This is a genomic window from Streptomyces sp. KLMMK (genome assembly GCF_036961605.1).
GTDB classification, from domain to species: domain Bacteria; phylum Actinomycetota; class Actinomycetes; order Streptomycetales; family Streptomycetaceae; genus Streptomyces; species Streptomyces telluris.
On record NZ_JBAMDC010000014.1, the window covers coordinates 1 to 54361 of the forward strand.

The following is a 54361-nucleotide window of genomic DNA, read 5'->3' on the forward strand; positions in this document are numbered from 1 at the left end:
CCCCCGCCCGGCCCCCAGCGCCCGGTGCCGGAGCAGGCACCCACCGGGCTGCAGCGGCCACAACAGCCGCTGCTGCGGGAAGCGTCCAGCCCGGCGCCGCCCGCCGCGCAGCCGCTGCTGCAGGAAGTCCCCCGCCCCGCACCGCCGCAACAGCCCCGGCCGGAGCCGGTGACGGCGCCGGAAGCACCGCGCCCGGCACCGGAGCAGCCGCAGCCGCCGCTACGGGAAGCCTCCGGCCCGGCGGAGCCGGCTCCTGCCGCGTCGCACCAGCCGCGGCCGGCCCGGCCGGTGCCGGAGCCCGGGACTGTGGGTGGGCCGCAGGCGCAAGTGCCGTTGCTGCAGGAGGTGCGGCCCCCCGGGCCGGAGCCGGTGCGGTCGGCGGCGGAGGCCGGGTACGCGACCGGGCCGCGGATGCAGGCGCCGTTGCTGCAAGAAGTGCCCCGCTCGGCGGCGCCGCAGATGCCGCTGCTGCAGGACGCACCCCGCCCGGCGGAACAGCCGGGCCCCGCCGGGTCGCACGAGCAGCCGCAGCCGCTGCTGCAGGAAGTACGGCCCGCCGGGCCGCAGCCGGTCCGGTCGGTGCCGGAGGCCGGGTTCGCGAGTGGGCCGCAGGCTCAAGTGCCGTTGCTGCACGAAGTGCCCCGCCCGGCGGGACAGGCGGCCTCCGTCGTGCCGCCCGGGCCGCAGGGGTTGCTGCAGGAAGTACGGCCTGCCGGGCCGGAGCCGGTCCGGTCGGTGCCGGAGCCCGGGGCCGTGGGTGGGCCGCAGGCTCAAGTGCCGTTGCTGCACGAGGTGCCCCGCCCGGCGCAGCAGCCGGGCTCCGCCGCGTCGCACCAGCAGCCGCTGCTGCAGGAGGTGCGGCCCCCCGGGCCGGAGCCGGTGCGGTCGGTGGCGGAGGCCGGGTACGCGACCGGGCCGCGGATGCAGGCGCCGTTGCTGCACCAAGCCCCGCCCCCCGAGGCGCAGGCGGACGAGCCCGCCCCCGCAGCGCGGCCGCAGGAGTCGTTGCTGCATCAGGTGCCTTGCCCGCCGCAGGCGTCCCCGCCCCTGATGGAGCGGCCCCACGAAGGGCCCCCCTCCTGCCCGCCGCAGGCGTCCCCGCAGGCGTCCCCGCCGGCGGATCGAGGCGAGTCGCCCGCGTCCGTATGGACCGCCGTGCCTCCCACCGGGCTTCCGGGGGCCGGGATGCCGGGTGCCTGGTCCGTCGTGGCTTCCGGGGGTGCGCCGTCCAGGCCCGTGCCCTTGCAGCAGGCGCCGCTGGGACGGGAGCCCCGGCCCTGAGCGGCCGCCGAAGCGGCGGCCGACTCGCGGTCCGGCCGGGTGGCCCGGGCGATCAAGGTCCCGTTAGAATCCGGGCGGGGGTTGCGCAGCTGTGCCGGACGGTGACGGTCACCGTCGTGAGCCGGACGGCCGTGCGCGGAGGGCGTGTCGGCGTCCGCCGACACCGCGCGCCACTGCCGTGGCAGCCCCCTACGCGCAAAGCACGCATCCCCATCCGACGGAGTGACTTTCCCCATGCCCGACGCCCGAACCGACACGACCGAGGCGCGCCCCCTTGAGGCGTCCCAGGCCGCAGCCGCCGGCTCCGGCAGGCACCGTGGTCCGGCTTCCCCCGACGACAACAGCTCCCCTGCCCACGGCAAGCACCGCCGTACGCCGGAAGGCCACTGACCGGCGTCGCCGACGTTTCCGGTCAGCCCTCGGGCGCCGGGTGGTCCCGCTCAGCGGAGACTCCCGGCGCCCGAGGCGTTTTCCCGGCTGCTCCCTGCTGTTCCCGGCCGTTCTCAACCGGGCCCGAGCTGCCACACCTCCGGCGCGGCGAACGTCTCCCCGGGCGGGCGCCCGGCGAAGTGCGGGGTGAGCAGCCCGTCCAGCTCCTCGGCCGTGAAGAAGCCTCCGGCCGTGCCGAACTGCGCCGCGACCTTCGGCCGTTCCATGACGGCGACCATGCCGCCGTGCACGAGGAGGACCTGCCCGGTCACTCCGGCCGCGGCGGGCGCGGCGAGGTAGCCGACGAGGGGCGCGACGTGCTCGGGGGCCAGCGGGTCGGGCCCGCCGTCCGCGGGGGTGCCGACCCCGGCGAAGATCTGCTCGGTCATCCGGGTGCGGGCCCGCGGGCAGATGGCGTTCACCGTGACCCCGTACTTGCGCAGGGCCTCCGCCGTGGACGTGGTGAGGCCGACGACGCCGCCCTTGGCCGCCGCGTAGTTGGGCTGGCCGGGTGAGCCGATGAGGAACGCCTCGGAGGAGGTGTTGACGACCCGTCCGTACACCGGCCGCCCGGAGGCCTTCGCCCGTTCCCGCCAGTGCGCGGCGGCGAAGCGCACGGTGTTGAAGTGGCCCTTGAGGTGGACGCGGACGACCGCGTCCCACTCGTCCTCGGCCATGGAGAAGACCATCCGGTCGCGCAGGATGCCCGCGTTGTTGACGAGGACGTCGAGCGAGCCGCCGCCGGTCTCGACGGCGAGCCGGACGAGGTCGCGGGCCGTCCCGAAGTCGGCCACGTCGCCGACGTGGGCGGTGGCGCGGCCGCCGGCGGCCCGGATCTCGGCGGCGACGGCTTCGGCGGGCGCGGCCGACGCCTCGCCGGATCCGTCCGCGCCGGGCTGCCCGTAGTCGTTGACGACGACGTGCGCGCCGAGCCGGGCGAGTTCGAGGGCTTCCGCCCGGCCGAGGCCGCGCCCCGCGCCGGTGACGATCGCGGTCCTGCCGTGCAGGGACACCATGCCGGTCACCCCCTCAGATCTCGATGCACGTGCGCAGCGCCTCGCCCGTCCGCATCTGTTCCAGGGCGTCGTTGACGCCGGACAGCGGGACCCGGTGGGTGATCAGGCCGGCGAGGTCGATGCGGCCGGCCCGCCACAGGGCTATGGCGCGTTCGTAGGAGCGCAGGACGTCCCCGCCGCCGTACAGGGACGGCAGGATCTTCTTCTCGTCGAAGAACAGCTCGAACATGTTGATCTGGAAGAGGTCGTCCACGGCCCCGGCCCCGACGATGCAGAGCGTGCCGCCGCGCCGCGTCGTCTCGTAGGCGGCCCGGGCGGTGGCGGAGGTGCCGACGACCTCGAAGGCGTAGTCGAAGCCCTCGCCGCCGGTGACGCGCGCCCGGGCGTCGGCGAGCCCGTCGGGTGCCACGGCCTCGGTCGCGCCGAAGCGCAGCGCGGCCTCGCGCCGGGAGGCGACCGGGTCGACGGCGACGATCTGTGCCGCGCCCGCGGCCCGCGCGCCCTGGATCGCGCAGATCCCGACGCCGCCGCAGCCGATGACGGCGACCGAGGAACCGGCGGTGACGTCGGCGGTGTTGAGGGCGGCGCCGAGGCCGGTGGTGACGCCGCAGCCGATGAGGGCGGCGATGTCGTAGGGCAGGTCGTCGGGGATGGGCACGGCGCAGCCGGCGCCGACGACGGCCTCCTCGGCGAAGGTGCCGGTGCCGGCGAAGCCGAAGAGGTCGGAGCCGGCCAGGCGGAAGTTGGGGGTGCCGGCCTCCATGAGGCTCGCCAGGCACAGCTGGCTCTGCCCGCGCTTGCAGGCGGGACAGCCGCCGCAGGGCGGCAGCCAGCAGACCAGGACGCGGTCGCCGGGCCGCAGTCCGGTCACGCCCTCGCCGACCTCGACGACTTCGCCCGCGCCCTCGTGCCCGGGGACGAAGGGCACGAGCTGGGGCAGCACCCCGCTCATCGCGGACAGGTCGGAGTGGCACAGCCCGGTGGCCCGCATGCGCAGCCGGACCTTGCCGGGGCCGAAGCCCACCGCTTCGACGTCGTCGCGGACTTCGAGCCGGGGCCGTCCGGTCTCGTGCTGTACGGCTGCGCGCATGACGGACTCCTCTGACGTGGGAACGACGTAGGAAGGGGCCACTGCGGGTGACGTGGAACGAGGTCTGCTTGGGTGGGTGCGTCCGGGTGCCTGCGGGTGCCTGCGGGTGCCTGCGGGTGCGTCCGGGCGCTCACCCGTGCGTGACGACGGTGTCCGCGAGGACGGGTGCGTCGTCGCGCTCCACGGCGCTGACGGCGATCTGCATCCGGCCGGGCGCCGGGGTCTCCCGCCACATCCGCACGCGCAGCGTCTCGCCGGGGTAGACGACACCGGCGAAGCGGGTGCGGTAGGCGCGGACACGGGTGACGTCCCCGGCGAGGGCGGTGTCGACGACGGCCTTGAGGGTGATGCCGTACGAGCACAGGCCGTGCAGGATCGGCCGGTCGTAGCCCGCGAGCTCGGCGAACCCGGGGTCGGCGTGCAGGGGGTTCCAGTCGCCGGAGAGGCGGTAGAGGAGGGCCTGGTCCTCGCGGACGGGCCGCTCCACGGTGGCGTCGGGGGCGCGGACGGGCGCCTCCAGGCGGGTGGAGGCGCCGCGTTCGCCGCCGAAGCCGCCCTCGCCCTTGACGAAGATCTCGCTCTCGCCCGTCCACAGCGGCCCGTCGGCGTCCGCGGCCTCCGAGCGCAGCACGATGACGGCGGCCTTGCCCTTGTCGTGGACGGCGGCGACGCGGGAGGTGAGGGTGGCGGCGCCGCGCACCGGGAGCGGGCGGTGCACGTCGAGGGACTGGCCGCCGTGCAGCACCGCGGCGAGGTCGATGTCGATGCCGGGGGCGGAGAGGCCGCCGGCCTGCGCGGCGCCGCCGCCGGCGACGGTGGCGAAGCTCGGGAGGACGTGGAGCCGGCTCTCCAGGGTGTACCGGAGCTCGTCCGGGTCCGTGGCGGGGGTGCCCGCGCCGATGCCGAGGTGGTAGAGCAGGACGTCCTTGTGATCCCAGGTCAGGGAGGTGCTGCGCGGGGCGGCGGCGACGGCCCTGCGTACGTCGATGGGCATCGGGAACCTTCCTAGAACGCGTTCTAGCCGATCCGATGGAACCCCCTGTATAGCCGGGTCCGGGACAAATGTCACGGGTGGCCGCCCACACTTGCATCTGCCCAGCTCAGCGGCCGGTTCCTTAGGGTCGGGGCCATGACCGACAGCACGGCCGGGACCGAACGGCACAAACCACCGGGGAAATTCGCCTTCCTTCCCTGGCTCTTCATGCTCACCGGGGACGTCCAGGACCTGTTCCGGGGCGAGGTGCCGCTGCCCTGGCTCGGCGGGCTGGGCGTGCTGGTCTTCGCCGCGCTGTACGCCGTCACGGTCTTCACCGGCCTCGACGCGCGGTACAGGACGACCCGCGTCCCGCGCCTCTCTCTCGCCGGACTGGCCGTCGCCACGTACGCGCTGACCATCGGGTACGGCGGCGACTGGCTGCTGTGCTTCCCGGTGCTGTCGCTGGCCTCCGGCATCGTGCTGCGGCGCGGGCTGACCGAGAGCGGGCGCCGCCTGGGCGTCATCGTCCTCGCCCTGGCCGGCTCCGCCGGCGTGATCGCGAGCATGCGCGGCGGCCCGTCGGAGTCGCTGACCGTCGCCTACGGGACCCTGCTCTCCGGCTTCGTCACCGCCGCGATCCTCAGTCTCTTCGAGACGGTGGCCCAACTGCGCGCCACCCGCGAGGAACTGGCCCGCAGCGCCGTCGAGCGGGAACGGCTGCGGTTCTCGCGCGACCTGCACGACCTCCTCGGGCACACCATGTCCGTCATCGTCGTCAAGGCCGAGGCCGTGCGCCGGCTCGCCCCGCGCGACCTGGACGCCGCCGTCGGGCAGGCGGCCGACATAGAGGCGGTGGGCCGGCAGGCCCTCACCGAGATCCGCGAGGCCGTCACCGGCTACCGCCAGGGCAGCCTCACCACCGAACTCGACCGCGCCCGCTCCCTCCTGGAGGCCTCCGGCATCACCGCCGACCTGCGCCAGTCCGGCCCCCCGCTGCCGCCGCAGACCGCGGCCCTGCTGGGCTGGGTCGTCCGCGAGGGCGTCACCAACGTCGTCCGGCACAGCGGCGCGGGCCGCTGCACGGTCGAAGTGCGCGGCGAGACCGACCAGGTACGCCTGGAGATCACCGACAACGGGGGCGGCGTAGGCTCGGGACAGGGCGCGCCGGGGACGGGCCTGAAGGGCCTGACGGAGCGCATGGCCGCCGCGGGCGGGCACCTGACCGCCGGCCCGGACGGGCGCAAGGGCTTCCGGCTCGTGGCCGAACTGCCCGTGGACCCGGAGTCCGAGGAGGACCACCGCTCATGATCAAGCTGCTCCTCGCGGAGGACCAGGGAATGATGCGGGGCGCGCTCGCGCTGCTGCTCGGGCTGGAGGAGGATATGGAGATCGTCGCCCAGGTCGGCGACGGCGACGAGATCGTCCCCAAGGCCCTGGAGACCAAGCCCGACGTCGCGCTCCTCGACATCGAACTGCCCGGCCGCAGCGGCCTGGACGCCGCAGCCGACCTGCGCGCCCGCATGCCCGGCTGCCAGGTGCTGATCCTCACCACCTTCGGCCGGCCCGGCTACCTGCGCCGCGCGATGGAGGCCGGAGCGTCCGGCTTCCTCGTCAAGGACGGTCCGGTGGAGGACCTGGCCGCGGCGATCCGCCGCGTCCTGGCCGGAGAGCGCGTCATCGACCCGGCCCTGGCCGCCGCCGCCCTCGGCGCCGGCCCCAACCCCCTGACCCAGCGCGAGCGCGACGTCCTCGCGGCCGCGGTCGACGGGGCGACGGTGGCGGACATCGCGGCCAAGGTGCACCTGTCCCCGGCGACGGTCCGCAACTACCTCTCCGCAGCCATCGGCAAGACCCGGACCCGCAACCGCATGGAGGCCGTCCGCGCGGCCCGGCAGAACGGGTGGCTGTGACCGGCTGAGCACGAAAGCCCCCGCGGCGCCGCGCAACGGCGGGCCGCGGGGGCTCGTACAGGACAGGCGGCGGACGAGTCGGCCTGTACGCCGGGTTCTGTCACCTGAGGGGCGCCCACCTGCGGGGATAGCCAGTAGAGAGCATCTGACCTGCGGAAACGTCGTTTCCTGGCGTTTCACAGGTAGTGGTCCTTTGCGGGCCCGCACTCCCCATCCGCTCCCCAGTTCTCCCCAGATTCTCCCCGGGGAGAACGTGCCTCGGCCCCCGCTCGCATGCCGCGAGCGGGGGCCGACGCGTATGCCGTCACGCCTGGGCGGACAAGCGAAAGCCCCGCCCGGCACGACGGCCGGACGGGGCGGTTTCCGACCTTGGTCAGGTGAGTGTGGGCCGGTAGGGCTCGGGCATGGGTGCGACCTTCGGTGCGCAGTCGGGGCAGGCGACGCGACCGTAGCCGGGGCCGCTGGCGCTCGGCACGTAGCCGACGGTCACCGGGGCCGTCGTTTCTCTGCCGCAGTTGCAGCAGTGGGCGGGGCGGTCCGGCGGCACCTCGGGGAACAGTTCCGCGTACGTGACGGCGCTCATGCAGTCACCGCCGCGGGGTACGCCGGGGCTCCGGGGTACGTGTACTCGTACTCGTAGCCCATAGCAGCGGCCACGAGGGCTACGCACCGTTGACGCTGCCGCTCGCGCTTCTCCAGTTCCTCCTGCCAGCACTGCATGTAGAGCGGGACGAGCGGGCGGGTACCGGGCGGGATGGGCATGGTCCTGGCGAGGACGTGGACCGGGATGGGGGTCCGGGGAGCGCAGATGACAGGGCGGCTCGGCGGGAGGGGCGGGGCGCTCTTCGCGGGGGCAGGGCAGCGGGTGGTCCTGGTGGCGATGCGGCCGGCGGCCCGGTGCTTCCCGGCGGTGGGCAGCAGGAAGCGAAGCACCCATCGGAGGGCGCGGGCGATAGGATCGCGCATTGAGTTGGTCAGCTCCTACATAGCTGGTCGGCTAAGCCCCGTCGGACCGGTCGCAACGGTCCTTCGGGGCGCTTTTCGTTTTCAGGGGGACGCTATTCCTACTTGTCTAACCTGTCCACCGTTACGTACTGTCTACTTGTCTAAGTGTTCGATCAATGGCCGGTTTGTCTACGCTCTGCCTATGCCTGAGCGTCCAAGTGATCCCCACAGCCCGCGCGCCCCTTACATGCGGGTGCTCGATGCGCTCGCCGCAGAGATCGAAGCGGGTAAGTACGCGCCGGGCGCGAAGCTCCCGTCCGAACCTGAACTGGTCGAACGCTTCGGGGTGGCGCGGATGACTGCCCGCCGTGCGCTGCGTGAGCTTCGGGAACGCGGGCTGGTCGAGACCGAGTGGGGGAAGGGCACGTTCGTTAAGCGCGCCAGCGACGGCGAGGCGTGATCCGTCAGCCGACGGCCGGCACGCCAAAGACCTCGTCCGCGCACCTTGCCGGGGCGCGGACGGTATCAGCGGAGATGTAACGGGCGCGGCCTAGCGACCGGGACCGCTGGTGTCAGGGGCGGCCGGTGGACGTGCTGGCCGCATCGCCGCTGAACAGGGTGCCCAGGTTGGGCAGGCGTTCGGCGCGGCGTGCCATGAGGTAGACACGATTGCGGGTGCGCTGCACCTCATGCAGCAGGGCGAACCCTTGGGTCTCGTAGTAGCGGACTAGTCCCGGGAACATGCAGCCGCGCCGGACCCACTCCTTACCCTCGCGGGCGGCGTGGTCCACTGCCCAGAGGGCGATCAGGGTTCCGGGCTTCTGATCACGGTAGGCCGGATCGGTCACCGTGGTGAAGAGGTAGTGGGCGGGCTCGGCGAGTTCTTCTGGTGTCCATCCCCAGGGCGGAGTCTGCTCCTGCACGGTGGTGCAGCCGACGATCCGCGAGGCGTCCTCTTCCAGCACCCACATGCCACCGTGGGAGTTCTCGGCCTGGGCGGCCAGGTTGTCGGCGCTCTCGCGCCAGGACGGCATGCCGCGGCCTTCCAGCCACGTGGAGCGGGACCGGATCATGGCCGCGACTCCGGGAATGTCTGCGGCCGTGGCCGGGCGCATGGCGAACATCTGTGACCTCCGCATCTTCGAGGGGCTGTGGCAGCCTCCCACGGTCAGGGGTTGCGTGTGGGGGTTCCGGTCCGGGAGGGCAGCGGAACCCCCGTGGGGATTACAGGTAGGCGCGGGTGGCGAGGTGGAGGTCGATGACCTGAAGGAGTTGCGCGTCACCGTCCTCGCGGTACGTCCCTTCACTGAGTCGGCGCACGGCCTTGCGGAGGCCGTCGGGCTTGACGAGGCCGTGGTCGAAGAGCGGTGATCCTTCGTGCAGCATGCGGGCGAAGAGGGGGCGGCCGTGTGTCGTCAGGGCGTGCTGGACGACTTCGGCGAAGGACTCGCGCTCTGCGGGATGGGTGACGTCTTCGCTGAGCCCCAGTGCGGCGAGTCGGCGCCGTTGGAGCTGTTTGAGTTCGCGCCAGTCCATCGGTAGCCATTCGCCGAGTTGGACCATGTCGGGGTCGGCGAACGGGTGGACGGGCCAGATTCCTTCGCGCAGGAGAACCGGGGCGGTGGTCTCCAGAGAGAGCAGGCTCATGGAGTTGACGACGGCCGGCGGGGCGATGCCGTCGTCCGAGAACTCCAGGGCCGCCGCCGCGCGCTCGCCGATCCACGGGAGAAGGTGGACGTCCTTCAGGTCGCCCATGGCCTTGTGGGGGTACTCCTCCTGCGACAGGGCCACCATTTCGTCCCCGCAGAGTCCGGTGACCACGGTGTGAGCGCCGGCCGCGGCGATGGCCTTTGTCATGCGGGTGAACGGGTGGTGAAGCGGCTCCTCGTAGGGGCTGATGAGGGCACCGCGAACCCGATCACAGTCGGGGTGGAGGGGGGTGTCCCTCATGGCGTCGATCAGGTCGTCCCGGGCGGCGAACGGAACGGCGGCGCGCATCTCCTTGCGTCGGCGGATCTGCTGTGCGCGACCGGGGCCGCCGATCAGGAGTGCTGACGTGTTGAGTTGGCCGGGGAAGCGTTCGGCGGCGCGGGTCGCCAGGGTGCCGGAGTCGAATCCCCCCGTGAGGTGGAAAACGGTCTTGGCGGGGTCCAGTGGGCGCAGGTCCATGGCGTCGTCCATGGTCGCGACGAAGGTGGCCAGGACGTCGGCGTCCGGGGCGAGTTCACGGGGGCCGCTGTGCAGGGCGGGCGCGGGGTAGCGCAGGACGAGGTGGCCGCCGTAGTGGGCGGTGGCCCGTTCGGTGAGCCGGTGGATTCCGCGGAACGGGGTGTCGCTGCTGTAGCGGGGCCGGTAGATCAGCAGTCGCGCCACCTCGCGGGAGTTCAGTCCGGTGATGTGGGCGCGCAGGTCGGCCATGTCCCAGGACCCGTGAAGGCTGGTGTCGTCGTGGGCCAGGTAGAGCGGTGTCGTCCGGCACGCGCCAGCGGTGACCCGTACCGGTTCCTGCGGCGTGGTCTCCACCAGCACGTAGTCCGCCGGCCACTGCTCGGCCAGGCACCGTAACGTGTCGTACTCGCTGGGGCTGACGGCGCGGGGCGCGGGGGTGCAGGGGGGACGGTCCGCCACCCTCTCGCGGACGACGAGCATGGTGCGGTGGCCGTCGCTGACGGCGAGCTGTTCCACCATGGGGTGGGCGTAGGGGGTGACCTCGCTGGAACGGTCGGCGGTGGTGTACCGGTGGCCGTTCCAGGACCAGCCGGTGTCGGCGGCGTAGGGGGTAAGACGCAGCTTGATCACGATGCCTCCAGACGGTCCGGGGCACGACCGCGCGGGCCGTGCCCCGGGGTGATCAGGGTGTGGTGGTCACACCTTGGTGGTGTCGTAGGTCATGGCGCCGTCGGACGAGCCGGATTCCTTCTTGTACTCGTGGGTCTCGGCCGGCGACTGGACCCGCCGCTGCACTTTGGTCGTGAAGAGTTTTTCGGCGTGTCGCACCCGTTTCGGCGGGGGCAGGAATTCGTCCACTGTGCTCCTCCTACGCGATGCGGTGCGGGGAACGTCCCCGTGCCGTCGTGCGGTGGTGCGGGTGGTGCACCCGTCCGACCGACTCCCCGGAATCGGCCGGACGGGCGTCTTGGGGCCCGCCCCTTCACCAGGCGGACGCATCGGGGGTCGTCCAGCATCCGGTGGAGGGGCAGACGGCTCTAGCTGTGACCGGCCGTGCCGTGGACGGCGAGCTAGTTCACGGCACGACATGCGGACATGAGCACCATGCCGACCATGAGCACCGGCCCGATGTTCCCCCAGGCGGTCTGTGGGCGTGGTGCCGGCGTCGGCTCACTGTTCCCTGCTTCGGAGGACGTAGGACAGGCCCTGGCAGTGCGTTCGGAACTCCCGGTGCCCGCTGATGCCGGCGTGCTGCATGCAGGCGTCAAGTACGGAGTCGGGGTCCGGCTTGCCCTTGATCTTCCAAGGACATCCGAGGCAGTCGGCGCCGTATGCCACGGTGTCCGGGTGCGTGGTGATTGTGTGGTTCACGTGTCGGATGCGGGCGCGGCTCACCAGAGGTGCCCCCGGTGCTCTCGGTTGATCACCGCGACGCGGGCCCTGAGTCGGTCATGTGTGCTGGCGGGGCGGTACGTCGTGGTGTGCCACGGCTCCCCGCCGTCGAGCGGGGCGATGCTCACGGTCTCGCCGTCCCAGCCGACGGCCTTGCCTACGCGGTCGAGTGTCGTGTCGGTGACCAAGTCGCCGATGTTCGGCGACCACCTCGTGGTGCCGTGGCAGGTGACCACGAACGTCGGGCACTTCTCGCCGTGGGTGGGGAGTTCCTCAGTTTCACCCATGGTGCACCTGCCTCTCGTGGTAGCCGCGAACGAAGGTCGCCTTCTGCGTCTTGGCCACGTCGCCCTGAAGAGCGGCTTCGTACTGAACGGCTCGAATCGCTCCGCAGGTGGCGCAGCTGGCGCCCGTGATTCTGATCAGGCGCGGTCTACCTGTGGGCACTGTGCACCGCCTTCCAATGCCGGTGGAAAGCGATGCGGGACAGCTCCTCAAGGGCCCAGTCCCGCGTCAGCCACGCCCGGTGCCGGTCGGCGTTCAGACGGGTGCACTCCGAGCACTCGTCCACCGTCTTACCGACGGTGATGCCGGACGGCCCGGACGAGTGCGGCAGAGAGATCACTGCCGCTTCCGCTTCAGTTGTCACAAAGCCCCCTTGGTGCCAGGGCGTGGGGCCACCATGGAACCCGCTGACCGGTCCGTTTCATCAGCCGACTCCTCCAAATCACGGGGCAGCACCATGACTCCGCGGGTACCACGCGCAGCGATCAGCCGAGACAAGAACGCCCGGGTGGAGCTCGGCCCTCTGGCCGCGGCGCCAGTCCCTTGAGATCGGCCCATGTCGGTTACTCCTCGGTCCCGTTATTGCGTGAGATGAGAGAACCGCTGTTGCCTGTGGGTCCGCCAGCGTTCATGCGCACCCTGCATACGGGTATGCAGCAGGCGGGTACGCGAGCTCGCATACCCGTTCTCCCCTACCTACCGTGAGAGGGACAGGCACTAATGAATTGGTCCGACAGCGCCTTACGGGCCGCCTCATCGCAGGGCGACTACGGGCGCGTCATTCGTCTGGTGCGTGAGTCCGCTCGGCTGACTCAGGGCCAGCTCGGCGGTGCCTGTGGCTTGTCTCAGTCCGCGATCTCCCGCTTGGAGAAGCGAGGCGCAGGCGAGTACAACATGACCGCCCTCGCTCGGGCCGCTCACCACCTCGGCATCCCGCCCCGGCTGGTCGGCCTTGCCGACAGTGGCGCAGCACCGGGCGTGCTCAGAGATGGAAGCGATGAAGTGGAACGGCGGAAATTCTTTGCCGGTGTGGCTGGGGTTGCGGCGATCCCAGTCCTAAACGCAGCGCCGACGCCCCCGCGCACAGAGTGGGAAGGGGGGCAAGCAGCGGTGCTCCGTGTCGCAACGACCGCCTATCGGAGAATGGATGCCACGGCGCCGGCGCGGCAACTGTCCGACACCGTTCAGGGGCACATGCGGCTCGTTCAGACCGTAGCCGCACAGACGAACGATCAGGCAACTCGAACGCGTCTTGCGGCCGTGGGGAGCGAGGTAGCAAGCCTCGTTGGGTGGTTGAGCTGGGATATGGCGGACCAGGGCTCCGCGCGCACCTGGTACGGCGCGGCGATCAAGGCAGCACGCCGAGCCGGTGACCCCCTGTTGATCGCGTACCAACAGGGGAGCCTGGCGCAGTTTGAGGTCGAGTACGGCAACTGCGCGCAGGGATTGACCTTGATCCGCTCTGCGAGGCGGCAACTCGGCGCCGAGCGACCGCCCATTGCGGCTGCGTGGCTCTCGTCCCTCGAAGCGGTCGCGCACGCCACGGCTGGCGACGATCGCGCCGCCGACCGGGCTCTCGCAACAAGTGCCGCTGAAGCCGCCCGGATGACGGCGGACGCGGCACCACCTTGGCCGTGGGTCTTTACCTTTGACGAACGCAAGATCGCAGCGGCCCGGGTGACCTGCGGGGCTCGATTAGCACGTCCTCGGTGGGTTCATTCCTCCCTATCCGACGCATCGGCCGCTCTCTCGTCCAGCCACGAGAAGCAACGAGCACTCCTTACGCTGGATGTCGCTACGGGGCACATGGCCGCGGGGCATCTGGACGTCGCCTTTGGCCTCGCAACTCAGGCGCTCGACACCGGCCTGCGGCTACGCTCCGGCCGAGTGGCCGAGCGCGCCCGGAACTTCCGTAGGGGCTACTCGTCCGCGTCGCCGCCGGCGATTGTCCGCGACTTCGACGGGCGGCTGAACGACGCCTACCTGTGAACGAGAGGGGACAGATGAGGATCGGCATCACTGGCCATCGAGGGCTGTCTGACACGGCCGAACGGCAGGTGCGACAAGAACTTGCCGAGGCCGTCAAGGCGTACTCGCCTGATGAACTCGTCGGTTTGAGCTGCATTGCAGATGGCCCGGACGCCTGGTTCGCTCAGGCGGTACTTGATCACGGGGGCCGAGTCGAGGTCGTCGTGCCCGCGGCGGAATACCGGAACAGCCTGCCTGACTGGCACCACGCGACCTATGACGAGCTCCTCGGCCGGGCTTCGGATGTCCATCACACTGGCCTTGACGAGTCCACCTCGCAAGCGCACATGGCAGGAAGCGAACTCCTGGTCGGCCTCGTTGATGAAGTGCTCGCAGTGTGGGACGGCCAACCCGCCCGCGGCTACGGCGGCACCGCGGACGTGGTTGCCTACGCTCGGCGCACAGGTGTGCCCGTGCGCGTGCTCTGGCCGGCAGGGGCGTCCAGAGACTGACGGAATTGGCAGGACGGCAAAAATGCGCCCCCACACAGCCACGTAGGCCGTGCGGGGGCGTTGTTCAGTGGGTGGTGGTGGCCTGCCAGATGGACACGATCACCGCGGCGATGCTGACCACGGCGGCGAGGGACGGCAAGGGCCACCGGCCGCGCTCGACGGCGTCGAGGCGGGTGTCGAGGTCGGTTAGACGCTGGTCGGTCTGGTCGCCCCTCTGGACCAAGAGGGCGAGGGCGCCGTCGGCGCGGGCGAAACCAACCTCCACGACGCCCCGGAGCCGCTCCAGCTCCAGGGCGACGTCCGAAGGGGTCGGGTCGGTCACACGGTCCCCTTGTCAGTGGGGGTCGGCGGGATGGCCGGTTCGGTGCGCAGCCATCGGGGCAGGAGGGCCTGCACCCCGGGGATGGCCATGATCCGGGTAAGGCCGGCGGTGACGGCGAGGGCGCCGGCCGCCCACGGCAGGGTCGCAGGGATACCTGCGGCATCAACGATCACTGGCAGGAGCGCGGCAAGGGTGATCGCTGTCTGAACAGTCGTGCGGATGGTGCGACGGGTGGCGTCGGTCAAGGTGTGGGACTTCCTTTTGATCGTGGGGTGACCGGGGGCGTTCTGGAGAGCGCCCCCCCGGGGGGTGGGCGTCAAGGGTCGGCGGGGGCGGCGAACGGGTTGTGGCCGCGGGTGGCGGCGCGGTCGCGTAGGTGTTCCAGCGCGGTGACCGCTTGAAGGGGGACAACCCCGTTGCCGAGTGCTTTGAGCTGGGCGGTGCGTGACAGGCTGGGAACGGCGGTCACGTGGCCTGAGGGAAGCCCCATCATCCACTCGACTATCAGGGGATTCAGTCGTCCCAGAGCATCGGTTGCCCGGGGGGCGTGACGTCCGACGATGGGCGTCCATCGGTCGACGGCGTCGGCATAGGGCCCCCATGGATGTTCCCGTTGGAGGCCGGGGGCGCGCTCGAGTAACTCGTCTGCCGCGGGGTGCCGGTGTCGTTCGTCGCACTGGTTGCCGGGCGGAGCGAACAGACCTCGGCTGCCAGGCTCTTCCCGTGCGTCCCGGCCTCCTGTGACGGGGTTCTGCGGGTCGCCCGGTTCTCGTTCGGGGAGGCGCGGGGGGTGGGGAGCAGGGTGGTGTCCCCGAGCGCGGAGACGGCCGAGCGGAGGTTCATACCGCCCTGCCGGCCGCTGCTGTGCCCGGCGCCCGTGGCTTCGGATGCCGACGGTGTTGGCAGGAGGGCCTGCGCGGTGGGACACCGTGGCGTGCGTCCGCCGGGCCGGATTGGTGTTGCAGGTGTGAACAGCCCCGCTACGGCCGTGGGGAGTTGCCCCTTCTGCCCGCCGCCCTTGTAGTCCCGGGCTGCCGGGGTCGGCAGGCCACGCGAGGATGAACAGGCGGTTCCTCTGGTGCGGGGCGCCCACGTCGGACGCGCGTACACAGACCCATTCCGCATCCCACCCGAGGGCGGCAAGGTCGGCGAGGACGTCGCTGAAGCCCAGACCAACGTGAGCTGCGACATTCTCAAGGAATGCGACTCGGGGTCGTAGTGTGCCAAGGGCGCGTGCGATGTGCGGCCAGATGTGGCGGGGATCGTCGGTTCCCTTCCTCTTGCCGGCGGTGCTGAACGGCTGGCACGGGTACCCGCCCACCAGGACGTCGACCGGCTCAACGTCGTCCCAGGACAGGGTGGTGATGTCGCCGAGGTTCGGTGTCTCGGGGTAGTGGTGGGCGAGGATCTTGGCGGGGCCGGGGTCGGGGTCGGCTACCCACGTGAGGGTGCCGCCGGCCACGTGCTGCACTGCCATGTCGAGGCCGCCGTAGCCGCTGCACAGCGAGCCGATACGCAAGGGGGCATCAGCGGCAGGGCTCACGAGGCGTCGGTGGTCCGGGGCACCTTCAGCGCGGCCCACTGGAGCGGGCCCGGCCAGCCGTCGCATTCGTGCGGCGCGTCGCCGATCTTGCGCTGCCACTTCCGGAAGCTTTCACGGTCGGCGGACGTCCACTGCGGCCCCGGGCCCTCGCGGTAGGCGGAGCAGCCCTCCTCGACAAGGCGCCGACCCATGGCCGTGATGATCGGCGAGTCCGGCGCGTCACGGAACCACCGTTCTCCGGGGAACGGCTCGTGCCCAGTGCCGCGGTCGTGGTCGCGGCCGGGCTGGTCGTCGCCCCCGGGAATGTCGTCCGTGCTCGCCTCGTGTCCGAAGAACGTGACCCCCTTCTGCCCCCGCCAGGCCGGATCGGCGAGAACCACGCCTTCGGGGAAGTCGGGGATGCCGTACCCGTGGATGTAGGAGCTGTGGCGGAGGCGGGTCTTCAGGTAGACACCGTCACCCTCGGCAGACCCGTTCGAGTTCGTGTTGCCTTCCACGGTGGTGATCTCCGCGTCGGTGTAAGACACGACGATGCCGGTATGGGTGCCGCCGCCGGGGCCGAAGTACACGACGCCGCCGATCACGGGGTAATCGGTGTACCGGCCCCGGTCCCGGAACCACTCGACCCCCTCGGCGCAGGAGGCGGTGACGGGGGCAAGGTCGGCGGCGCCGGCTTCCTGGAAGCACCAGCTCACGAAGGTGTGGCACCACGGCTCGCCCTGGGCCCACTCCAGGCCCTCAACGGCCGGCGCGTACCGCTGGATGTTGTTCCAGTGGCCGTCTTCCCAGCCTTCCTGATACCCGATCTCATCCCGGGCAATAGCGATGACGTCATTAGCAACGGACATACAAATAACTCCTGTTGAGGCATACACGAAACCCCACGCCGTCATCGGCATGGGGCCTGGGGAAAGGGGGTGACGTAGACGTTCGGCGGGAGGGGTCAGGCGTCAATGGCGAAGCGAATCGAATCGAGATAGATCCACTTCACGGGGCTCTGCACCTGCGCTTGAAGCTGGCCGGGGTACGGGTCGGTGCCAGAGGTCACGTCGATGCGGATCGAGCTGTTCTTGACCGCGTTGAAGCTGGTGGCGCAGATGAAGCTGCGCATGTACTTCGGCCGTGCCTCCGGCGGCAGGACGGCCAGCAGCCAGCTATCGGCCACGTTGAAGTCCTTGCCGTCCTTGCGCTCTACGGACCCGCTCAGCTCGATCGTGCCGTTCACCAGGCGCCATCGGGGGTTACCGCCGTGCGCGGCAACGTCGGCAGGCAGGGGCAGGGGCTGCCAGGGGCCCGGGGACAAGGGCGTCCAGGTGGCGTTGGTGTAGATCTCCATGCGGTCCTCGGCCTGGAGGTAGGCGAGCTTGCCCGGCACTGGTCGTTCCGGTGATGCCGTGCGGGCGGCGGCGTTGGCGTAGACCGTCTGTGTCAGGGCGTACACCCGCTCGTCCACGATGTCCCGGGGCGCGATGGCGCCGGCCTGCGGGGCCACGGCCACCCGACACAGGGGGACGTCGAAGACCCCGTCCTGCCCCTGGCTGAGCGCGGGGGGCTGGGGCTGGGCTGCCGGGGTGCCCTGGAGGTAGGCGACGGAGATGCGCTGCCCAGTGCGGGTCAGGCGGATGGTGATCCGGTCGACGCGCGGCTGAGTGCCGGTGTTGGCGGCGATCACCACGTGGCGTTCGGCGTCGGAGTAGTAATGGAAGCCCTGAACCGTGGCGTGACCGGGGGCGATGTTGACGGTCATGTCCTGACCGGTGGCCGTGGTCGCGAGGGGGTCGGCGGGGTCGCTGGTGCGGGGGGCACGGATGCCGTCGGTCTGCCACATGGACGTCATCTGCGACCACTGCTCACTCGTGACCGTCGTGCCGGCGCCGCTGTCGAAGGGAAAGTAGTACTCGGCCAAGCGGACTCCATGATCAATAGCGGGTGTTGAGCTTGTGCACGGCCTGCCACAGTCGCCGTACCTGGGTGTAGAGGGCTGGGGTTTGGGTGGCGGCCTCGGTGCCGACGGTGGCCTGTACGGAGCTGGCGTCCGCGGTGTCCGTCAGATGCACCTCGCGGACGGGGTGGACGAGGTCAGTGCCGGCGGTGGTGGTGACGGTGACCGTGTCGCCCGTGCGGTAGTCGCGTCCGTACTGGCACTGCTCGGTATCGATCGGCGTGAGGGACAGTTCGGCCTGCGCTCCGCCCTGCTGAAGGGCGTTGGTGGCGGAGGTGCGCAGGGACCGGAACTGCTCATCGGTTTCGTCCAGTCGCCCCGGAATGGCGGTGTCACGCTGGTCTACGAACGTCTCCCCCACCCGGGCCCACTCGGTTTCGGCGTCAGGGGTGGCCCATTGCCAGAAGAACCGGTCCTTGCCCTGCCCTTGGGCAGCGACGACGGCGCGCGTCGTGCGGGGCGCGGTGAGTTGGTACGAGTAGGAGGACAGGTTCCCCAGCTCGGGTGAGAAGCGGATCATGCCGCGCAGGTCGCGGGTGGTGCCGGTCTGGAGGGCGAGGCGTGGCGTGGTGGGGTCGGGTTGAGTGATCCGCACGGACAGGCCGGCCGTGGAGGCGAGGGTTTGTGTCGCGGACAGAAGGGTGTCGAAGCGCAGAGAGACCTTAGTGGGGGCGCCGAGGCCAGTGGTCGGGCCGGGGTCGAGGCCAAGGACGCGTCGGCCCGGCAACGCGGTCGGCCCGGCGTTGGCGGCAACGAGGCGGGTGATGATGTCGCCGGCCGGGCCCGCGGACGACCAGTAGTCGACGCCGTAGCGGCCGTTGCCGGTGTCGGGGGCGCGGGTGGGGTCGGGGAAGGCGAGGCGGGCGGCGAGGGCGGCGTTGTCGCAGACGCCGGAAAAGGTCAGCGTCCCGCCGGTGGCCGACCAGTTGTCGCGAATGCTGGTGAGGGGCCCGGTCAGCAGGGGTTCGGTGGCGTCGTCGGACCAGATCATCACCCCGTGGCCGCCCGTGGCGAAGAGGTGGGCGTGGGGGTGGTCGGCGGGGAGAACGAGGGTCCAGGCGCCGACGTCGAGGTGGCGGACGATCACGTCCAGGGAGGTGTAGGAGTCGATCTGTCCGACACGGCGGAGGGCCGCGTCGCGGACGTCGACGCGGTAGCGCCGCAGGGTCAGGCTCCGAGGTGTCGTGGCTGATAGGTCAGGGTGACCGCGGACTCTTCCGACGCGCCGGTGGCGGTGAGGGAGATGACGTTCTCCCCGGGGACGAGCTGCCAGAGGGAGGCCGGGCCGGCGAGGTGGGGCCAGAGGTTTTCGCCGCGGGTGCCGTCGGGGTTCTCCAGGTAGACGGCCTTGATGCCGGGGCGGGTGTCGATCACGACCGTCCGGCCGGCGGGGATGCCGTAGGACAAGGTGAGCTGCTGGCCGGTGGTGCGGTTGGCCAGGTGGAGGGGGACGACGGGTTGCCCTGCGTCCTGCTGGCCCAGTGGCCCGGTGATCCGCCAGACCGGCCATGCGTCCACGTCTGAGGTGACCTGGACCGGCAGGCCCTCGTCACCGATCACGCTCGGGGCGATCCGCAGGGGGAAGAAGGGGGTGGTGTGCGCTTCGCCGGTGGTGGTGGGGTCGAGCCGGGAGAGCGTGAGGTGGTCGACGTCCAGCGGGGTGACGTCGGCCTGGATCACCGGCCGCACGGTCACCGTGCCGGCGGGCATGGTCCCCGGGACGGCCTCCACCGGGTGGGCCTCGTCTCCGGCCGCCGGGGCGCCGTCGCGGTCCCAGCCCCGGACGTAGCCGGTGACCTCCACCCACCCGTCGGCGTCCGTGAGCGGAAGCCGCGCGGCGGTGATGAAGCGGGCCCCGTCAGGAACGGGCGCCCCGCCGGGCCTTCCACCTGCCAGGCCGACGGAGGCGGAAGTGGGGACGTCGGCGGGCGCCTTGGCGCTGCGGCGCACCCGGGCCGTCAGGCGGTACAGGCTGGCCCCGTCATAAGGAACCGCGGTCGTCGCCTCCGCCCGCCCGGCCGCAAGGCGGGTGTACTGGCCGTCGGTGACCCGGCGGTCGTTGAGGACCGTCCCGGCCGTCGTCCAGGCGGAGGGGTTGTTCATGGTGTCGGACAGCAGCGCCGTCCAGGACCCGGCGGGGTGGGAGAGGAAGGCGGGTGCCCCGTGGACCCGGAAGGTCTCGGTGCGTTCATCGCCGTAGAGGTAGGGGTCCGGTGCGGTGAGCTGGAGTCCGTAGCGGATGTAGGCGAGGCCGGCGGCATCGGTTCCCTCGTCGCCTTCCATGCCGCCGGTGTAGTGCACGCGGATGCTGCGGGCGGTGCCGTCGGCCTCCGCCACCCTCAGCGTGCACGGCCCGCGTCCGGCGACGAGCGCGGCGACGAAGGAACGCTTCATGGCCAGCAGCTCCGGGCGGGTCGGCGCCCACAGCAGCAGCGGCAGCGTGATCCGGCGCGAGGCGGCACGGACCTTGGCCAGGCGACCCCCGTCCATCCCCGCGTACTCCGTGACCGTGGCCTGCACGGGCGGCGCGTCCAGGCCGGTAGGCCCGGGGAGGATCGCGATGCACGCCCCCTTGTGGGACAGGTCCGCGGTAAGTAGGAAGTCCCGGCCGTCGGCGGTGAGGGTGACACGGGGCGGGGTGTCGGGGGCCGCGTACTGCGGCTCCGGCAGGATGCCGGTCGAGACGACGGCCGACGGGGAATTCAGCGTGGCCAGTAAGCGCACGCGCCAACCCCCTTTCGCATACGGGTGGTTGGCGCGTGCGCCACTGGGTCAGGCGTACAAGGCATCCGCGAATCGCAGCGCGGAGACGATTTGCTGCTCGGTGGGGACGCCGGGAACGGCGTGCAGGTGGATTACCGGAGCGTTCCCCTGCGAACCACCGCTCTGGGGGGCGGGGTTGACTCCCTTGGAGTTGGCGATCAGGTCCCACTGTGCCGGGGTGAAAACCGGCTCGGGTTTCCCTAGGCCGTTGTAGACAAGGCTCAGGCCCGGGGGCAGGTACCCGCCGCTGTCGTAACCGCCCGGCCTGTCGAGTGCGGACAGCGAGCCGTATCTATGGATCGCATAATTGAGCCCGGAATAGATATTCGCTAGCGGGTCAATTGACGTGCCGTAGACGAAGGGGCCCGTGTTTCGGAAAGGCCCCGCATAGGCGTCAAAGGTCGGGCCGATTACCTGCATGAGGCCGACCGACGGCGTGCCGTCGAGCCAGTTGATATCCCATGTGTTGACGATTCCGGGATTTCCACCGGATTCGTCATTCATGCGGCGCAGGACGGTGTCGAGCCAGGAGGCCGGTTGGCCGAGCATGCTGAGGGCCTGGAGGACCTGCGGAGTCCATCGGGTGACTCCGCTGCCGCCGGTGTCACCGCCCATCTGGGGGGTTCCGCCGGCAGAGAAGAAGCCCTTCACGAAGTCGACGACCGTGTCCTTCAGGCCGGTGACCGGAGCCCGGAAGACCTGCCCGATCATCTGCGACCACTTGGCCGCGTCCAGGCTGTCCAGGTCGCCGAGGACCGGCTTCAGCAGGGCATCCATGGCCGTGGCCGGGTTGGCGAGCATGTCCGCGGCGCCCTTGACGCCGCGCCATGTCTTGGTGGCCTTGTCGCTGGTCCAGTCCCACGCCTTACCGGCGCTTTCCTTGCCCCAGTCGAGGGCCGAGCCGAGGATGCCGCCCTTGGCGAGCATCTGCGTGCCGGCGGCCTGGAGGAGGCCGAGGGCGCGCGCCCGGTATTTCGGATCGGTCGGGATGACGTATTCCGGGTACCGGGGATTCCCCTCACCAACGATGGCCGTGGGCCTGTTAAAGACGCCGGGGCGGACCGGAAGCGGGCCGCCGGAAGCAAGGAGAGGAAGTTTCTCCATCTTCAGCTTGTCGCCGATGCCGGGAATCCAGCCCGTCAGGGTGTTCCAGACGTCCAGTACGCCGTTATTCCAGACGGTCCCGATCACGAAATTGACCGGGTCCTTCGTGGCCCCCTCGATCTTTTTCCAGGCAATCGCAATGGCGTCCTTGGCGTGGGCGAAGGCACTGGAGACGCTGTTGATGCCGTCCTTCAGGGCGCCGAACGCGGGACGGATGCCGTTCTCCCAGGCCCACGAGATCGCCTCGGCAATCGCGCGCCACACCGGCTTGACGATGCTGTAGTACAGCCACGAGACGGCCGGGCCGAGGACGTCCTTCAGGAAGGACGAGAACGCGCCGACCGCGGGCCGGATGACGTAGGTCCAGGCGGCGACGATCGCCGCACCGATCAACGCGAAGGTGGGCTTTACGACGGCGTCGTAAAGAAGCACGATGACCGGCCACAGGATGTTCTTGATGAAGGACCAGAACAACTGAAGCGTCGGCCAAATCACCGTCTCCCAGACGGCCTTGATGACCTGACCGATGAGCTGGAACATCGGCAGGACGCACGTCATCGCGAAGTCCCGGACGACGGGGAACAGCGTGTTCGCGATGACCGACCACAGGGCCGAGAAGACCGGCTGAAGGACGCCGGACCAGACGGCCGAAACCACCTGCCCGATGAACTGGAAAGCCGGGGCGAAAGCGTTCTGCCAGAGCCACAGGACCGCCGGGGCGGCCCGCGTCATGATGAAGTCGGCGAGCCAGGAGAACGCGGGCTTGACGTACGCCGCCCAGATGGTTGAAAACTGAACCGATATCCAGGCAAAAAAGGGGAGCAGCGTGGAGTTCCACAGCCACATGAAGGCCGGGACAACGCTGCCCATGACGATGCCGGCGATCCAGTCGAAGACCGGCTTGATCACCGTCAGCCACGCGAGGAGGCAGGCGGCCTTGATGGCGTCCCAGCAGGCCAGTACGCCCCCGCGGAACCAGTCGAAGCGGTTCCACAGGTAGACGACGGCCAGGCCGAGGGCGACGAGGGCGCCGATGACCAGCAGGACCAGGTCCATCGTCCAGCCGATGGGCGTCGCCTGGAGCAGGACGGCCATGGCGCCGGTGGCCGTGTTGACCAGCCATTCCGCCAGGGCGACGGCCCGCAGGCCGAGGCTGATGGTGATCAGCGCAACGCCGATGGCCTCCAGGACGCCCGGAGGAACCAGAGAGATCAGGCGGGCGAGGTCGCCGACGAAAAGGAGGGTGACCCCGGACATCGGCTGAAGGGCCGTCCAGAGGTTGCCCAGGGTGGTGCCGATATCGCGGAGGATTCCGCCGACTACCGGGCCGTTTTCGCGGATGCGGGAGAGGAAGGCGGCGAAGCCGGGTGAGTCCCGAAGACGCTCGCCCCAGTCGGAGAATCGTTTCGCCTCATCGACCAGGCGCTGAGTGAATGCCTCCGTGTGGGGAAGCGCGGCGTCCAGCGCACCGGCAAAGCCCTTGAAAAAATACCCAACCGCCGTACCGGTATTGCGGATTGCGGGCTGGATGGCCTTCGTCAGGTCATCGCGAAAGCGCGACCAGAACGGCGTTTTGAAGTCCGCCGAAGTGGCGTCCATCAGCTCCCGCGTACCGGCCGCGGCAGCGCGTACCAGCGGCGTGAACGCGGGCAGGGATGCCCTGGCGCCGTCGAGGCCGCGGGTGAAAAGCGGCATCACCTCCGGCTGAAGGGAGGCGGACCACTCCTTGAACGCGCCCTTGAGGGCCACGAAGGCGTCGAAGGTGGCGCGGGCCGAGGGTGAGAGGGCGTCGAGCGCGCGTTGGTACTTCTGCGCGGCGGTGTCGGCTGCCGAGGTGGCGTCGGCCGTCTGCATCTGCGCGGCAGCCACCTGCCGCTCGGCGTTGGCGATGGCGTCCGCCGCTGCGGCCTGCGCCCGCGCTACACCGCGGACGGCATCGCCTACCCGGGCCTGCGCGTCGGCGACGGCGCGCGCCTGGTCGGCGACCCGCTCGTGGGCCTGCGCAGCGGCGTCCTGCGCGCGCCGGACCCCTTCCGCGCCGTCGATGCCGACCGCGTTCGCCCGTCGGGTGTCAGCCTCAAGGCGCTTGTGCGCGAGGGACTGCTCCTTCAGGCCCTGGACGGCCTGGTCGTAGGTCAGCTGGGCCTGGTCCCGCTCCAACTGGCCGGCGGCCGGGTCGGCGCGGACCTTGGCGAGGTCCTGTTTGGCCTGCGTCAGGCGCAGGGTGGCCGCCCGCTCGTTCAGGGCGGAGTCGGCGAGCTGGTTGTTGAGGTCTTCGAGCTGGCGGACGGCGTCCGCGCGGGCCCGGGTCAGCTCCTGCTGCGCGCGCCGCTCATCCTCCTGGGCGCGAGTGAGCTGCTGTTCAGCGCGGCGGACACCGTCCTCGGCCTGGGTGACCTGCCGGTGGGCCGCGGCGATCTGGTCGGCGGCGTTGCGCTGGGCCGTGGCCAGTGCCCGAACCGCGCCTTCCTGCTGTGCCGCGCGCTGCGTGGCCGCGATGGCCGCTCGTGCGCCGTTGTCGCTGGCCTGCGTGGCAGCGTCCTCCGCGGCCTTCCTGGCCTGGAGGGCCTGGGCGATCCCGATGATCGCCGGGACGGCGACGGCGCCGAGGACGGCGAACCCGCTCGCGGCAACAACGGTGGCGGCGGCAAGGCCGGCGACCTGCCCGGCGAGGACCTCGGCGCCCGGAACGGCGGCGAGTCCGGCCAGGGCGACGGTGAGGCCCATCGTCCCCAGCAGGGCCTGGGAGAAATCGAAATTGACCGACGTGCCGTTGAGGGCATCGGCCTGCGCGCGGACGGCGGCCAGGGCGGCGGATGCCTGTGCGGCATCCACCCGGACGTCGATATCCGCGTCCGAGGCGGCCAGGGCGGCCAGGCGGGCCTGGACGGCGTTGATCTGCGCCATGGCCGCGCCGGCGTCGACATCGATGCCGATCCGGGCCGTGGCAAGGGTGGTGAGCTGGGCGCGCAAGGCGGCGAGCTGGGCGCGGGCGGGGGCGGTGTCCGCGTCGATGTTGATCTCGGGCAGGGCGGCCTGCGCGGCCTGGACCTGCGCCCGCAGACGGCCGCCGAAACTGCCGTCGGTCTCCAGGCGGATGACACCGGGGCGGGCAGTGATGCGGTCGATCTCCTCGCGGACTGCGGCGAGGTGGGCGCGGGCAGCGGCGGTGTCCGCGCGAATCGTGACGTCCGGGTGCGCGGCCCCCAGGCGCAGAAGCTCGGCTTCGAGTGCCTCCGCTTCCGCGCGGGCGGCTTCCGCGTCGATGTCGACCCCGACCGTCTTGCCGGCCAGGGCCTCCATGCGCACACGCAGGGCCTGAAGGTCCGCGTCGGCCTCGTCCGTGTCCGCGCCGATGGTGATCTTCGGCAGCGTCCTGAACGCGGCCTCCAGCCTGGTCTTCAGGCTGCGGGCGAAGGCGCCGCCGGTCTGCTCGCCCTCGCGGGTGGCCTGCTGGCGGGCTCGGGTGCCGCCGGCGCGGACGGCATCGGGGATGGCCCGGCGGATCGCGGGGGCGAGGGCGGCGGCGATGTCGCGGCCGAGGGTGGTGCCGATCTGCGCGCCACCGCCGACACCCGCGGTCATGGCCTGCGTGAACGCCTGCCCGGCCAGGCGCCCGGCCTCCTGCCCGGCACTCGTGGCAGGTTCCGCAAGCGCGGTCCGCAAACGCTGGCCGATCCCCCGGGTGTTGGGGATGACCTGGACCTCGACGGAGCCGACGACGATCGCCACGGCGGCCCTCCTTACGTTCGGGAGTGGCCGCCGAACAGGCGGGCGTTACGCGGGCGGGCCGGGGGTGCCGTTGATGATCTGCAACAGCGTCTGCGCCGCCGCATCGCTCATGCGCGGGCGGTGGTCACGGGGGCGGGGAACGCCGGGGCGCGGGACCGGTGAGGGCGGGTCGGGCTGCTTGCCGCCGCTGGTGTTGACCAGGGCGTAGTAATGCGTGAGGCGGTTGACCGCGTCGATGGTCTGCGCGAGGAGCAGGTCAGTCTGTGACCAGCGGCCCCGGGACGGGTCGGCGCCCTCGGCCTGCGCGTCGAGGTCGGCCGGCGGGGCGTTGTTGCGCAGGGCGGTCATGGTCGCTGCCTCGGGTGGCAGGTGCTCGATCATCACGCGTACCTGCCGCCAGGTGAGACGGCCCCGGTGCAGATCCAGCAGGTCTGTACCCGGGTAGTACCGCCGTAGGTCGGCTTCTACCGCTTCCGCGTGCTCTTCGAGGACCCGGTGCGTCCACTGGACTTTCCCAGCGCCTCGCCCCCGGCCTCGGCGACCTGCGCGACCCACGCGCCGATCTCGTCCTGCGTCGGGTCGACGTCGTACCAGGCGTCGACGTCGTCGGGGTGAAGCACGCCTTCGGCGAAGCGGTCGAGGTCACCGGCGTTCAGGGCGCGCAGGTGGGAGGCGCGCCAGCGCTGCGAGGGCAGGGCGCGCACGGGGTAGCCGGCCAGCTCCACCGTCACGTAGTCGGTGGTGGCGTCGGTCTCCTGCCCCGCCGTGGCGCGGTCGGTCGTGGACGGGGCGGTCGTGGTCACGGTCATGGGTCCTTAGAAGTTCAGCCGGCCGAGCCGGGGGTGGTGGGGGAAGGGGTAGCGGGCGCGGACGGCCGGGGCGGGGTCAGCTCTTGGTGGTCGGCAGGTCCTTCGGCACGACCGGGGCCTTCGCCGTGAACTGGTGGTACACGGTGTTGTTCGCCGCGTCCGGGTAGGCGGTGATCTTCACCTCGTAGCCCACCATGTCCTCGCCCTTGTACTGGACGTCGGACCGGTCGGTGATCTCGCCCGATGGCACGTAGAAGCCTTCGAGCGAGTCGCCGTCGGCCACGATGAAGTAGAACGACCGGCGGTCGGGCGACGGGGATGCGGTCTCCGCGAACTTGGCCACACCGTCAGGGCCGGGGGCGAGGTCGGCGGTGGGGATGCGGAACATCAGGCTCTTGACGACGGGGCTCTTCGTCTCCCACATCGTCACTCCGAAAGTCCGCACCGACTTGGTGACCTGGGTACGGAAAGCGGAGGTGACACCCCACGGGGTGAACTCCTTCGACTCCTCGTCGATGCCGTACTTCAGTCCATCGTCGGAGATGGCGCCCAGGCCCGCCCAGGGGGCGGCGGGGACGCCGAGGGCGATCGGGCCGGCGGTGCCTTCCGGCGCGACCCAACCGCCGCCGTTCGCACCGACCATGGCCAGGTCGGCCGCACGGGTGATCTGAATCAAGAGGGGGCTTCCTTCGAAAGGGCAGGCCGCCGCCAAGGTGCGGAGGCGGGGCACAGCGGTGGTTCAGGGGTGCCGGTGCAGGCGGATCGCGTAGGTGGCGCCGATCCGCGTCACGGCCGGGTTCTCCCACGGCCGCCACGCCGGGGCGGAGACGGTAGAGGCAGCAGTGAAGACCGCGGCGGCCGTCGGCGCGATGGCCCCGGGCAGGTTGGCCAGGAGTGCGTCACGGGTACGGGCGGCCAAGTCGGCGGCCTGGGCCCTGGTGACGGCGAAGGCGTCGACGTCGACCACGGCCAGGTCGAGGCGGAACCCGTCATCGCCGCCCCCGATCCGCTGGAGTCGCAGGAGGGGGACGGCGTGGTCCAGGTCGGCGGGGGCATCGGTGCACACCCGCACGCCCAGGCGGGGGGTGAGCCAGGCGACCAGTGCCGCTTCAGCGTCCGGCCACATCACGTGCCCCGGCCGCTGGTCGCAGCACGGAGAAGGGTGTGGTGCGCCGGGGCGCCATCACCGCCGTACTCCACGAACCGTGCGTGACGTGCGGTGTTCAGCACCACGGCGCCCGTGCGGTCTTTGCGCACGCCCATCCGGCGCCGGGCCCACACCTCGAACGACGCCTTGTAGGTGCCGGAGTCCACCGGGGCGGTAGCTTCGGCCACCGCCTTGATCTCCTCCGCGTGCGACACCAATGCCGATGTGATCATGGAGGAGTTGAGGAGCTGGCGGAGCCCGGCCCGGTTGATCTTCACCTTCGGTGGCACGACAACGGCCCCCTTCCTGGAGCTGGATGCTGTTGGCCAGTCCTGCCCGGGCAGGGCAGCCGCACGGCGAAAATGCGTGATCCGCTCGCCTGTGCCACGGTGATTGAGGACCCGCCCCACTCACCCAGGAAGAGTGATCCTCATGGGCATCAAGGACGAGATGCAAGCCAAGGCGCAACAGGCCAAGGAGAAGCTGCAAAGCAAGCAGGACGAGGCGAAGCAGCGCGGTCAGAGCGAGCAGGAGCGCCTGCGACAGAGGGCCGAACAGGCCAGGCAGCAGGGCCAACAGTCCTTCGACGACATCCAGGACGAGATGGACGACCGGAGCTGACATCGCCCGTCACACGCCTGGCCTGCACCACCACTGTGCCGGTGGTGCAGGCCAGCGTGATGGGCGGGCCACATTGGCCAACGGCGTCTGGAACTAGGGCCTGTCCGGTGGCTCAGCTCGCCGGGCAGGGCCTGGGGTTTTAGACCCTGCCCGATGGGACAGATCCTAAGCTGACAAGTGATCGCTTTCACCCACAAACGGGAGTTATGCACCATGGCAACCACGCGCACTGCTCAGGCTCACTGGGAAGGCAACCTCCTGGAGGGCAAGGGCGATGTGGCCCTGACGTCCTCCACCATCGGTACGTTCCCCGTTTCCTGGCCCGCCCGCGCAGAGCAGCCGAACGGCGTCACTAGCCCCGAGGAGCTGATCGCGGCAGCCCACTCCACCTGCTACTCCATGGCCCTCTCGCACGGCCTGGCCGGCAAGGGTTGCACCGTCGCCAGCCTGGACACCCAGGCCGACGTCACCTTCCAGCCCGGCGACGGCATCGTCGCCATTGCCCTGACCGTCAAGGCCAGCGTCCCCGGCCTGTCCAAGGCGGACTTCCAGGCGGCAGCCGAGGACGCCAAGAAGAACTGCCCGGTGAGCCAGGCGCTGGCGAGCGTCAAGAACATCACGTTGGACGCCGAGTTGGTCTGACACCCCGCCCAGCCCTGTCCGGTGGATCACAGTGTGGTTCCTGATCCACCGGACACGCCGTAGTGCAGGGGCTATCCCGTGACTCGGCGGGCGGCGATCTGCACACCGGCGGTGGTGCCGGTGAGGGGGGACCGGTAGACCTCCACCGGTCCGTGGACGGTGTAGGTCAGGCCGCGGATGCGGAGGCGGTCGGTGGGGCGGATGTCCGCCGTCGGCGGGGCAAAGATCACCAGGTGTTCGACCACGGTGTCCTGCCCCCCGACCGTTTCGCTTCCAGACCGCGGGGCGATCGAGCAGCCGGATACCGGGTGCTCTTCATCGGGCCCGTGCACGTCATTGCCGTACACGTCCCGTACTGAGGTGCCGGGGCGCAGGACGGTGACCAGCTCGCCGAACCCGGGGGTGGGCGCACTGATCACTGTCCGTACCACCAGGGCAGATCCCACGACGCCGGGCGTCCCGGGGGCGGTCCCGCTGTTGCGGGGGTGGGGTTGATCGAGAAGGCGCCGCCGCGGCCGGCCATCAGCTTCAAGGACCGGCGCTCGTCACGGGTCATGTAAAGGCCAGCCTGTGACTGGGGCCGCTGAACGCTGTACGGACCGACAGTCTCGGCCACGATGCCTTGCGGGTTGGCATAGGCGCGGGCAGCCACGGACAGTACGACGGCTCCAGCGCCCTCGGGAAGGGGGCTCACCACGGCCATACACAGGGCCTCGGCTTGCGTGATGATCAGTGCCGCCCGCTCTTCCTGGACGTCCTGGCCGAGGAAGTCGGCAAGCTGCTGTGCGGTGATCCAGGGGGCGATATCTCACCCCCCGGATCTCTCAGGGCCCCAGCGGACAGGGGTTACGCGGCCAGGGTGAACTGGTCCTTCGTCGGCTTGCTCTTCGGCGTGGGCGGCGTCGTGTACGTCACGAATGCGGCCTTGTCGCCGACCGCGAACCCGTAGTGGGCCTCACACAGCATCAAGATCAGGTTCTCCTGGAAAGCACTGTGGACGTGACCGTCCGCGTCGACGTAGGTGCCGACGTCGGTGGTCTTGATCGTGATGTCCATGCCGACGCCGTAGACGGCCTGGTCCCAGTCGCCGGCGACCGCTCGCAGGCCGGTGTCGGCGGTGATGGTCTGTCGGTTCAGCTTGCCGCCGACGCCCCTGTTGTAGGCAATCGGGTAGCCGATGAGGGAACCACGGGAGACGGTGCCCTGCCCGGCCGGATCGGGTACGAAGATCGGCCGCCCTGTGGTGTCGGTGGAAAGAAGGAGTTCGGGCTTCAGGAGCGGGTCGGCGACAAAGCCGGTGGTGTCATATCCCGCCTCGGCAACAGACTTCAGACCGGTGACGACGTCGGCGTATAGGCCGCCCTTGGACTGTGCCGTCGCGCCGAGAACCTGAGTGTTGGGGGTGGCGGTCAGGTGATCTTCAAACGGCCCCTTGGCGCCGCCCATCGTCTTGCCGTGGATGGCCGCATAGTCGAAGGCGCGGCCGAGGGCGGTGGGCAGGTCGCGCTGAAGCTGCGCGTAGACGCCAGCCGGGTTGGTCATGGCCACCTCGGCACTGACCGGCACCAGGACGGCGACCTTCTTACCGCGCATAGTCCGCACGGACAGGGAGCTGGAACCCAGCGGCTTCGTGCCGGCCTCGTCGACCCAGTCGGCCAGCGGCACGTCACCGGAGACGGGGATAGCGGTCTCGGCGGTCAGGGAGAGGGGGACACGGCGCGCGAGCTGCATGACGGCGGAGGACTCCACGGCCTGATCGAAGATCGGCCCTGTGATCTCCGGCGGGAGCAGTGTCGACGGGACGCCGCGGGTCTGTATCGGGGTGACGGTAGCGATGGTGGAGCGTCCTTAGCGGTGGAGGGAACTGTGGAGGAGGCCGGCGAACATCGCGGCCGGGTCGGCGGCGGTGTGCTGGCCGGATGACCCCTGCGACGGGTCGGGTGGCATCAGCCGGTGGCCGGCCGCGGGGGTGAGGTCGGCCAGCAGCTCGTCCGCGTCGGCCTCCAACTCCTCCCGGGTGCTGCCGACCAGGCGGGCGGCCTGCCGTTCGGTAAGCCCCTTGGCCTGCGCGACCTGGGCACGGACCAGCGCGGCCTGGGTCTGCTCGGCCAGCCGCTCCGCGGCCTCCGCGCGCTCTGTCAGCCTCTGGGCCTCGGTCTTGCCGGCTTCCTGGAGCTGGTGCAGCTCGGCGGCAGCGGGCTCCAGTTCGGCGACCCGGGCGGCATGGCTGGTGAGTTCGGCAGTCAGGCGCTGGATCTCCGCGCGGGCGGTGGCCGGGTCCTCCCACGGATTCGGCTCACCGTCCTGCAGGACGGTGCCTTCCGGGGCGGTCTCGGGGTCAGAGTGAGTCATCGGCGGTGGTCTCCGGGCATGAGAAAGGCCCGTCACTGCGGTGACGGGCCTCGAAGGGCAGGGGAATGGCGCGGGTCGGCGCGCTCGCCTGGGGATGGGAGGTAGGGGAAGGTCAGGCGGTTGAGGCGCTACGGCCTCGGCTGTACCGCGCCTCGAACGCCCGTCGGAATGCGCGCATCTTCTCCGCGCCGTACTTGCCGCTCGACGCGTCGTAGTACAGCTCTTCCCATTCGGCGATCTGCGGCTCGTCGTCGGACGCCCGGCCGCGGAAGACGGGCTCGACGGAGCAGGCGCACCGGTCGTGGTACGGGTCTCCGGAGGCTGTGTGGACGGCGCGTTTCCGGTCGCCGTAGATCAGGCCGCGTATGGCGAGCAGGGCGCAGAAGGCGCAGCACTTCTCACCGGTGACGCGTATCCAGCCGACCGCCGCGGGGTCGGCCCGTGCGGCGTTTTCGATCGTGCGTCGTCCGGCCTGGGCGGCGAGGCGTTGCACGGCGGCGAGGTCGCGGTCCCGCTGGGTGAGGCGCCAGCGTTCTGCGGCCTCCTCGTCGTCCCGGGGGCGGGGTGCCGCCGACTTCCGCAGGGCATTTCGGGACGCGGTGATCTGGGTCAGGGGCGGCGGGTCGGCGACCGGCACCGAGAAGGTGGTGGTCGCCTTGGCCGCTGTCCGCGCTTCGGTGTAGTAGTCCGCGGCCAGTTCGGCGGAGGCCCGGCCGTACTTGTGCACCATGCGGGTGACGGTCGCTGCCCATGCGCGTTCGGTCTCGGGGCTGGTGGTGGCGGCCTGGTAGCGGGACCAGGCCGCCAGGTACTCCTTGCGCAGCACGCGGGACAGGGCTTCCTGCCGGCGCCGGTGTCCGTCGGCGAGGACCCTCAAGATCCTCACGCGGCAGCCTCGCGGTCGGCGGGGTGGAGGGTGGCGGCGATGTCGTCCAGGGCGGCACGGCCGGCGCTGCGGCGGCGCTCGTGGGCGATGCGCTCACGCTGCGCCCGGTCGATACCGGCCCGCTCCAGGGTGACCTCCGAATCCGCGGGCAGCACCCCGGCAGCCACCAACTTGGTGGTCGCGTCCGCCTGGGCGGCCACTGTCGGGGTGGCCGCATCCCGCCACTGCATCTCGACCACGGGCACGGGGCCGGTAGTCCCGGTGAGCTGGAGAGCGAGGCGCATGGCGCGCGACCAGGGCCCGGAGAAGGACCGCTGGCGCCTCTCGGCCTTTTTGATCAAGCGGGCCTCGGCGCTGCGGATGGCCTCGGCGGACGCGGGGTTGTCGGTGGTGTACCCCAGCATGTGGGCTGGCAGGGCGGTCACGCCGGCGACCAGCCGCGCGTAAGTGTCGACAATGCGGCCGTAGACGGCCGGGTCGTAGGCCGGGAACTGACCCACCTCGGGGACGGCGCCGTCCTCGTCGCGCTCCAGCGCGAGGTAGCGGCCGATGTAGGTCTCCCACGCGCTGCGCTGCGTGCCGTCCGGGCCCTGGAACGAGCCCTCCGACGCGCCCAGTACGTACCGTTGCGGGGCGGCGAAGAATTCTCGAGCGACCTCTTGGCCGAGGAGAGTTCGGCACGCGGCGTCGGTCAGGGCGCGTACTTCTTCGGTGATCTCCGAGGAGCCGCGGCGGTCGGCGGTGCGCTGCCGGTTGGCGAGGCGGATGACGGGGACCACGCCGAGGCTGTGAGGCTGCCGGTCGGCCACGGTCCAGCCGGTCCCGGAACCTTCCAGGTAGACGGTCTGATCGGGGAGGTAGAGGGTGGCGGAGCGCTGCGAGCCGGTGGTGATCAGGCGCAGGGCGGCGCGGATGGTGCGGGTTCTGGCGTCGTAGTCCACGCTCATGTGCTGCGGCGACTCCACCGACACCAGCGGATCGCCGAAGTCGTCCACCCCGACCGCGAGGTACGAGCGGCCGTAGACCAGCGCGTCCTGGTGCGCGAGCTGCGATTCCACGGCCAGTTCATTGGCCGCCCAGATGGCGCCCGCCATCTCCTCTGCCCCGGGGTCCTGCGGGCACCGGACGGCGTCGATGTCCAGGCGCTCGTCCAGGGCGTCCACGATGATGCGGGGCCAGCCGGTGACGGTGCGGATGGCCTGGAGCGCCGGCGGAACAGCAATGCCCAGGTTCGCCATACGCGACAAGCCCTCGTAGTACGAATCCAGGGTGCGCAGGCGCCACGTATCCTCGGTCGCCGTTGCGGACAGCATGGCGACGGCGTCCCGTTCGGCGTCCGACAGGGACAGGGAGGGCAGGGCAGGGGTGGTCAAGGGGAGTTCCTCCCCTCGCACCTAGGGCCTGTCCGGGGTGGAACTTGTGGCCGTTGCTGCCGTGCGGCTCTGGCTTCGCTAGCGACCCGCCGGACAGTCCTTGACCGTTTCGGCGTACTCGTGCGGGTGATGGCGGCGGCCTGGCCGTGTCATAGGCGGAGCTCTCATCGTCCTCAAGCTGTAATCACCACTATGTGATGGGAGTTCTATATGGACCTCACCAGCTTCTTCGGCGCCCTCTTGAGCAGCCTCCTCAGCGGCCTCGGCCCCTTCTAGCGCTTTCCGCTCCAGCTCTGTCCGGCTCACCAGCCCCGTCACCACCTGTGGCGGGGCTCCCTCACTTCATCTCCGCCCCATCGGACAGGCCGTATCGACACATCAGCGCCGAGAGTGATTACCCGACTACAGTTCGTATCTACTGAGTGGGATAGCGACTGCGGCGTCTGGGTAGTGCCTCTCCGGATCTTTGCTGGTTCTACGAACTCAGGGAAGGCGGGTGAGGCGCATGCACGCAAAAGTTGGGGACCGCGTCCGCATCAAGGCGCGAGCGGTGGGCATGCCGGATCAGACAGGCGAAATCGTGGAGGTTCGCGGGTCGGAAGGGGCGCCGCCATACCTGGTCAGGTTCGCCAACGGCCACGAGTCTCTCGTGTATCCGGGGCCCGATTCCGTCATCGAACCGCGCTCCGCAGAAGAGTAGAGCTCGCCTGATGGGTCGCCCCGCTCGTGACCCATCAGGCACCTCCTAGCCGAGGACGATCACGCGTCCCTTGCCGCGCGCCCGCGGGCGCTTGCCGTACTTGCTGCTGTTGATGACCAAGCGGCGGAGCATGCGGGCACCGACCATGCACACGGCGAGGTCGATCTTCCGGGAGGAGGCGCGGTGTTCCTTGCCGATCGTGACGCCGAAGGCGTTCACGCGGCGGCGCGCGTTACGGACGTGAGTGCGCGTGACCTTGTGGCCGTCATGCGTCAGCTGGCGTTCCAGGATGTCCACGTGGGTGCGCTCTACGGCGGCGGTGAATTCCTCCTGGCGGCGCCGGTCCCCACCCATGTCCCACTCGATGGCGTGCCGGCGGGTGCCAGTCGTCGTGGCGTGGACCAGGAGGCGGGCGCCGTAACGTTCCGCCCACGCGTCGATGAACCGGTCCCAGTAGCGGCGCCCGTCGTCCTGATCCTCTCCGGTACCGGGGTCGGCGAAGAACGCCAGCACCCGGAAGCGGGCGAACGTGGCGTCCACGATGCCGTCGACCTCCTCACGCGGCACGTTCCACACGTCGACCTGCGGCGGGCGCTGCCAGACTCCGAGCGTGACCACGTGGCCGTCGGACATGCGGCAGGCCACCAGACCGGTGGCGTCGTCGCTCTTGGAACAGTCGAGGAACACGACGATCTCGTCCCCGTCGGACAGGGCCAGGTCGGGGCGGGTGCAGGCGTCCCATTCATACGGGGCCAGCCACGCGTCCTCGGCGGCCACGACCTGGTTGTACCAAAAGCGCCGGGACCGGCTGGCCGGGTTACGGACGTCCAGGATCGAGGCCACGATGCGGTCGATGTCCAGCCAGGTGGCGTCGCCGCGCACGGCCTCGATCACCTTCGGCGCCCACGCGGCGTTCAGCTTCGCGCCGGGCGGTGCCTCCAAGGAGTCGTAGAGGAGTCCGGTGTCGACAGCACGGCCGGCCTGCGCAGCTTCCCACGCCTCCCGCGTCCGCTCAGCGACGCTGTCCTCGCCCGGCTCGTAGCTGTTGGTGATCGCAAGCGTGCGGGCACTGCCATCTGCGGACTTGGTGGCGTTGCGCTCGATGACGGCCGCCATCTCATGGCCCGAGTTGGTGGCGAGCCAGTGATGCGGTTCGTTGATCAAGCTCCAGGACGCCCTGGCCCCTTCCAAAGCTCGCGGTGAAGAGGTGACTGCCTCGATCCTCGCCCGGCCCTTGTGCGCGTAAATGACCTCTTTACCAAGGTCGATTGAGAACTCTTCGACGGCCCGCGGGCTGAAGAGCGAAGGGAAGATCGTCATGGTGTTGCGGGTCTGCGACTGAGTGACCGCGGCCAGTTGGACCCACGCTTCCGGGTGGGGCTGCCCGAGCGGCTGCCCCACCGGTACGCCCGACGGATGACCGGGGCCGGCGAGTTGTCCCGACGGGCGACACGGCCCGACGAATTCAGTGGCAGCGTAGGTCGCGGCAAGGGGGTCCTTGCCGTGGCCCTTCAGTCGCTGGAAGACCGCGTCCCGGTACAGGAAGCGGCCCGTCACCGGGTCGATCGCGTAGTACCAGAGCGTGAACCGGGCCTGTTCCGGGGTGTACCGCCACGGCTGGCCGGCGGAGTGCTGAAGGTACTGGGCCGTCCACGACAGGACGTGCCAGCCCAACGAGAGCTCCGGCAGCACGAACCGCCCGGACTCGTCGCGCTTCCATGTCGGCCCGAGGGCCACGGGCTCGATGACGTCCGGCGGAAGGTCTTCCTCAGCAACGGAGGCAGCCGCGGTGACCACCCCCCGAAGGCGCGGAGGCCAGAAAGCGTGTCCGAGCCCAGGGCCGAAGGCATTTCGCATCTCTGTGTGAGGGCGTTCGCGAAGCAGGGGCGAGATGCAAGAGTGCCCCGCAGGCTACCCCCGCTGCGGGGCACTCTCCATGGGCTGGCTCAGCCCATCCTGAGCACGTCGACGCAGAACAGCTTGTCCACGAAGGTTTCCCTGCCTTCCTTGCCGATAACGAACTCCAGCCGCTCGCCAGCGATCTTGTTCACCGGGAGCGTGTACTGGTCATCCAGTGCCGTGCAGCCCTGGGGAGCGGCGGTCGCCAGGCCGGCGCCGCCAAAGAGCGCCGTCGCCGTGAAGACCGTTACCGCCAGGACAGTGCGTACGCGCATACGTTCCTCCAGGTCATAAGGAATGATCATCCTGAGAAACGTCGGATGAGCCTCACGGTTACGCCTGGACCTCACGAGGCTTTGGCACCACTTCTCAGGCGCCGAGCGCCGCCCGGTAGTGGGCGATAGCGGTGACGCCGGCGGGGGTCTCCTGCCCGACCGGCTCCCGCTCCAGTTCGATCCGGACTCGACGGCGGGCGCCTTCGGTGGTGAGGAGTTCTGTCATGGCGGAGGAGACGGCGGCGAAGAGCTGGGCGGAGAACCGTCCGGCGGCGAGGTTGCGGCTCATGGCTTCGGCGACGTACCGGGCCGTGGCCACGTCGGACGGCTCGTAGAACTGCGCCTGCCCCGAGGTGGACAGGGAGCAGTACCAGTCACGAGCGATGGCGTGCCAACCGGCGTCCGGCTCCGGCCACTCGGCCGTGCCCGGTGCCGACGCTGCGCTTACCGGTTCGCCACCGTCCTTGTTGCGGCGACGTCGTTCGGTTGACCGTTTCGGTACGGGTCCTCGGGCGCCCACGCGATCACCTCCGGCTACTCGTGTGCTCGGACAAAGAGGGGGAGCGGAAGACCGCCTGCTGACGCCCCGGGCCGGCCGTCCAGGGAGGACGGGCTACTCGTCGTGGCAGGCGGTTCCCGCACGTTGCCTCACGACCTCGGCAGGCCACCCTGAGTAGCAGCAGGATGCGTGATGCACGGGCAACGTGGTCATGGGCCACCGTTCGCGGGCTCGGAAACCCGTACACGATGGCGGGTGCATTGCCCATCGCCCTGGGTCAGATCCGGGGAGGGGGGACACCCCCCAGGGCCAACCGCCAGGCCCGTCACTCAGAGTGATCAAGGCGGCCGGGGTGAGGGTCATCGGGGCGGCGCCGGCCGGGGCGGCGCGCACGGCCGGCGGCGCCCTCCGCCGCGCTCTTCTGGGCGTGGCAGGGGCCACACACGCCCTGTAGGACCCGGTCGCGGTGGTCGTCAGTCATGGCTTTGATGTGGTCGACCTGCGTCGACGGGCGGACGCCGCAGATGCGGCACACCGGGTCACGGGCGAGGACGCGGGTGCGGATCACCGACCAATTCCCCGGCAGGCGGGCGGCCCGGTTGCTGGTGTGCCAGGGCAGGGCGCGTCACCTCCGGGCAGGTCGGTGACGGTGGAACTGGTGCCCGCCCCGGGGTTCGAACCCGGACCTCTGCGGCATAACTGCGGCGGATGCCGCACAGTGGCCGCGCACCTCTCCCTTGGGTCAGGCGGGCGTGGGGAGTCCGCACGGGCTTGCAACCCCGTTCGGCTCGTCCTCGGGGGCGGGACCGAGGACCGGTTACTAATGGGCGGTACGGACTCCCCAGTGGTCCCGGCCGGAGTCGAACCGGCTGCCCCGGGCAGGGGGCCACCGTGGCGGGATCTGCCATCCCCGCGTGCGGGCGGGACGGCGGGGTTACAGAGACGGGAGTGCGGCCGTGGCCTTCCGGGGGTCGCCCTTGACGAAGGTCAGGACGTATTGGTGGTGGCGCCCGTGCTGGCGGGATGCGCGCCACTGCGCGCCGAGCCGCATGGGGACGGTGCCGAGGGTGTTGACCAAGATGGCGTCGTTGTACAGGCGGGCGCCTGCGGCTTCGTGGGCGGCGATGGTGAGCGGGATCAGGCCGCGCAGGTGTCCGGTGCTGCCGCGCACTTCCCCCACGACCCAGGTGGCGAATCGGTCCGGCGCCAGGCAGCGGACGGTCTCCGCGATGATCGCGCTGTACGCCGTGGCGAACTCCGCCCACCTCATGGTGGACAGGTCCGCCGGGTGATCGCTGTACCGCTCCAGGTCGTGATACGGCGGGCAGGTGAAGACGTAGTCCGCGTGTGCGGTCGCCAGTTCGGGGAGTTCTTCGAGCGCGTCGCCGAGGATCCATCGGGGTTCGGCTGCGAGTAGGTCACGGGCGCGCCAGTTGGCGGCGGCTTCCTCGTTGGCGTCGACTTGGAAGGGGGAGAGGTCGATGCCGGTGTACTGGTAACCACCGTTGGCGGCCACGAGGCCGCGCACGGAGCCACCGGCGAAGGGGTCAAGGACTCGCCCGTCTTCCGGGCAGTACCAGGAATAGGAGGCTTCGGCGAGGACCGGGTCGAAGGTGGAGAGACCGCCGTTGACCTCGGCCATCTTCCGGCCGAAGGCGTCCACCGTGCTGTACGTGGTGACGTGCTCGCGCCCCCGCCGGCTGTGCAGTCCGAGGTCTTCCCAGGCACGGCGGCGGTCCCGCCACGGTCCCAGGTCTGTCCGGAGGACGGAGAAGGGCTGTATGCCCGGAAGGCCGCGCCCGGTAGTCACGGGTGCGGCGTCGATCAGGGCCAGTTGGGACACGGCGCGGCCTTTCGTGCGGGCGCTCACGCTGCCGTGGCGCTCCGCTTGGTTAGGTAGGCGCGGACTTCGCGGAGATCGACCAGGGCCCGGCCGGCGGTGTCGTATCCGGTCCGCTGGATGTGGCCGCGGCGTATCCACTGGCGGACCGTTGCCGGCGTGACCTTGACGTAAGCGGCGGCGGCGACGGTGTCGCAGATGACGGGGGTACTTGGGGACACGTGCGTCTGCCACCCCCTTGATACGCGAAAGCCCCTCCGGCCCGGGGGGGGAGAGGGGCCGAAGGGGCTTTCTGGCTTTCGCACCGGTATGCGGACATACGGGGGGTGCTGCGATTGAGTGTGACACGGTCGGAGGGAAACCCCAAACACCCGTGCTGGTCAGACAGCTAGGGCCTGCCCGCCCGGTCGCAGGACTGCCGCGGTTGGTGTCCCACTCCGCTCGGCGTGGGGCGGGTTAGGCACTGTCCGGTGGTTCGTGACTGACTCACCGGACGCGCCCTCGGGGGCTGCCTCGCAAGCGAGGAGCCTCTCTGCCCGTTCGGGTGAATGGCGCATATATGACGTTCCGCTTGGGCAATTGCGGTACGACTCGAACCAGCCGCCGAGTCGGGCCCAACCCACCTTGCTCGAAAGGCATGTAGCCATGCGTCGTATCGCCGCCGTCATTCTAGGAACCGCCGCGCTCCTGGGCGCCCTCACCACACCCGCCATCGCCGACACCGATGACAGCACGGTCGTCAACACGGCCGCCGCCACTGTCGAAACGGTCCAGAACTTCATTACGGGCGCCGAGGGCATCGTCGAGAGCCTGACCAAGGGTGCGTAGGGCCTACCCCTGCGCCCACGCCCCCTGAGTGGCGCCCAAGCCCCAAGGGGGCTTGGGGTGACCGCCCTCTCGCGGGCGTCGCCCGCTTCAGTGCAGGCCGAGCCACGGCCCGCCAGGAGCGGGCGCACTCTTGTACGGGACTACTCCGACCGGGGGACGCATTAACGTTTCGTCATCCCGGTTCGGTCGGGGCAAGGCTTACACGTGCGGTGCGCTGGGCAGTGCGGGGTTGCCTGAGTAACCCCCTGCGACGTGAGGATTCCACCTGATGCGCCTACGCGCCATCGCATCCGCCGCTGCCTGCGCCCTCACCCTTCTGCTCACCGCTCCCGGCCCGGCCTCCGCCGCTGAGGGCGAGTTCTCCTACACCTACGTCGACGCGAATGGAGCCAACCAGTTCGGCTACCTGAACAACCCGGTAAGCAAGGAATGCATCGTCATCCCGCAGGCGGCAGACCCGGAGAAGACCAAGCCCGCGTTCGCTGCCAATAACAGGGCCAGCACAAAAGCCACGACATGGTCGGAGACCAACTGCACCGGCAACCGATACTCCGTCAAGGCCAAGACTGGCGTAGGCAATGCCCGGCAGAAGTTCCGCTCGGTCAGGTTCTCGTGAACTCCTGCGCCCCGGTACAAGCCCCACCAGGACCCGCGCCGGGGCGCACGGACGGAACGATTCACCGTCAGGTTCGTCACGCGACCTGTCGGGACAACGCGCCTAGGGCCAAGGCGGCACCCAGGTCGATGGCGTCCCAGACCGTTCCGCACCACCGGCACGTGACCGTGGTTGCCCCGGGGACGTAGCGCAAGACGGCACCGCACGCCTGCGTGGGGTCATCGGTCGCGGGGGCGGGGCAGTGGCCGATACGACGGGCGCGCCGGGCAGGGTCGAGGAAGCCCGTTGCGTCGCTGTGCAACTCGGCGATTTCCCGCGCGAAGTCGTCCACGGCAGCGTGCTTTTCAACTGCCCAGGGGAGGTTGGTACGCAGTGCGGCGGCGGCCTCGGTGAGCGGGTCTGCACGGTACGAGGGGGGCGCCCATTCGAGGTGGTCGTGCCAGTCGGCGAGCCAGCTGTCGAGCGTGGCCGTGGCGGCGGCGATGCGGTCGAGGATGTCGAGGCGGATCGGTGCCTTCGGTTCGCTGCTGACGCGGGCGCGAGGGCCGTCGAGTCCGCGGCCGGAACCGGGAGTGAGTAGGCCGTGCAGGTCGTGTACGAGGTCCGGGAGCTGGTCGAGGTGATCGGCAATCCGTCGTTCACAGGGACGGCAGGCGTATCGGTGCTGCTCGGTGTCCCACAGGGGTCGGGGACAGATGATGCAGGTGGGGCGGTCGGTGTGCGTCATTGGCGCTTCTCTTCGTTGCGGGCGGCGTCAGCCGGCGGAATGGGCTATGGCGTCCTCGGGGGTGATGTCGCCGACACAGAGGGCGCGGAGGGCCGTCACTACTTCCCCGTGTCGGCGAGTGGTGCTCAGGAGGGTGTCGGCAATGTGGGCGGCGGTGGCGAGCCGCTCGTAAAGGTCGTCCAGGCGGGCGTCCGTGATGGTGCTCGCGGTGTCCCGGATCATGCGGCGGCGGCCTCCGTGCGTGTGACCAGGCGGCGGGTGGTGGGTCGGTAGCCGTGTTCTGCCTCGGTGTGGCCGCCCCAGATGCCCCACTCCCGGTTCTCGAGCGCCCAGGCACCGCACGTGGCACGGATCGTGCAGCCGGAGCAAATGCGCTTCGCCGCGACTATGCGTTCGGCGTGCTCGTCGGGCAGTTCCTGCCGGTCGGGGGAAAAGAACAGCTCGGGGGCGGACGTGCAGGGCACCCGGTAGTCATCGCTGCGGGGGACGTAGGGCGGTGGACTGATCTTGAAGGGGAGCACGTCGGGATTCCTTCGGGATGTGGCGGCCGGTGGCGGCGAGGAGTTCGGCCAGGGGGCGGCGGCGGGCGGTGGGGTCGGCGGCGCGGATGCGCTGGGCCCGGACGGCGGCGAGGTAGGCGGGGATGTCGTCGGGGTCGGCGTCGGGGATCTCCGGTGGCTGCCCGGGGCCGTGGATGTGGCGGGACCGGCCGGCGCGCAGCTCGCGCACCTTGGCGGTGATCTCGCCGACGGCCACGAAGGCTTTGCCGCTGTCCACGAGGGCGACGACGGCGGCGCGGGCGTCGGCGAGGCTGTAGGGGGCGAGGACGTCGTGCCAGGCGTCCGGGGTGTACTCGTCGAAGCGCTGGCCGGGGCAGATGGCGCGGACGTAGCGGGTCAGGGCAACCGTTTCTTCAGGGGTCACGCGATCAGGGCTTTCTGTGCGTCGGTCTCGGCTGCGTCTTCGGCGGCCATGCGGGCGCGGGCGCGTTCCATGGCTCGGGCGAACTGGTCGTCCGCGGCGGCTTGGTGCCGTTCCACGACGGGGCCGGGGGTAGGTGCGGCGGGTGCGTCGGTGGGGGTGTCGGGCAGGGCGTCCCAGACCTTCAGCAGGTAGCGAATGGTCCTTGGCGGGTTGGCGGGGTTCCATGCGCGGCGTGCGGCGTCCACGAGCCGGTCGGCGGGGATGCGGTCGAGGTGTCGGCGGAGTGCATCGCGGTCGCTGCTGTCGGTCCGCCATCCCACGTGACATCCGGCCGCGGTGAGCTGATCCGCAAGGGGCTGTGCGAAGGCAGGGACGCCGGCCGCCTCCGGCCCGGTCGCTGTGCGCTGTGGGGGGTGAAGGGGGGACTGTTCTATCCCGTCAGGGATAGAACTCGGGTCGGGACGGGTCGGGTCAGCGTGCGCGCCCGCGAGGCGTCCGGCGTGACGCACCCCCTTGACCTGCGGCGCCGCCGGAGAATGCGGCGTCGAATCAGCGTCGTTTCGTGTGCGCTTCGGGCGTGAACCGGATGTGGATCGCGCGCGGTTCGTCCCCGAAGCAGCGGCAGTTTTCGCCGCTCGTGCTTCACGTTGGCGCTCCGCGGCGCGCTCGCGGTCGGCGTTGACGCGGGCCCGGGAGGGGTTGGTGTCGAGGAAGTCGTGGACGAGGTAGTCGCCCGGGTCCGGCTGCGGGCAGCGCGCGCATTCGTGCCCGGCGGTGTGCAGCAATCCGACGGCGGACAGCTTGCGGATCTGCGGGGCGGTCCCGTACTCACGCACGACCGCGCCCGGGACGATGCCGTCCGTCAGGTGCTGCCCCGCATACGAGATCACTCGCACGAGCAGACCGGCGGCGGCGTTGCCCGCCCTGATGATCTTCGGGTGTGAGTGGAAGCCGTCGTCCAGCCGCGCCCACATGTTTCTGTTCCCTCCCCTGGTACTGATGACTGCACGCGGCCCGCCGGTCCTGGTCGCCGGTCGGGCGCGTTCACACTGCGGGCGCTGTCTCCTCCGGCGCCGCGGTGATGCGGTAGACGCTGATGCGGTGGCCGTGCGTCGCCGGCGACGTGCTCGGCACCGTCCGGCCGGTGGCGGTGATCGTGCCGGACGCGGCCAGGCCGCGCACCGCGGCGCCGAGGAGCCCGTGCGGCAGGTCCGGGAGCAGGTCGCGGAAGTCGTTCGCGGAGAACTCCGGCCGCGTCAGGCCGTGGTCGACAATCAGCGCCTGGACCAACCGGAGTTGGTCACGGCCGACCGTTGCCCGAATGCGCTGCAAGAGCTGGTTCGCGCGGCGCTCGGCACGGAACTGCGCAACATGAACGGTCCTCGGCGGTGCGGTCATCGGACGTCACCACCGCGGTGCCGGCCACGTCGGCGGCCGGGTACGCCTTCGGCGTGGAGCAGCCACGCCACGGTCGCACCGGCTACGAGCAGGGATCCGATGATGATCCAGGCACTCATGCCGCGCACCGGTCATCTGTCCTGCGACCGGACCGGTCGCGCTTCGGCCGCGGTGCCCGGTTGAGCGGGTTGAGCTCGGAGTTGGACCGGGAGTCGGCCGCCTCGCAGGCATCCAGGTAGGCGTCCAGCTCGGCGAGCCGGTAGACGACGTGGCCTTCCATGCGGAAGGACTTGGGTCCGCGGCGGCGGTGGCGCCAGGTGCGCAGGGTGGGGACGGCAACGCCGAGGTACGCGGCGGCCTGCGCGGTGCGCAGGACAGCGGGCCGGATGACGTCCCCCTGGGCCGCGGATGAGCCGATGACGGCACCAGTGATCACAAAACCCCCCTGGGTTCAGCGGGGACCTTGTTGCACCCCGCGCCATCAACTTAGACAACGAAGGGCAACGAAACAAGCGATCAAAACCATTCGATTGACATCGTTGGCTCGTTGGCGTTCCATGGCGTTGCAACGCGTTCCCATGCGTTGCAGATCAAGAGAGGGGGGACGTACCTTGGCTATATCCAGGGGAACCACGAGCCAACGACGGGGCAAGGATCGTGAACGAGTCAAACGAGCGCTGGCAGCGACTCGGCACCGCCCTGCGGCAGGAACGGGAACGCCAGGGCCTGAGTCAGCAGCAGCTCGCCGACCGGGCCAACGTGTCCGTGGGCAGCGTGAAGAACGCCGAGAAGGGCGTGGCACCGAAAGGCCGCCGCCCGTACACGCTGACGAATATCGCGGACGCCCTGAAGTGGGCGCCCAGTTGCATCGACGACATCCTGTCGGGCGGCCCCGCCCCCGCGCCGGCCACCCCGGTCGTAGAAGTGCAGCCGAGCCTGGACCGGGTCTCCCAAGCCATGTACGGCGCACTCAAGTTCCAAATGGCGTGCCAGCAGCACGGGGCCCCGCCGCAGGCGATTGCGGATTTCGAGGCGGCCACTCAAAGGCTGTTCGCCGCCACCATCCGGGCACAGTCGGAACGCCCCAGGCTGACGCAAGAACACTTCGAAGCGGTCGCCCACTCGCCCAAGGGCGACGGCGGACCCGAGAGCGACCGTCGCGCGGTGGAGGAAGCCATCCGCCAGTTTGACGACGAAAACCTGTAACAACCCCGTTCCAGACATACCCCACTTCAAGCGAATACCACGATGAATGCCACTTGCACGTACCTGTGCATCCATTCATGATCAGATGGCTACTTCTCGCTTGAATTGGGGGAACGAACGATGACCCATGCCTTCGATCGGAAAGGCCGCATCGCGCGGCTTTCACTGGTCGGCCCCGTGTGCACCCGTGTGCCGGAAACCGCCGGCGAGCCCTACTCCCCTTGGGAGCGGGCCGAAGAACTCGGCTTGCACATTCGGCATGCAGAGCTTTCCGACTCGTGGGCATGGTGGGTGCCGTCCCGCCGCCTGATCATCGTCGCCAACCGCCTCACGACCGTCCAGGAGCGTTGCGCGCTCGCCCACGAGCTGGAGCACGCGCAACGCGGTGACGTCGACTGTCGCGGGATCGAGCACCCCTCCGCCCGGACGTGGGGTCGCCGGCAGGAGAGCCGCGCCGATGAGGCGGCGGCCCGCCGGCTGATCTCTACCGCTGCCCTTGAGGCTGCGATGCGCTGGGCGCACTCCTACGAAGAAGCGGCGCAGGAGCTGCAAGTCACGGAGCACATGCTTCGTGTGCGGCTTCGCCTGTACAGAAACGAACTTGAATGCCTGGATACATTGAGGATCGCTGGCTGACCAAGAAGAAGGACCCGGTCACCGGAAAGCGCAAACGGACTGCCCGTTACGGCATAGGAAAGCGTTACAAGGTGGCCGGTATACCCGGCGTCGCGGACTGCTCCTTCAACCTCCTTGAAGACGCCAAGACTTGGCTCTCCACTTCGCAGACCGACAGCACCCGAGGCACCTTCATCGACCCGCGCGACGGAAACGTCACGCTCCGGTGGTACGTCGAGGAGAAGTGGTGGCCGACCCTTCGCGTGCCGCCGGGGACAAAGGAGTCGATGCGGCCCCGCGTCTTCAAGCACATACTCCCGCACGTCGGCCACTTGATGCTGAACCAGATTGGCTTCGACGAGGTCAAGGAGTGGCAGACCCGAGCCGAGGAGGACATCGACGTCAACACGCTGCGGACAACGTGGCGCCACTTCTCCAGCATCATGCAGGCCGCGCACAAGGCGAAGCGCATCGGCGCGAACCCCTTTCGTGACCCGGACCTGAAGCCACCGAAGAAGCCGGAGAGCAAGGCAAAGGCGTGGCCGCTCGAAACGGTCACGGCGGTGCGGAGAGCCCTTGCCGGCAGGTACCGCGTGCTCGTGGACCTCTCCGTCGGCTCAGGGCTCCGGCAGGGCGAAGCGTTCGGCTTCTCCCCGGAGGACATGGACGGTGACGTCATCCAGGTGACCCGGCAGGTCGTCAAGATCGGCGGCAAGCTCGCGTTCGCCCCGCCGAAGGGCAACAAGACCCGTGAGGCGCCCTGCCCGCCCGAGCTCGCCGAAGCCGTCAATGCGCACATCGCCGAGTTCGGCACGGTGGACGTCACGCTGCCGTGGGTCGACCCTGACCGGCCGAACCTTGCGTGGGACAAACGCCCGCTGGTCACGGTGCGTCTGCTGGTCACCACCACGCGCACCGGCGGGAAGAGCGGCGGTGCGATCAACCGGTCCACGTTCGACGAGAAGCACTGGAAGCCGGCCCTTGTCGCGGCCGGTGTGATCCCGGAGCCGGAGATCACCGTCGTCCCGCGGCCCGGTCGCCCGTCACTGCGGCGCGTGAAGTGGTCCATGCCGCGCGAGGACGGCTTCCACGCCCTCCGCCACACCTTCGCGTCGATCGTCCTGGCGGCCGGCGAGACGATCGTTCAACTCGCTGCCTGGCTCGGTCACAGCGACCCGGCGTTCACGCTGCGGACCTACGTGCACTTCATGCCGAAGTCCGGGGCCCGGGGCGTGGCCGCCCTCGGCTCGCTGCTGGCGTTCGCCGCCCGCGCGGCGGTACAGACGCAGGCCGGGACGCAGAGAGCTCCGGCGGATTCTCCCCAGATTCTCCCCAGGGCCAAAAAAGAAGCCCCCTCTGAGCCTGTTTTCGCAGGTCAGAGGGGGTTAGAGGCGGACGAGTCGGCCTGTACGCCGGGTTCTGTCACCCGGGTCCCTTGCGGGGCCCGGGGTAGCGGCCATCCATCTAGGCCTGCCGTTGCCGGCAGGCTCGTGCGGTCTACCCGCGGACTCGGGCGGGCAGCCCTCGATCGTCCGCGCAGGGCCGCCGCGAAGGCGGCCCCTCTTGACCTTGCTCCGGGTGGGGTTTACCTAGCCGCCTGAGTCACCTCAGGCGCTGGTGGTCTCTTACACCACCGTTTCACCCTTACCGGAAGCCTCGCGGCCTCCGGCGGTCTGTTTTCTGTGGCACTGTCCCGCGGGTCACCCCGGGTGGGCGTTACCCACCACCCTGCCGTATGGAGCCCGGACGTTCCTCGGGGGATCCGAAGACCCCACGCGGCCGCCCGGCCGGCTCGTCCGCCGTGCCGACCATGCTACCTGGCGGGGGCTGTCACGATCGCCCCGGGAGAACCGGGAGGCCGTCGCGGCCGCTCCCGGTCAGGCCGGGGCGAACCACACCTTGTCGCGGCCGGGGTCCGCTTCGATCACCCGGACGCGCATGCGGTGCCCCAGGGGCAGGGGAGGGCCGTCGCCGTCGCCCTCGATGTGACCGATCACCGCAGGCTCGTAGAGATGGACCGTGCCCGCGGTCGGGCGGTCCGCCTGCACGTCCACCACGTAGGCGTCGAAGACCTGGCCGATCCGGTCGCGCAGCAGCGCCGCCTCGACCAGGTCCACGCACTCCCGCTCCACCTGGCCGGCGCGCCGCGCCCCCGTCTCCATTTCTGCGGGCAGGGCGTCGAGCGCGGCGCGCACCCACTCGGGCGGGTCGGTGCCGGCGGCCGCGGCGAGGCACAGTTCGCCGGTGTAGCGGTCGACAAGGCGGCGCAGGGGGGCGGTGCAGTGCGCGTACGGGGCGGCGAGGGCGGCGTGGCCGGGGTCCGCGGGCAGCGGGCGTTCCGCGGGGCGTTCGCGGTCGAAGACGGTGTAGCCCGCGCCGCGCAGCAGCGCCGTGCACTCCTGGAGGAAGGCCGCGTGCTGGGGGTGGGAGGGGTCGAGCGCGCGGACGACGACCGCGTACGGCATGTTCTCCGGCCAGGTGACGCCGAGGGCGCGCGCCACGCGCCGCAGCCGGTCGACCGCCCGCTCGGGCGCGGCGGGCAGGGTACGCAGGATGCCGGTGCCCGCGCGCAGCATCAGGCCGGCCGCGGCCATGCCGGTCATCAGGGATATCTGGGCGTTCCAGCCGTCCGCGGGCAGGGGCGTGCGGTAGGCGAGCGCGTAGTGGCCGCCGCGGCGCACGATCTCCTGCTCGGGGACGTTGAGGGAGATGCCGCCCCGGGCGCGCTCCAGCGCCTCGCGCCGCATCCCGATCTCGCGCAGCAGGGCCAGCGGCTCCTCGGCCCTGCCGGAGTCCACGGCGGCCTGGACGGCCGCGTAGTCGAGCCGGGCCCGGCTGCGGACGAGCGCGCGCCGCAGGTCCGTCCCCTCGACGCGGCCGTCGGCGTCGAGGTCGAAGCGCCACAGCAGGGCGGGCCGGCTGTGGTCGGGGAGCAGGCTGGCCGCGCCCTCGCCGAGGACGCCGGGGTGGAGGGGGACGCGCCCGTCGGGGTAGTAGAGCGTCATGACGCGGCGGTGCGCCTCGGCGTCCAGGGCCTGGCCGGGGCGGACGAAGGCGGCGACGTCGGCGATCGCGTAGTGCACGCGGAACCCTCCGCCGCCGCGCCGTTCCAGGTACATGGCCTGGTCGAGGTCCATCGAGCCGGGCGGGTCGATGGTGAACAGCGGCAGTCCGGTGGCGTCGTACGCCGGGAGGCGCGGCCGGCGCGCGGCCTGCTCGGCCTCCGCGAGGGCGTCGGCGGGAAACTCCTCGGTCACCCCGGTGTCCTCGCGGAGCCGGCGCAGCGCCGCCCGCAGAGGGCTGCCGTCCGCGTCGGTCACGTGCATCTTGCGGCGAGGCATGGGACGAGCGTATTTCCGGTGCGGGCGTGGGGCACGGCGAGCGTGGCGCGCGGCGTCGGGGCCGGGAGCCGGGGGCCGGGGTCGGCGTTAGGCTCGTCGGGGCGTGCGGGGAGGCCGGGCGTGCTGGGCGTTCCGGTGCCGGCGCCGGCGGACCGGTGCCGACGGGCCGGTGCCGCTGCCGCGCGGCCCGCGGCCTCTGCTCGCACCGACCCGTATCCGTACCGATGGGAGAAGACACCGTGCTCGTGCTGTTGCCGCCGTCCGAGGGGAAGGCCGCCGCCGTCGGTTCCGGCGCCGGGGCCGCGCTGGAGGCCGGTGCGCTGTCGCTGCCGGGGCTGGCCGCGGCGCGGGAGACCGTGCTGGCGGAGCTCGTGGAGCTCTGCGCGGGCGACGAGGACAAAGCCGCGGAGGTGCTCGGCCTGTCCCCGGGGCTGCGGGGCGAGATCGCGAAGAACGCGGCGCTGCGGACGGCCGGCACCCGCCCGGCGGGCGAGGTCTACACCGGCGTCCTCTACGACGCGCTCGGCCTGGCCTCGCTGGACGCGGCGGCGCGGGAGCGGGCGGAGCGCTCGCTGCTGGTCTTCTCGGGGCTGTGGGGAGCGGTCCGGGTCGGTGACGCGATCCCCTCGTACCGCTGCTCGATGGGCGTGAAGCTGCCGGGCCTGGGCGCGCTGGGCGCGTACTGGCGCGGCGTCATGGACGACCACCTGCCGCAGGAGGCGGGCGACGGGATGGTGCTCGACCTCAGGTCGGCCGCGTACGCCGCCGCGTGGAAGCCCAAGGGCGCGCTCGCCGAGCGGACGGCGACCGTCCGGGTGCTGCAGTCGAAGGTCGTGGACGGGGTGGAGAAGCGGTCCGTCGTGAGCCACTTCAACAAGGCCACCAAGGGCCGGCTGGTCCGGGACCTGCTGACGGCGGGCGCGGAGCCGGCCGGGCCGGCGGAGCTCGCGGAGGCGCTGCGCGGCCTCGGGTACGCGGTGGAGGGCGGCGCGCCCGCGAAGGGCGGCAAGCCGTGGGCGCTCGACGTGGTGGTGACCGAGCTCTGAGGGCCCCTCGCGGCCCTTCGTTGCATATAGTGCAACGGCTGTTGCGTTAAGTGGCGGCGGTGCGCAGGATGGCCCCGTGACCGCCGCCACGCCCGTCCCGGCGCCCGCCTCCGTCCTCGGCCTCGCCCCCGTCCTCCCCGTCGCCGTCCTCTCCGACGCGTCCGACGCGGTGCCCCTCGCCCGCGCGCTCGTCGCGGGCGGGCTGCCGGCGATCGAGGTGACGCTGCGGACGGAAGCGGCGCTCGATGCGATACGGGCCGTCGCCGCGGAGGTCCCGGAGGCGGTCGTGGGCGCGGGGACCGTCCTCTCCCCGGCCGGGGCGGAAGCGGCGGTCCGCGCCGGCGCCCGCTTCCTGGTCAGCCCGGGCTGGACGGACCCGCTCCTGGAGGCCCTGCGGGGGACGGGGCTGCCGTTCCTGCCGGGCGTCTCGACGGTCTCGGAGGTCATGGCCCTGCTGGAGCGCGGGGTGAGCGACATGAAGTTCTTCCCCGCGCAGGCCGCGGGCGGCACGCCGTACCTCCGGTCCCTGGCCTCCCCGCTCCCCGGCGCCCGCTTCTGCCCCACCGGCGGCATCGGCCCCGGCACGGCCCCGTCCTACCTGGCCCTGCCGAACGTCCCCTGCGTCGGCGGCTCCTGGATGCTCCCCCCGGCCACCCTCGCCCGCCACGACTGGCCCCGGATCACACAACTGGCCACCCGGGCGGCCCGGCTGGGGCCCGGCGCGACGGCCCCTGCCTGACGGATCACGGCCCGCTACGACCCGAACGTGAAGTCGGAGTGGTTCGTGGCCAGTTGCCTGCCGTCCGGGCCGTATGCCGTGACCTGCAGCTGCCAGCGCACCGACGGGGTCGGGACGAGGAACGTGGGGTGCCAGTCCGTGCTGTCCCAGGCCAGGACCGGGGAGCCGATCACACTGTCGCCGCTCATGCTCTGCTTGGTGACGTCGTTGTAGGTGTGCCACCTGATGCTGGCCGTCCGGCCCTTGAGGCCGGTGAAGGTCACGTTCACCTGGACCTTGGTGACCGTTGGGGTGACCGGGCCTTGGGTGAGGACGCTGACGACCCGTGCCGACACCGCGGGCGAGGACGGTGACCGGGTGCGTGAGGGCGTGCCCGGCAGGGACGGCGTTCCCGCGCCGGCGGAGCCGGCCGAACTACCCGAGCCGCCCGTGCCCCCTGTGCTTCCCGAACCCCCCGAATTCCCCGAACCCCCCGAGCCCCCCGTGCCTCCCGGACTCCCCGGTCCCGCAGGGCTCGACGAGCCGGCCGGGGCCGGTGGGCTCGTCGCCGGCGGGGGTGCGGTCGTCGGGTCGCGCCCGCCCGCCTCGTCCGCCTCGAAGGGGCCCGCCTTGAAGAGCACCGGGAGGATCGCCGCCAGCACCACGGCCAGGCCGGCGGTCACCCAGTACTTCCACACGTGGGACCAGAAGCGGTTCTCGGGTGGTTGTGGTTGCGGTTGTGGTTGCGGAGGGTCTCCGTCGTGGCTCACCGCGCCACCTCCCCCGTGGTGTCCGGCCTCGCCTCCTGGGACGGTACACCTGGAACGAGTCGTTCGGGCGGGTACGGAGCAGGCGCGGCGGAACTGCCGGCGAAGGCCGTGACGCGGCTCTTCACAGGCGCCCCAGCGGCGCGCAATCTGAACGGCATGACCCCCCTCTCCGCAAACCCCTTCACCCTCGGAGTGGCTTCCGGCGACCCGCTGCCGGACTCCGTCGTGCTGTGGACCCGGCTCGCCCCCCGGCCCCACGAGCCGGGCAACGGCCTGCCCGCCGAGGGCGCCATCACCGTCCAGTGGGAGCTCTCCGAGGACGACGCCTTCCGCCGTGTCGTGCGCAGCGGCACGGCCGCCGCCCCGGCCGCCGACGGCCACACCGTCCACCTGGACCTGTGCGGCCTCGAACCCGGCCGCGCCTACTGGTACCGCTTCCGCGCCGAACGCTGGATCAGCCCGGTGGGCCGCACCCGCACCGCGCCCCGGGCCGACGCGTCCGTCCCCGCCGCCCGCTTCGGCCTGATCTCGTGCCAGCAGTACGACGAGGGCTACTACACCGCCCTCGGCCACCTCGCCCGCGAGGACCTCGACGCGGTGTTCTTCGTCGGCGACTACATCTACGAGAACGCCATCGACGCCCGCGCGGGCGCCCGGAACTACACCGAGCCGCTGCCGGAGTTCTACAACCACTGGACGCACACGCTGGAGGACTACCGCCAGCGGTACGCCCTCTACAAGTCCGACGCCGAGCTCCAGGCCGCGCACGCCGCCCACCCCTGGTACGTCACCTGGGACGACCACGAGGTCGAGAACAACTACGCGGGCGACGTCTCCCAGGACAACGACCCCGTCGACCGCTTCCGCGCCCGCCGCGCCGCCGCGTACCGCGCCTACTGGGAGAACATGCCGCTGCGCAGCACCCAGCGGCCCACCGGGCCGGACCTGCGCCTCTACCGGCGCTTCGGGTACGGCCGCCTCGCGCAGTTCGACCTCCTCGACACCCGCCAGTACCGCTCCGACCAGGCCTACGGGGACGGCTGGCACACCCCCGGCCCCGAGTCGCAGGACCCGGCCCGCACGATCACCGGCGCCGCGCAGGAGCGCTGGCTCCTCGACGGTTTCCGTACCTCCACCGCCACCTGGAACGTCGTCGCCCAGCAGGTGTGCTTCTCCCAGCGCAAGGAGACGCCCGGCGAGTCCTCCCGGGTGAGCATGGACACCTGGGACGGCTATCCGGCCTCGCGCGCCCGCGTCCTGGCCGGCGCCGAGCGGGCAGGCGTCCGGAACCTCCTGGTCCTCACCGGCGACGACCACACCCACTGCGCGTACGAGGTGAAGAAGGACTTCGACGACCCGGACTCCGCCACGCTCGGCGTGGAGTTCCTCGGCACCTCCGTCTCCAGCGGCTTCGACGGGCAGGAGCGCCCCGAGGACTGGGAGACGGCGCGCGCGGCGAACCCGCACCTGAAGTACTACGACGCCCGGCGCGGGTATGTCGTCGTCTCGCTCGACCCGGAGCGCGTGCGGGGCGACTTCCGGACGGTGTCCGGGGTCACCACGCCGGGCGCGCCGGTCTCGACCGCCGCGTCGTTCGTCTCGGAGGCGGGCGCTCCGGGGCTCCGGGAGGCGTGACGGCCAAGTGCCGGCCGGTGCCGCCTTCCGGTGCCGCCTTCCTGGGGCGGCGCATCAGGCCAGTGCGTCCCGTCACACCCGCCCCCCGAATAACGTGTAAGACCCAAGCATGGGCCGCGGTCATGACACCATGGTTGAACTGAAGACAACCACGGAGCACGGAGCGCGACGCATGACGGACCCCGGCCAGGACACGGCCGAGCAGGAGCAGCAGCCCGCCCGGCCCGCCGGACACTCCACGGGCCCCGGCATAGCCGGGGCCCGTGCCGCCCGCGCCACGGGCCTCATCGTCACCCTCGTCCTCGGCGGCCTGACCGCGCTGCCGCCGCTCTCCATGGACATGTACCTCCCGGCCCTGCCGGAGGTCACTGGCGCGCTCCGCAGCCCCGCCGCGACCGTCCAGCTCACGCTCACCGCCTGCCTCCTGGGCATGGCGCTCGGCCAGCTCGTCGTCGGCCCCATGAGCGACAAGTGGGGGCGCCGCCGCCCCCTCCTCGCCGGCATGGCCGTCTACGTGGTGGCCACCGCCGCCTGCGCCCTCGCTCCGAACGCCGGGCTGCTGATCGGCTTCCGCCTGGTGCAGGGCCTCGCCGGTGCCGCCGGCATCGTCATCGCCCGGGCGGTCGTGCGCGACCTCTACGACGGCGTCGCCATGGCCCGCTTCTTCTCCACGCTCATGCTGATCTCCGGTGTGGCCCCCGTCGTCGCACCGCTCATCGGCGGCCAGATCCTGCGCCTGACCGACTGGCGGGGCGTCTTCGTCGTCCTCACCGCCGTCGGCCTGCTGCTCACCCTCGCCGTGTGGCGCTTCCTGCACGAGACCCTGCCGCCGGAGCGGCGCCAGGCCGGCGGCCTCGGCGCGACCCTCCGCGCGATGGGCGCCCTCCTCTCCGACCGGGTCTTCACCGGCTACATGCTCGCGGGCGGCTTCGCCTTCGCCGCGCTCTTCGCCTACATCTCGGCGTCCCCCTTCGTCGTCCAGGACATCTACGGGGCCTCCCCGCAGACCTTCAGCCTGCTCTTCGGCCTCAACTCGATCGGCCTCGTGCTGGTCGGCCAGATCAACGGCAAGCTGCTGGTCGGCCGCGTGAGCCTCGACAAGGCCCTCGCCGTCGGCCTCGTGGTGATCGCCCTGGCCGCGGCGGCCCTGCTGCTGATGGCTTCCGGCGTCTTCGGGAAGGCGGGCCTCGCGCCGATCGCGGGCGGGTTGTTCGTCCTGATGTCCGCGATGGGGCTGGCCATGCCCAACACCAACGCCCAGGCTCTGATGCGCTCCCGCGACGCCGCGGGCTCCGCCTCGGCCCTGCTGGGCACGTCCACGTTCCTGCTGGGCGCGCTGGCCTCGCCGCTCGTGGGCATCGCGGGGGAGGGCACGGCGGTGCCGATGGCGGCGGTGCAGCTGGTCTGCGCGCTCGCGGCGGCGGCGTGCTTCCTGGGCCTGTGCCGGCCCTGGCAGAAGCGCGGCTGAGCCTGCCGGCGGCGCCGGGCCTGCCGTCCGCTGCGGCCGCTTAGACTTTTCCGAATGCACGCCCCCCATTCCCCCCGGTCCGGCGACGAACTGCGCACCGCGCTCGCCGGGCTCCTCGACGGTCTGCCGCCGCGCAAGGCCGCGCAGGCCGTCGACCGGCTGATCGCCAGCTACCGGGGGCTGACCCCCACCGACGCCCCCGTGCTGCGCGACCGCTCCGACGTGGCCGCGTACGCCGCCTACCGCATGCCGGCCACGTTCGAGGCCGTGCGGTCCGCGCTGGAGGCGTTCCGGGACCGGCTGCCGTCCTTCGTACCCGCCTCGCACGTGGACGTGGGCGGCGGCACGGGCGCGGCGACATGGGCCGTGGCCTCCGCCTGGGAGGGCGAGAGCCGGGAGACGACGGTCCTGGACTGGGCCGCGCCCGCCCTCGCGCTCGGTGCCGAGCTCGCCGGGGAGGCCTCCGAGCCGGCCCTGCGCGCGGCCCGCTGGGAGCGGGGGATCATCGGCGACGGCCTGAGGGTGCCGGAGGGCACGGACCTCGTCACCGTCTCGTACGTGCTGAAGGAGCTGACGGACGCCGGCCGCGCCGCGGTCGTGGCCGAAGCCGCCCGCACGGCGCGGGCGGTCGTGATCGTCGAGCCGGG

At 71.0% G+C, this 54361-nt stretch carries 61 protein-coding genes, 1 tRNA gene, 1 other RNA gene and 3 pseudogenes (1 of these 66 cut by a window edge); 20 read left to right on the forward strand and 46 right to left on the reverse strand.

From position 1 onward, the window contains the following. A pseudogene (locus V7793_RS04430) lies at window positions 1–1281 on the forward strand (hypothetical protein); the annotation flags it as partial. 234 nt (window positions 1282–1515) lie between these two features. After that, entirely contained in the window at window positions 1516–1671 is a 156-nt protein-coding gene (locus tag V7793_RS04435) for a hypothetical protein (RefSeq protein WP_168094376.1), read from the forward strand. Between the two features lie 113 nt (window positions 1672–1784). Here V7793_RS04435 and V7793_RS04440 read toward each other — a convergent pair whose 3' ends face one another. The 3 genes from V7793_RS04440 to V7793_RS04450 form a co-directional block, all read right to left on the reverse strand. After that, window positions 1785–2726 carry a 3-oxoacyl-ACP reductase gene (locus V7793_RS04440; protein ID WP_443057838.1) on the reverse strand — a complete coding sequence of 314 codons (942 nt, stop codon included), beginning with the start codon at window positions 2724–2726 and terminating at the stop codon, window positions 1785–1787. A 13-nt stretch (window positions 2727–2739) separates the two neighbouring features. Next, window positions 2740–3816 carry an alcohol dehydrogenase catalytic domain-containing protein gene (locus V7793_RS04445; protein ID WP_335581571.1) on the reverse strand — a complete coding sequence of 359 codons (1077 nt, stop codon included), beginning with the start codon at window positions 3814–3816 and terminating at the stop codon, window positions 2740–2742. A 130-nt stretch (window positions 3817–3946) separates the two neighbouring features. Beyond that, a complete protein-coding gene (locus V7793_RS04450; RefSeq protein WP_335581572.1) occupies window positions 3947–4810 on the reverse strand; it encodes a MaoC/PaaZ C-terminal domain-containing protein in 864 nt (287 codons plus the stop codon). 135 nt (window positions 4811–4945) lie between these two features. On the opposite strand from V7793_RS04450, the gene V7793_RS04455 reads away from it, so the two are divergent. Both V7793_RS04455 and V7793_RS04460 read left to right on the forward strand, forming a co-directional pair. Continuing rightward, the gene (locus tag V7793_RS04455) at window positions 4946–6100 is read left to right on the forward strand and encodes a sensor histidine kinase (RefSeq protein ID WP_335581573.1); all 1155 of its coding nucleotides are present in this window, start codon (window positions 4946–4948) and stop codon (window positions 6098–6100) included. Continuing rightward, a complete protein-coding gene (locus V7793_RS04460; RefSeq protein ID WP_335581574.1) occupies window positions 6097–6702 on the forward strand; it encodes a response regulator transcription factor in 606 nt (201 codons plus the stop codon). Before V7793_RS04455 ends, V7793_RS04460 begins: the two co-directional genes overlap by 4 nt. Before the next feature lie 373 nt (window positions 6703–7075). On the opposite strand, the gene V7793_RS04465 is transcribed toward V7793_RS04460, so the two are convergent. Together V7793_RS04465 and V7793_RS04470 are read right to left on the reverse strand one after the other, a co-directional pair. Next, a complete protein-coding gene (locus V7793_RS04465; protein ID WP_335581575.1) occupies window positions 7076–7285 on the reverse strand; it encodes a hypothetical protein in 210 nt (69 codons plus the stop codon). Then, entirely contained in the window at window positions 7282–7668 is a 387-nt protein-coding gene (locus V7793_RS04470; protein ID WP_335581576.1) for a hypothetical protein, read from the reverse strand. The genes V7793_RS04465 and V7793_RS04470 overlap by 4 nt, the downstream gene beginning before the upstream one ends. A gap of 181 nt (window positions 7669–7849) precedes the next feature. On the opposite strand from V7793_RS04470, the gene V7793_RS04475 reads away from it, so the two are divergent. Next, entirely contained in the window at window positions 7850–8107 is a 258-nt protein-coding gene (locus V7793_RS04475) for a GntR family transcriptional regulator (protein ID WP_335581577.1), read from the forward strand. Window positions 8108–8219: 112 nt separating this feature from the next. Here V7793_RS04475 and V7793_RS04480 read toward each other — a convergent pair whose 3' ends face one another. The 5 genes from V7793_RS04480 to V7793_RS04500 form a co-directional block, all read right to left on the reverse strand. Next, a complete protein-coding gene (locus V7793_RS04480; RefSeq protein ID WP_335581578.1) occupies window positions 8220–8771 on the reverse strand; it encodes a GNAT family N-acetyltransferase in 552 nt (183 codons plus the stop codon). 100 nt (window positions 8772–8871) lie between these two features. Next, window positions 8872–10446 (reverse strand): asparagine synthase, encoded by a 1575-nt coding sequence (locus V7793_RS04485; protein ID WP_335581579.1) that lies wholly within the window; start codon window positions 10444–10446, stop codon window positions 8872–8874. 66 nt (window positions 10447–10512) lie between these two features. Continuing rightward, window positions 10513–10674 (reverse strand): hypothetical protein, encoded by a 162-nt coding sequence (locus tag V7793_RS04490; RefSeq protein ID WP_311613370.1) that lies wholly within the window; start codon window positions 10672–10674, stop codon window positions 10513–10515. 312 nt (window positions 10675–10986) lie between these two features. Beyond that, a complete protein-coding gene (locus V7793_RS04495; protein WP_443057839.1) occupies window positions 10987–11211 on the reverse strand; it encodes a DUF7848 domain-containing protein in 225 nt (74 codons plus the stop codon). Next, on the reverse strand, window positions 11208–11495 hold the full coding sequence (locus V7793_RS04500) for a hypothetical protein (RefSeq protein ID WP_335581581.1): 288 nt from the start codon (window positions 11493–11495) through the stop codon (window positions 11208–11210). Before V7793_RS04500 ends, V7793_RS04495 begins: the two co-directional genes overlap by 4 nt. Window positions 11496–12213: 718 nt before the next feature. Between V7793_RS04500 and V7793_RS04505 the strand changes: the two are divergent. From V7793_RS04505 to V7793_RS04515, 3 genes and pseudogenes are all read left to right on the forward strand, one after another. Then, window positions 12214–12429, forward strand: a pseudogene (locus V7793_RS04505) (helix-turn-helix domain-containing protein); the annotation flags it as partial. 369 nt (window positions 12430–12798) lie between these two features. Next, window positions 12799–13482, forward strand: a complete 684-nt coding sequence (locus V7793_RS04510; protein ID WP_335581633.1) for a DNA-binding protein — start codon at window positions 12799–12801, stop codon at window positions 13480–13482. A 14-nt stretch (window positions 13483–13496) separates the two neighbouring features. Then, the gene (locus V7793_RS04515; protein WP_335581582.1) at window positions 13497–13973 is read left to right on the forward strand and encodes a hypothetical protein; all 477 of its coding nucleotides are present in this window, start codon (window positions 13497–13499) and stop codon (window positions 13971–13973) included. A 64-nt stretch (window positions 13974–14037) separates the two neighbouring features. Here V7793_RS04515 and V7793_RS04520 read toward each other — a convergent pair whose 3' ends face one another. From V7793_RS04520 to V7793_RS04585, 14 genes and pseudogenes are all read right to left on the reverse strand, one after another. After that, window positions 14038–14295 carry a hypothetical protein gene (locus tag V7793_RS04520; protein ID WP_335581583.1) on the reverse strand — a complete coding sequence of 86 codons (258 nt, stop codon included), beginning with the start codon at window positions 14293–14295 and terminating at the stop codon, window positions 14038–14040. Then, entirely contained in the window at window positions 14292–14540 is a 249-nt protein-coding gene (locus V7793_RS04525; protein WP_335581584.1) for a hypothetical protein, read from the reverse strand. The genes V7793_RS04520 and V7793_RS04525 overlap by 4 nt, the downstream gene beginning before the upstream one ends. 71 nt (window positions 14541–14611) lie before the next feature. After that, window positions 14612–14764, reverse strand: a complete 153-nt coding sequence (locus tag V7793_RS04530) for a hypothetical protein (protein WP_335581629.1) — start codon at window positions 14762–14764, stop codon at window positions 14612–14614. 591 nt (window positions 14765–15355) lie between these two features. Continuing rightward, window positions 15356–15904 (reverse strand): annotated as a pseudogene (locus tag V7793_RS04535) (DNA cytosine methyltransferase); the annotation flags it as partial. Continuing rightward, on the reverse strand, window positions 15835–16686 hold the full coding sequence (locus V7793_RS04540) for a peptidoglycan-binding protein (RefSeq protein WP_335581585.1): 852 nt from the start codon (window positions 16684–16686) through the stop codon (window positions 15835–15837). The gene V7793_RS04540 and the pseudogene V7793_RS04535, both read right to left, overlap by 70 nt. 95 nt (window positions 16687–16781) lie before the next feature. Then, window positions 16782–17744 (reverse strand): hypothetical protein, encoded by a 963-nt coding sequence (locus V7793_RS04545; RefSeq protein WP_335581586.1) that lies wholly within the window; start codon window positions 17742–17744, stop codon window positions 16782–16784. Window positions 17745–17757: 13 nt separating this feature from the next. Further along, window positions 17758–19053 carry a siphovirus ReqiPepy6 Gp37-like family protein gene (locus V7793_RS04550; RefSeq protein ID WP_335581630.1) on the reverse strand — a complete coding sequence of 432 codons (1296 nt, stop codon included), beginning with the start codon at window positions 19051–19053 and terminating at the stop codon, window positions 17758–17760. Further along, entirely contained in the window at window positions 18948–20504 is a 1557-nt protein-coding gene (locus V7793_RS04555; RefSeq protein ID WP_335581634.1) for a hypothetical protein, read from the reverse strand. The genes V7793_RS04550 and V7793_RS04555 overlap by 106 nt, the downstream gene beginning before the upstream one ends. 48 nt (window positions 20505–20552) lie before the next feature. Continuing rightward, window positions 20553–24950 (reverse strand): hypothetical protein, encoded by a 4398-nt coding sequence (locus tag V7793_RS04560; protein WP_335581587.1) that lies wholly within the window; start codon window positions 24948–24950, stop codon window positions 20553–20555. 474 nt (window positions 24951–25424) lie between these two features. Further along, window positions 25425–25760, reverse strand: a complete 336-nt coding sequence (locus V7793_RS04565; RefSeq protein WP_335581588.1) for a hypothetical protein — start codon at window positions 25758–25760, stop codon at window positions 25425–25427. An 83-nt stretch (window positions 25761–25843) separates the two neighbouring features. After that, window positions 25844–26182 (reverse strand): hypothetical protein, encoded by a 339-nt coding sequence (locus V7793_RS04570; RefSeq protein WP_335581589.1) that lies wholly within the window; start codon window positions 26180–26182, stop codon window positions 25844–25846. An 82-nt stretch (window positions 26183–26264) separates the two neighbouring features. Further along, window positions 26265–26864, reverse strand: coding sequence for a phage tail tube protein (locus V7793_RS04575; protein ID WP_335581590.1), 600 nt, complete (start codon window positions 26862–26864; stop codon window positions 26265–26267). A 63-nt stretch (window positions 26865–26927) separates the two neighbouring features. Then, window positions 26928–27314, reverse strand: a complete 387-nt coding sequence (locus V7793_RS04580) for a hypothetical protein (protein ID WP_335581591.1) — start codon at window positions 27312–27314, stop codon at window positions 26928–26930. Then, window positions 27314–27625: an HK97 gp10 family phage protein gene (locus tag V7793_RS04585; protein WP_335581592.1), complete on the reverse strand. Its 312-nt coding sequence runs from the start codon at window positions 27623–27625 to the stop codon at window positions 27314–27316. Before V7793_RS04585 ends, V7793_RS04580 begins: the two co-directional genes overlap by 1 nt. 142 nt (window positions 27626–27767) lie before the next feature. On the opposite strand from V7793_RS04585, the gene V7793_RS04590 reads away from it, so the two are divergent. Both V7793_RS04590 and V7793_RS04595 read left to right on the forward strand, forming a co-directional pair. Then, on the forward strand, window positions 27768–27956 hold the full coding sequence (locus tag V7793_RS04590; RefSeq protein WP_335581593.1) for a hypothetical protein: 189 nt from the start codon (window positions 27768–27770) through the stop codon (window positions 27954–27956). A gap of 213 nt (window positions 27957–28169) precedes the next feature. Further along, the gene (locus V7793_RS04595; RefSeq protein WP_335581594.1) at window positions 28170–28598 is read left to right on the forward strand and encodes an OsmC family peroxiredoxin; all 429 of its coding nucleotides are present in this window, start codon (window positions 28170–28172) and stop codon (window positions 28596–28598) included. A 71-nt stretch (window positions 28599–28669) separates the two neighbouring features. Here V7793_RS04595 and V7793_RS04600 read toward each other — a convergent pair whose 3' ends face one another. The 5 genes from V7793_RS04600 to V7793_RS04620 form a co-directional block, all read right to left on the reverse strand. Further along, on the reverse strand, window positions 28670–29044 hold the full coding sequence (locus V7793_RS04600) for a hypothetical protein (RefSeq protein WP_335581595.1): 375 nt from the start codon (window positions 29042–29044) through the stop codon (window positions 28670–28672). A gap of 400 nt (window positions 29045–29444) precedes the next feature. Further along, window positions 29445–30434: a phage major capsid protein gene (locus tag V7793_RS04605; RefSeq protein WP_335581631.1), complete on the reverse strand. Its 990-nt coding sequence runs from the start codon at window positions 30432–30434 to the stop codon at window positions 29445–29447. Between the two features lie 12 nt (window positions 30435–30446). Beyond that, window positions 30447–30950 (reverse strand): hypothetical protein, encoded by a 504-nt coding sequence (locus tag V7793_RS04610; protein ID WP_335581596.1) that lies wholly within the window; start codon window positions 30948–30950, stop codon window positions 30447–30449. Window positions 30951–31062: 112 nt separating this feature from the next. Beyond that, window positions 31063–31836, reverse strand: a complete 774-nt coding sequence (locus V7793_RS04615) for a VG15 protein (RefSeq protein WP_335581597.1) — start codon at window positions 31834–31836, stop codon at window positions 31063–31065. Continuing rightward, a complete protein-coding gene (locus tag V7793_RS04620; RefSeq protein ID WP_335581598.1) occupies window positions 31833–33209 on the reverse strand; it encodes a phage portal protein in 1377 nt (458 codons plus the stop codon). The genes V7793_RS04615 and V7793_RS04620 overlap by 4 nt, the downstream gene beginning before the upstream one ends. A 505-nt stretch (window positions 33210–33714) precedes the next feature. Between V7793_RS04620 and V7793_RS04625 the strand changes: the two genes are divergently transcribed. After that, on the forward strand, window positions 33715–33909 hold the full coding sequence (locus tag V7793_RS04625; protein WP_335581599.1) for a DUF1918 domain-containing protein: 195 nt from the start codon (window positions 33715–33717) through the stop codon (window positions 33907–33909). A gap of 45 nt (window positions 33910–33954) precedes the next feature. On the opposite strand, the gene V7793_RS04630 is transcribed toward V7793_RS04625, so the two are convergent. From V7793_RS04630 to V7793_RS04655, 6 genes are all read right to left on the reverse strand, one after another. Further along, window positions 33955–35706, reverse strand: coding sequence for a terminase (locus tag V7793_RS04630; protein WP_335581600.1), 1752 nt, complete (start codon window positions 35704–35706; stop codon window positions 33955–33957). 149 nt (window positions 35707–35855) lie between these two features. Continuing rightward, a complete protein-coding gene (locus V7793_RS04635; protein WP_335581601.1) occupies window positions 35856–36113 on the reverse strand; it encodes a hypothetical protein in 258 nt (85 codons plus the stop codon). Window positions 36114–36177: 64 nt separating this feature from the next. Further along, window positions 36178–36603: a phage terminase small subunit gene (locus V7793_RS04640; protein ID WP_335581602.1), complete on the reverse strand. Its 426-nt coding sequence runs from the start codon at window positions 36601–36603 to the stop codon at window positions 36178–36180. A 635-nt stretch (window positions 36604–37238) separates the two neighbouring features. Further along, window positions 37239–37334, reverse strand: a tRNA-OTHER gene (locus tag V7793_RS04645). A gap of 182 nt (window positions 37335–37516) precedes the next feature. Continuing rightward, window positions 37517–38452, reverse strand: a complete 936-nt coding sequence (locus tag V7793_RS04650; RefSeq protein WP_335581603.1) for a class I SAM-dependent methyltransferase — start codon at window positions 38450–38452, stop codon at window positions 37517–37519. Continuing rightward, window positions 38449–38643, reverse strand: a complete 195-nt coding sequence (locus V7793_RS04655; protein WP_335581604.1) for a helix-turn-helix domain-containing protein — start codon at window positions 38641–38643, stop codon at window positions 38449–38451. The genes V7793_RS04650 and V7793_RS04655 overlap by 4 nt, the downstream gene beginning before the upstream one ends. 424 nt (window positions 38644–39067) lie before the next feature. Between V7793_RS04655 and V7793_RS04660 the strand changes: the two genes are divergently transcribed. Together V7793_RS04660 and V7793_RS04665 are read left to right on the forward strand one after the other, a co-directional pair. Next, the gene (locus V7793_RS04660; protein WP_335581605.1) at window positions 39068–39250 is read left to right on the forward strand and encodes a hypothetical protein; all 183 of its coding nucleotides are present in this window, start codon (window positions 39068–39070) and stop codon (window positions 39248–39250) included. Window positions 39251–39518: 268 nt separating this feature from the next. Next, a complete protein-coding gene (locus V7793_RS04665; RefSeq protein WP_335581606.1) occupies window positions 39519–39866 on the forward strand; it encodes a hypothetical protein in 348 nt (115 codons plus the stop codon). Between the two features lie 76 nt (window positions 39867–39942). Here the strand turns inward: V7793_RS04665 and V7793_RS04670 are convergent, their stop codons facing one another. The 7 genes from V7793_RS04670 to V7793_RS04700 all read right to left on the reverse strand — a co-directional run bounded on the left by V7793_RS04670 (window position 39943) and on the right by V7793_RS04700 (window position 43351). Next, window positions 39943–40593, reverse strand: coding sequence for a hypothetical protein (locus V7793_RS04670; RefSeq protein WP_335581607.1), 651 nt, complete (start codon window positions 40591–40593; stop codon window positions 39943–39945). Between the two features lie 27 nt (window positions 40594–40620). Continuing rightward, window positions 40621–40815 carry a hypothetical protein gene (locus V7793_RS04675; protein WP_335581608.1) on the reverse strand — a complete coding sequence of 65 codons (195 nt, stop codon included), beginning with the start codon at window positions 40813–40815 and terminating at the stop codon, window positions 40621–40623. Further along, window positions 40812–41114, reverse strand: a complete 303-nt coding sequence (locus tag V7793_RS04680) for a WhiB family transcriptional regulator (protein WP_335581609.1) — start codon at window positions 41112–41114, stop codon at window positions 40812–40814. The genes V7793_RS04675 and V7793_RS04680 overlap by 4 nt, the downstream gene beginning before the upstream one ends. Continuing rightward, the gene (locus tag V7793_RS04685) at window positions 41065–41517 is read right to left on the reverse strand and encodes a hypothetical protein (protein ID WP_335581610.1); all 453 of its coding nucleotides are present in this window, start codon (window positions 41515–41517) and stop codon (window positions 41065–41067) included. Before V7793_RS04685 ends, V7793_RS04680 begins: the two co-directional genes overlap by 50 nt. Further along, entirely contained in the window at window positions 41514–42491 is a 978-nt protein-coding gene (locus V7793_RS04690; protein ID WP_335581611.1) for a mucin-2, read from the reverse strand. Before V7793_RS04690 ends, V7793_RS04685 begins: the two co-directional genes overlap by 4 nt. 70 nt (window positions 42492–42561) lie before the next feature. Continuing rightward, window positions 42562–42807: a hypothetical protein gene (locus V7793_RS04695; RefSeq protein WP_335581612.1), complete on the reverse strand. Its 246-nt coding sequence runs from the start codon at window positions 42805–42807 to the stop codon at window positions 42562–42564. 223 nt (window positions 42808–43030) lie between these two features. Beyond that, window positions 43031–43351, reverse strand: a complete 321-nt coding sequence (locus V7793_RS04700) for a helix-turn-helix transcriptional regulator (protein WP_335581613.1) — start codon at window positions 43349–43351, stop codon at window positions 43031–43033. Window positions 43352–43572: 221 nt separating this feature from the next. Between V7793_RS04700 and V7793_RS04705 the strand changes: the two genes are divergently transcribed. Continuing rightward, complete coding sequence (locus tag V7793_RS04705; protein ID WP_335581614.1) at window positions 43573–44121, forward strand: helix-turn-helix domain-containing protein; 549 nt, start codon at window positions 43573–43575, stop codon at window positions 44119–44121. Between the two features lie 120 nt (window positions 44122–44241). Further along, window positions 44242–44757, forward strand: coding sequence for an ImmA/IrrE family metallo-endopeptidase (locus V7793_RS04710; protein ID WP_335581615.1), 516 nt, complete (start codon window positions 44242–44244; stop codon window positions 44755–44757). A gap of 596 nt (window positions 44758–45353) precedes the next feature. Here the strand turns inward: V7793_RS04710 and V7793_RS04715 are convergent. The 3 genes from V7793_RS04715 to V7793_RS04725 form a co-directional block, all read right to left on the reverse strand. Further along, window positions 45354–45704: a hypothetical protein gene (locus V7793_RS04715; RefSeq protein WP_335581616.1), complete on the reverse strand. Its 351-nt coding sequence runs from the start codon at window positions 45702–45704 to the stop codon at window positions 45354–45356. A gap of 424 nt (window positions 45705–46128) precedes the next feature. After that, an RNA gene (gene rnpB, locus V7793_RS04720) (RNase P RNA component class A) lies at window positions 46129–46531 on the reverse strand. A gap of 82 nt (window positions 46532–46613) precedes the next feature. After that, a complete protein-coding gene (locus V7793_RS04725; protein ID WP_335581617.1) occupies window positions 46614–48077 on the reverse strand; it encodes an RNB domain-containing ribonuclease in 1464 nt (487 codons plus the stop codon). Between the two features lie 239 nt (window positions 48078–48316). On the opposite strand from V7793_RS04725, the gene yaaA reads away from it, so the two are divergent. Both yaaA and eda read left to right on the forward strand, forming a co-directional pair. Then, window positions 48317–49123 carry a peroxide stress protein YaaA gene (gene yaaA / locus V7793_RS04730; protein ID WP_335581618.1) on the forward strand — a complete coding sequence of 269 codons (807 nt, stop codon included), beginning with the start codon at window positions 48317–48319 and terminating at the stop codon, window positions 49121–49123. Between the two features lie 76 nt (window positions 49124–49199). Then, the gene (gene eda / locus V7793_RS04735; RefSeq protein ID WP_335581619.1) at window positions 49200–49862 is read left to right on the forward strand and encodes a bifunctional 4-hydroxy-2-oxoglutarate aldolase/2-dehydro-3-deoxy-phosphogluconate aldolase; all 663 of its coding nucleotides are present in this window, start codon (window positions 49200–49202) and stop codon (window positions 49860–49862) included. A gap of 14 nt (window positions 49863–49876) precedes the next feature. Here eda and V7793_RS04740 read toward each other — a convergent pair whose 3' ends face one another. Next, window positions 49877–50611, reverse strand: coding sequence for a hypothetical protein (locus V7793_RS04740; RefSeq protein WP_335581620.1), 735 nt, complete (start codon window positions 50609–50611; stop codon window positions 49877–49879). A 156-nt stretch (window positions 50612–50767) separates the two neighbouring features. On the opposite strand from V7793_RS04740, the gene V7793_RS04745 reads away from it, so the two are divergent. From V7793_RS04745 to V7793_RS04755, 3 genes are all read left to right on the forward strand, one after another. Next, the gene (locus V7793_RS04745; protein WP_335581621.1) at window positions 50768–52246 is read left to right on the forward strand and encodes an alkaline phosphatase D family protein; all 1479 of its coding nucleotides are present in this window, start codon (window positions 50768–50770) and stop codon (window positions 52244–52246) included. A 172-nt stretch (window positions 52247–52418) separates the two neighbouring features. After that, on the forward strand, window positions 52419–53714 hold the full coding sequence (locus V7793_RS04750; RefSeq protein ID WP_335581622.1) for a multidrug effflux MFS transporter: 1296 nt from the start codon (window positions 52419–52421) through the stop codon (window positions 53712–53714). Between the two features lie 54 nt (window positions 53715–53768). After that, window positions 53769–54361: the 5' portion of a small ribosomal subunit Rsm22 family protein gene (locus tag V7793_RS04755; protein ID WP_335581623.1), read on the forward strand. It continues 427 nt past the right edge of the window; the window shows 593 of its 1020 coding nt (coding positions 1–593); it begins with the start codon at window positions 53769–53771; the stop codon falls past the right edge of the window.

Excerpts from the sequence above, each read along its gene's own strand:
- V7793_RS04435 (WP_168094376.1), top strand. The coding sequence starts at position 1,516 with ATGCCCGACGCCCGAACCGACACGACCGAGGCGCGCCCCCTTGAGGCG.
- V7793_RS04440 (WP_443057838.1), bottom strand. The coding sequence starts at position 2,726 with ATGGTGTCCCTGCACGGCAGGACCGCGATCGTCACCGGCGCGGGGCGC.
- V7793_RS04445 (WP_335581571.1), bottom strand. The coding sequence starts at position 3,816 with ATGCGCGCAGCCGTACAGCACGAGACCGGACGGCCCCGGCTCGAAGTC.
- V7793_RS04450 (WP_335581572.1), bottom strand. The coding sequence starts at position 4,810 with ATGCCCATCGACGTACGCAGGGCCGTCGCCGCCGCCCCGCGCAGCACC.
- V7793_RS04455 (WP_335581573.1), top strand. The coding sequence starts at position 4,946 with ATGACCGACAGCACGGCCGGGACCGAACGGCACAAACCACCGGGGAAA.
- V7793_RS04460 (WP_335581574.1), top strand. The coding sequence starts at position 6,097 with ATGATCAAGCTGCTCCTCGCGGAGGACCAGGGAATGATGCGGGGCGCG.
- V7793_RS04465 (WP_335581575.1), bottom strand. The coding sequence starts at position 7,285 with ATGAGCGCCGTCACGTACGCGGAACTGTTCCCCGAGGTGCCGCCGGAC.
- V7793_RS04470 (WP_335581576.1), bottom strand. The coding sequence starts at position 7,668 with ATGCGCGATCCTATCGCCCGCGCCCTCCGATGGGTGCTTCGCTTCCTG.
- V7793_RS04475 (WP_335581577.1), top strand. The coding sequence starts at position 7,850 with ATGCCTGAGCGTCCAAGTGATCCCCACAGCCCGCGCGCCCCTTACATG.
- V7793_RS04480 (WP_335581578.1), bottom strand. The coding sequence starts at position 8,771 with ATGTTCGCCATGCGCCCGGCCACGGCCGCAGACATTCCCGGAGTCGCG.
- V7793_RS04500 (WP_335581581.1), bottom strand. The coding sequence starts at position 11,495 with ATGGGTGAAACTGAGGAACTCCCCACCCACGGCGAGAAGTGCCCGACG.
- V7793_RS04510 (WP_335581633.1), top strand. The coding sequence starts at position 12,799 with ATGGCGGACCAGGGCTCCGCGCGCACCTGGTACGGCGCGGCGATCAAG.
- V7793_RS04515 (WP_335581582.1), top strand. The coding sequence starts at position 13,497 with ATGAGGATCGGCATCACTGGCCATCGAGGGCTGTCTGACACGGCCGAA.
- V7793_RS04540 (WP_335581585.1), bottom strand. The coding sequence starts at position 16,686 with ATGTCCGTTGCTAATGACGTCATCGCTATTGCCCGGGATGAGATCGGG.
- V7793_RS04560 (WP_335581587.1), bottom strand. The coding sequence starts at position 24,950 with ATGGAGGCCCTGGCCGGCAAGACGGTCGGGGTCGACATCGACGCGGAA.
- V7793_RS04565 (WP_335581588.1), bottom strand. The coding sequence starts at position 25,760 with ATGATCGAGCACCTGCCACCCGAGGCAGCGACCATGACCGCCCTGCGC.
- V7793_RS04580 (WP_335581591.1), bottom strand. The coding sequence starts at position 27,314 with ATGTGGCCGGACGCTGAAGCGGCACTGGTCGCCTGGCTCACCCCCCGC.
- V7793_RS04590 (WP_335581593.1), top strand. The coding sequence starts at position 27,768 with ATGGGCATCAAGGACGAGATGCAAGCCAAGGCGCAACAGGCCAAGGAG.
- V7793_RS04595 (WP_335581594.1), top strand. The coding sequence starts at position 28,170 with ATGGCAACCACGCGCACTGCTCAGGCTCACTGGGAAGGCAACCTCCTG.
- V7793_RS04610 (WP_335581596.1), bottom strand. The coding sequence starts at position 30,950 with ATGACTCACTCTGACCCCGAGACCGCCCCGGAAGGCACCGTCCTGCAG.
- V7793_RS04625 (WP_335581599.1), top strand. The coding sequence starts at position 33,715 with ATGCACGCAAAAGTTGGGGACCGCGTCCGCATCAAGGCGCGAGCGGTG.
- V7793_RS04635 (WP_335581601.1), bottom strand. The coding sequence starts at position 36,113 with ATGATCATTCCTTATGACCTGGAGGAACGTATGCGCGTACGCACTGTC.
- V7793_RS04660 (WP_335581605.1), top strand. The coding sequence starts at position 39,068 with ATGCGTCGTATCGCCGCCGTCATTCTAGGAACCGCCGCGCTCCTGGGC.
- V7793_RS04665 (WP_335581606.1), top strand. The coding sequence starts at position 39,519 with ATGCGCCTACGCGCCATCGCATCCGCCGCTGCCTGCGCCCTCACCCTT.
- V7793_RS04670 (WP_335581607.1), bottom strand. The coding sequence starts at position 40,593 with ATGACGCACACCGACCGCCCCACCTGCATCATCTGTCCCCGACCCCTG.
- V7793_RS04675 (WP_335581608.1), bottom strand. The coding sequence starts at position 40,815 with ATGATCCGGGACACCGCGAGCACCATCACGGACGCCCGCCTGGACGAC.
- V7793_RS04690 (WP_335581611.1), bottom strand. The coding sequence starts at position 42,491 with ATGTGGGCGCGGCTGGACGACGGCTTCCACTCACACCCGAAGATCATC.
- V7793_RS04710 (WP_335581615.1), top strand. The coding sequence starts at position 44,242 with ATGACCCATGCCTTCGATCGGAAAGGCCGCATCGCGCGGCTTTCACTG.
- V7793_RS04725 (WP_335581617.1), bottom strand. The coding sequence starts at position 48,077 with ATGCCTCGCCGCAAGATGCACGTGACCGACGCGGACGGCAGCCCTCTG.
- V7793_RS04745 (WP_335581621.1), top strand. The coding sequence starts at position 50,768 with ATGACCCCCCTCTCCGCAAACCCCTTCACCCTCGGAGTGGCTTCCGGC.
- V7793_RS04750 (WP_335581622.1), top strand. The coding sequence starts at position 52,419 with ATGACGGACCCCGGCCAGGACACGGCCGAGCAGGAGCAGCAGCCCGCC.